The organism is Roseomonas alba (assembly GCF_019430885.1).
GTDB classification, from domain to species: domain Bacteria; phylum Pseudomonadota; class Alphaproteobacteria; order Acetobacterales; family Acetobacteraceae; genus Neoroseomonas; species Neoroseomonas alba.
Genome location: NZ_JAHYBZ010000015.1, coordinates 1 through 54,078 on the forward strand (window position 1 = coordinate 1; position 54,078 = coordinate 54,078).

Here is a 54,078-nt window from a genome sequence, read left to right on the forward strand (position 1 = left end):
AGCCGATCCTGCACATCCCAGAAACCAGGTTGACCTGCCGACATCCGCAGCCTGCTCCATTTCGATCAGCACGAAGCGAATCACGTCAGCCCCAGCGCCGCCAACAGGTTTCCGGAAGCGTCCATGTGGCAGCGGGAGGCTGTTCATCGGCCACCAGAGGAGAGCCAATCCATGTCCGTCCTGCATCGCCGCGACCTGCCGTTCCTGCTCGCCGGAGCGGGCCTGTTCCTCGCCGCACCAATGGCACGTGCCTCCACTGACTGCGGCGGAACGATCTTCACCGCTGACGAGGGCAGCGCCAGCATCAGCGCCGTGGACCTCGCGTCAGGCCGCATCTCCACCGTCGCCGTGCCGATCACGCCGCACAACGTGCAGGCCGTGGGAGACGGCCGGCGCCTGTTCGCGGTCGGGACCGCCGCGGGGGCGCATGGTACCGATCACGCACGCGGCAGTGGGCGCCTGGTCGTGCTCGAAACCGTTCCTGGCGCCGCGCCACGCGTGGTCGCCGACATCGCGGCGGGCCGGCATCCCGGGCACGTCGTCGCCGATGCCGCCGGCGGCCGCGCCTTTATCGCAGATTCCGAGGCGGATGCGCTGCTGGTCGTCGACGTCGCAGCGCGTCGCGTCGCGGCGAGCGTGCCGGTCGGGGACTATCCGCATGGGCTGCGCCTCAGCCCCGACGGCCGCGAGGTCTGGCTGGCCAATGTGAAGGACGGCACGGTTTCGGTGGTGGATGTCGCAGGCGGTCGGGAGGTCGCGCGGATTCAGGCGGGTCCTTCGCCGGTGCAGGTCGGCTTTCTGCCCGATGGTTCGCGCGCCTACGTCTCGCTCCGCGACGCCAACGCGGTCGCCGAGATCGACGCCCGCACCCGGCGCGTCCTGCGGCGCATCCCGGTCGGTCGTGGTCCGGTGCAGGTCTTCGCCACGCCAGACGGGAAGCTGCTCTACGTGGCGAATGAGGGGACGCGCGCCGCACCGGGAACGACTGCCTCGGTCATCGATGTGGCCGCGGGCGCGGTCATCGCCACCATCGAGACCGGCCGCGGCGCCCACGGCGTGGTGGTCTACAAGGCAGAATCCTGCGATTGCTGCGACGCCTGGGTCGGTCATCTGCGAAACTCCGGGCTGCACGTGATCGCGCACCATTCCGATGATCTGCCCGCTATGCGGCGGCGCGCTGGCGTTCCTCGCGAATTGGAGTCCTGCCACACGGCCTTCGTCGACAACTACGTGATCGAAGGCCACGTTCCCCCGGCATCCGTGTGGCGTCTTCTCGGCGAGCGACCGGCCGGTGTCCTGGGCCTCGCGGTACCCGGCATGCCAGTCGGCTCTCCCGGCATGGAGACGCCCCGTGGCGGCGCCAGCCAGCCCTACACCGTCTGGCTTTTCTCAATCGGAAATCCGCCACGCCCCTATGGGACGACCGTCGAGGCGCACCCATCACCACCGCGCATGTGGGTCACGCTCCGAAGCTGACGAGCGCCCGGGGCCAGGCGGTTCCGCCAAGTCCGGGCGCTCGCATTCCATCACGGCTCGGACGCGACCATCATGTCGAAGGGAGAGCGCACGGGGACGTCGCGCCAGGAAGAGCTGGGAATGGCGTGGGGGGCACGGACGGCCGCCTCGTCATCGTACTGGATATCGACGTTCTCGCCGTTGATGAGGACGCGCGCGACGGGGCGGCTGGTGACCATCACGGTCTCCGAGGCATCATAGATCGGCGCGAAGTCTGGGCCCTGTCCGTAGCCCACCACGCGCGCGGTCCTGACCGGCGCGGCAGCGGCCGGAGCGTGGGTGCCGGAAGGGGAGCTGGACAGGGCAGGCGCAAGCGAGTTCACAGGGGTTCCGCTGGCAAAGGCCGAACCGATACCACCGGTGGCAATGGCAGTGAGCGCCAGACCCGAAAGGGCGAGCGAGCGAGTGAAGGATCGAAAAAAGCGCGCCATGATCTCTGTCCTCTGTTGTGCTGGACGCCCCGCAGTATGAGCCGCCGACCAGAGGCTTTTCGCAGTCCCGCGTTGCCGCAGTTTGACGCAATCCAATCAAAAGTTTTCAGCGACGTAGGAATATGACCACGGCTCGGAGCCGCAGTGATATTGTGACGACGCCTTCGGCACCGTGGCGCATTGGCAACTTTCCCAAGCCGTGCGCAGGCCGGGACGCCTGACGTCGCCGCTTACGGTGACGCCAGAGGCGCGGTCGCCGCCAAAGCAGCGGGGCGAGGTAGTGCTGGCCCGTCTTTGCGCGATGGAGAAGCACGCATGTCCCAGAGCGATATGATCGAAGCCTCCGCGATCCGACCAGGAGGCGCGTCGGCCACGGACGAGGCGAGCGCTGACGGAACCCGCCGCGACTTCCTGACGCTGGTGACCGGAGCATTCGTGGCGGTCGGCACCGGCGCCATCACCTGGCCTTTCATCGACTCGGCGAGCCCGGCGCGCGACGTGCTTGCGCGCTCGACCACCGAGGCGGACCTCGCGCCGATCGAAGTCGGCCAAGCGGTAACAGTGGTCTGGCGTGGCAAGCCGGTCTTCATCCGCCACCGCGCGGCGAAGGAGATCGAGGAGGCACGGCAGACGCCGCTCTCGGATCTGAAAGATCCGGAAGCCGACCAGCGCCGGGTGATCAAGGACCCGTGGCTCGTGATGGTCGGCATCTGCACGCATCTCGGTTGCGTGCCGCTCGGGCAGAAGCCGACCGACGCCAAAGGCGAATACGGCGGCTGGTTCTGCCCCTGTCACGGCAGTCACTACGACACCTCCGGCCGCATCCGGAAGGGGCCGGCGCCGAAGAATCTCGTGGTGCCGCCTTACGCCTTCACCTCCAACACCCGGATCCGCATCGGCTAACTGGTGGAACGGTCATGAGGAAGGCAAAGTGGAGCAGCAGCGCGGCCGCCACTCAGTCCACCGGCATGGTCGCAGCGCCGCTTCGCGTCGCGCAGCGCCAAGTCCGGCGCCGGTCATGCCTTGAGCGGATCGAGGAAGCACCCGTACGCGCTCGACCGCTCCTCGGCGTCGCCGGCCGTGTGGTGCGCGAAAGGGCCGCGGTGCGCCACGCCGGGTGGCCGCGCCCGAGGGCGACGTATTCGGCGTCCCCGCTGGTGTCGGTCGCATCACGTCATGCCTTCGTGTTGCGGCAGGTCTCTACGCCGCCTGGGTCATCGGGATGCCCTCTCGCCACGCTCGAAGCGGCTCTGCCGTTCCTGGAATTCGCGCTCGCGGTCGGCCCAGGTGCTCTTGATGAAGGTGAGGACGGCACCAATCTCCGCATCCGAAAGCACGCTCTCGAAGCCCGGCATGTCGCTCGCGTAGCCCTCGCCGACAATGGCCGCTGGTCCGTACTTGGTAATCCGAAACAACACGCTGTCGGCGTGGTGCCAGGTATGTCCTGTGGCGTCGTGTGGCGGTGCCGGGAGGCGCCCGTTGGCCCGACGTGAGCGCCAGTTCGGCTGACCTTCGAGGTTCACGCCGTGGCAGCTTGCGCACTGCGCGGCGTAGATCTGTTGTCCGAGCGCGAGTTGCGTCGGATAGAACTGTGCATCGCGGCGCAGAGCCGATCCCCACCAATCGAACGCGAACGGCACCACGCCCAATCCCACCAGCCCCGCAACAGCGCCGACGATCGCCATGGCACGTCGCCTTGTCACGGCCGCCTCCCCAAGAGGTGCTCCGGGCGCACTACGATACCAAGCAGCCGCAGGATGGCGAGCGGGGCCAACAGCAGCCTGATACCCCCCGCCCTTCTGCGATGCATCACTCCGTCCATCGTCGTCCGTTTCTTGTTTGCCCAGCCCTCCGCGACGCATTCTGCCCCAGAGAATTTCAGTTCCCGGTTCCCACCGCTGCTCCATTCGACTTCCCAAATTCGATTTCTCGTCCCCCCGATACTGCCGTGAACCGCAGGTTCCGTGGGGTTGTGCAGACACGGCTTGAGGGTTGGAGAACGCAACGCCCCCGGGAAATTCTCTCCGGCGGCCGCACAGTCTCCGAAGCTCGGGGGTCGGGCGATTTACCCTACAAGCTTCAAGCGGCTGGCATCATTCATATTTCGCGGCGGCGAGCTCGGGGCTTTTCAGCATCCCTACCGGTCGCCAGCGCGAGTTCGTTCCCAAATTTCTCAGCAAACCGACAAGCTGCCGGGGGGGACGCCGACCTTTCTCTCCCCCGTGCCGGTCAGTGCCGGCCGCCGACCTCGTCGTGATGAGCGCGGACTTCGTCCTCGATTCGGGCCACCAGGGCGTCGACGTCGCCCTCCTCCAGAACCTCAGGGTCAAGCGCCGCCTGCCGGAACAGCGCGACGGCCCTCCGATAGGCAGGCTCCAGCGCCGGGTCCTGCGGGGCGCCCAGGATGAAGTGCAGCTTCAGAGGGTCCTGCGCACCATCCTGCACCGCCGCGAGATGGCCCAGCCACCGGTGCGTCTTCGCCATGATGCCGTCGCGATCGGCCAAGTCGAGCGACACCGGCTCGTAGACGTGCCAGCTGCCATTCTTCCAAGCGTGCTCGAAGGTGATGCTGTCGAGCGAGCCGGCGATCACCTTCGGCTCGAAGGGGACCTGGACATTGCGCTCCGCCAGCTTCTCCCGGACAGGGCGCCAGACCTCTTCATCCACCCGCCGGCGCACCGTCCGATCGTCATTGCGGCGAACCAAGCGCTCGAACAGTCGCTCCAGCGTTGCCTCAGCGTCGTTGGTGAGGCCCGAGCCCACGGACGACCACTGGAGCGCGCTGTCATCCGCCGCCATGGCCTTCCGCGCATAGCTGGCCGCATCCCCCTGGCCGGACAGCAGCGTGGTGGCCGCCACATCCTCGGCCACGGCGCGGATGGCCCGTTCGACCGCGCGCATGGCACCGCGGAACGCCTCCCCATCGAGATCAGGGAACGCATCCTTCAGCCGACCATGCGTGTGGCGGGTCTTGACCAGCAGGCGGTGCTCGGCGGCGACGTGCAGCACGATGCCGACGTTCAGCATCTCGCCCGCACGCGCGTCATGCACGTAGCGGAGGACGGTGTATGTGTATGGTCGCTGCTCGGTCATGCCAGGACCCTTTTTATCTCGTTGAGGCACCCGTCTATATGGTCACGCGCGTCCTTGATGAGGCGGATCGCCGCCGCCGCCTCAGCCGCAACTGAGGCCCATTCCGCCGGAAGGGCTGACGCATACCCTTCGATCCGCCCGTCCGACAAGGCGGCCCAGGCGGCTCGGATGGGGTCGAAGTTAAGCGCCGCCCGCCGCAGCTTGTCACGGAAGATGTGCGCGCCTGGGTTTGCAAGGCCTTGCAGGCCGCCGAGTTGCCAGGGGGGCTTCCAGCCGATGATCAGCCGATGGGCAAAGGCGAGTTCGTGATCGATGATCCGCAGGTGTTCGCCCAGCACCAGGCAGTTGGCGTTGCCCTCCCGCCGGTCGTCGTTTTGGATGATGGCGTCGAACACAAAGATGCCGAGCGCCGCCTCCATCATCTCCGGCCGCAGGGCGATGCCCGGGTTCCATGTCGCGAACTGCGGCCCAGCCAGGCGTGAGCCGAACGCGACGGGCAGGCTGGCGGCCATGGCGGCGCGGATATCGGCGTCCGGCACCGCGGCCACCCAGGCGGGCGGCAAGTCCACCAGGAAAGGCTGCGGCACAGGCAGGCCGAGATCGCCAGCGAGGCAGGCGGCGATGGCCTCTCGGGCAAGATGCACCGCCCCCTGTTCACAGCGGGCGGAGATCTTCGCGAAGAGTTCGACCTAGTCCCCGGTCGGGTCGGCGCAGACGAGCATGACAGGCTTGGTGCGGCCGTTGCTGGCCGCACGGGTGAACTCGGTGGCGGTGACCCGCGTCAACATGCGGCCGGGCTGAAGGTCTGGTGCAGCATGGCGGGCACCAGGGCGGCGGCGTCGTCGGCTGCGGCGGCATGGAGCGCGCGGAGGTTCGATGCCCGGGCGTGCAGCGCCTCGAACCATGCCTGCGCGTCCAGGGACGGGATCGGAACCTCGATCCTGGACAGAGCGTCGAGCCCCAGCGTCCGGTTCCTGCCTGCGCCGCCCGGCGAGGCTTGCCCGAGTGCGGCCAATCCCTCACGGGACAGGAACCAGAAGCGGAGAATCTCGGCGGAAACGCGCGTCTGATCCGCGACGCATGTAAGAAAGCGATGCGAACCGACACGGCCAGCATCCTCGGGGCGGGCGATGGCAACCGCGCCCTCCCAGGCGAAGACGATGTTGAACACCAGATCGCCCGGCTCAATGCGAAACAGGCGCTTGCTGCCGGCATCCAGCCCGCTCAGCGACGGCTTGTGAAAGGGTCCTCGCCCGAAGGAGCGGATACCGAGTTCCGGATATTGCCCGTCAGGCTCGACCTCGATCGGGCGCCGCACCAGCGGAGCGACATCGGCCATGCGGGCGCGCGGGCTGCCTGCGGTGATCCGCGCGAAGGCTTGCTGGAGCATCGCGGCAAGCTCCGCCTCCTGCCGCTCTGTCGTCTCTGCGCACGCCTTCAGCCGGGCCGACACCGCATCCAGCCGCGCGACGATACGTCGCTGATCGTCCAGTGGCGGAAGCGGCACGGGAATTCGACTCAGACCTGCCAGACCAAGAGTCCTGTTCCTTCCGGCGCCTCCGGGCGACGACGCCAGCAGATGCGCGAGCCCTGTCGGCGTGGTGAAGAAGTGGCGCAGAAAACTCGCATCGGCCCTTTCGCGATCCACAACACAGGTGAGGAAGCGATGTGAGCCAATCATGCCCTCTTCACCGACGCCTGCCAGTGCAACAGCGCCTTCCCATGCGAAAACGATGTTGAACAGGAGGTCGCCCGGGCAGATCCGGTAAACCCGCTTGTCGCCCAACTCAAGGCCCGACACTGGCAGCTTATGGAACACCCCTTTGCCGTGCGATCGAATCCCAATCTCGCGGTACTTGCCTTCGGGTTCGACGACCAATGGCCGCCGCACGAGCGGCGCAACCTCTCCGAGCGGAACCAACGGCCAGCGCATCCCCGTCACGCGCGCTCCGCCACCAGCGCCTCAATCTCCCGCAGCAGGTCCAGCACCTGGGCCTCCCGCGCCACCATCCCCGAGACGATCTCGGCCGGCGTGCGATGGTCCTCCGCCTCCACGGCGTTCGGATTCTTGAGGTCGAGGTTCACCGCCAGCACGCGCCCCTCCGCGTCCGTGCGGATCAACCCCTCGGCCGGCACCGTCCAGGCCCGCGGGTCTTCGCCACGTGCACCCCACCAGGCCAGGCAATCGGCCAGATCCTCGAACTGCAAAGGCGCGGTCTTGCTGTATTTCCGCCGCCCCTCCGGCGCAGGCTGCTGCCAGTAGCTGATCGCCTGCGTCGGCCCGCTGGTGTCGAAGAAGATCACATTGGTTGGGATATCGGTGTAGGGCGCGAAGACACCCTCGGGCAGCCGCAGCACAGTGTGCAGGTTGAACTCGCGCAGCAAATCCGCCTTCACCCGCGCGGCCACGCCACCCTCGAACAGCGTGCCATTGGGCACAATCACCGCCGCGCGTCCCTGCCCATGCCGCTTCAGCCGCCGCATGATGAGTTGAAGGAACAGCATCGCCGTCTCATTAGTCCGGCGGTCATCGGGGAAATTGGCTTGGATGCCGACCTCCTCCTCCCCGCCGAAGGGCGGGTTGGTGAGGATGACATTCACCCGGTCCCGCTCACCGATCTGCGTCAGGCGCTGGCGGGAGAGCGTGTTGCCGAGCGCGATGTCCGGCGCCTCCAGCCCATGCAGCAGCAGGTTCATCTGCGCCAACAGGAAGGGCAGCCGCTTCGCCTCGCCACCGACCAGGCTGCGATCCTGCAACACCTCCCGGTCCTCGGTGGTGCGCACCTGGGCGGAGAGATGCTCGAAGGCCTCAGCCAGGAATCCGCCCGTGCCGCAGGCGGGGTCGAGCACCACCTCCCCCAGCCGCGGATTGGTAACCGCCACCATGAAGCGCACCACGGCGCGCGGCGTGTAAAACTCGCCGCTGTCGCCCGCGGCGTCCCGCATTTCCCGCAGCAGCCCCTCATAGAGGCGCGAGAGGGTGTGGATTTCCTCCGACGCGTCGAAGTGGATGGCGTCCACCAGATTGACCACGTCGCGCAGGAGGTATCCGCTCTCCATGCGGTTGGTCATTTCGGCGAACACGGTAGCGATGACGTCGCGCCGATCCCGCACGCCATCCCGGCCGCGCAGCGAGCGTAGATAGGCGAAGAGGCCTGGCCCCTTCGAGCCATCGGGCCGGATCGTCTCCTCGGCCGCGAGGAAGCGGATCAAGTCCGGTCCGGTGATGCCGTCCCGGCGCGCCGCCCAATCCCGCCAGCGATAAGGCGGGTCGATAGCCGCATGGAACGGCTTGCCGGCCAGCACCGCCTCGTCCTCATGGATGCGCTCCATGTCGTCGAGGAACTTCAGGAACAACACCCATGTGAGCAGCGGTAAACGGTCGAGGTCGCCGTTTAGCCCCTTGTCCTTCCGCATGATCTGGCGGGCGGATTTGACGATGCTGTCGAGGCGCTGGGCGGTGGTCTGCGGCGCGGCCGCGGGGCGCTTAGCCATCGGCGCGAAGGTCCTGCGCGGCCTGGGCGGCGATCAGCGCGACACGATGCGCGTCCGGGATGGCACAGACATGCGTCTCGACCCCAAACGCGTCCCAGGCCTGGTTTGCCCACGCCTTCGGGCCGAAGCTTGCCCGCGCAATCGGGTCCAGGAACACCAACAGCTTGCGCACCCGCTTGCCCTGCCAGGCAGCGGCATTGGCCTGTTCGATCAGCAGCATTTTCAACGTGTCCTTCAGGACCTTGTTCTTGGTTGCCGTCTTCATGGCCGAGCTGACGCGCGCGTTCACTTCCAGCAGCACCACCTCGTCCGTCGATTCGGCGAAGGCGTCCACGATGGCCGCTGCCGGGCCGATCGAGAAGCGCTTCTGGGTCTCGACATGCGCTAGGCCGAGTTCTGCCGCGACAATACTGAGGGCGACCTTCTCGGCTTGACGCTGCGCCAGGGAATCGCTGCCGATACGCGGCACGACACTGACGTTACGCGGCATAGAGCTGTTCCTGGAGTTCCGCGACCGCGTCGCGAAGCTGATCGGCGCCGCCGAAGCGGCGGACGATCTCGCTGGGATTGCCCATGGATGCGACGGGCTCGATGCGCAATGCGTCCGGCAGCCGCAGCTCGTCGGCACCATGGGCGGCGTATTTCTCCAGCAACGCCTCCAGCACCGCGCGCGCATCGGGGCCGTGGCGGTCGAACAGGTCCTGCCGCTCGGTGCGGAGGCGCTCGGCTCGCTGCCGCCGAGTGCGCAGCGGCGCGTCCCAGGCCAGGTGGCACAATAGGTCGAATGGGTCGTCATCCGGCCGTGCCATCTCGGTAGCCAGGGTCGCGACGTCGATGCCCCGCTCCACCAGTTCCTCAACAACGGCCGCGCGCTTGTCGGCGATGGTCCAGGCTGCGCGAAAGGCTGATGGGGTGGGATAGAGCGTGCGGACCTTCTCGCCGGTGTAGTCGGTGATGCGGCGGGCGGTCAGGCGCTTGCCGTCGGCGTCGAGCTCGTAGACGTGGTGCTGCACCACTTCGACGGTGCCGCCATCCACGTAGAATTTTCGTGGCTCGCCAGTCTGGCCGCCGCCGGGTGGCAGCGGCGTGACGGGGCCGGCCGACGCGTCGTCACCCGGTTCCTCGCCACCTGGCGGGGCAACAGGGTCGATCACCACGCCCGTCTCAATGCCATTCGGGTCGATGGTGGTGGTAGTCGCGGCGACGGGATCGCCGTCGAAATCCGGATCAGCAAATTTCGCCGTCGCGGTGCCGGTGTAGTCGAGGATGTTGAAGAACAGCTTGCCGTAGTCCTCCCGCAGGCGGGTGCCGCGGCCGATGATCTGCTTGAACTCGCTCATCGAGCCGACCACCCGGGCGAGCACCACGTTGCGGCATGTTGGAGCGTCCACTCCGGTCGTCAGCATCTGGGAGGTGGTGAGGATGACCGGCGTTCGCTTCTCGAGGTCCTGGAAGTGGGACAGGTGGCCTCGACCGATCATGCCTTCGTCGGACGTCACGCGGCAGACATAGTCCGGGTACCGCGCCATGAGATCGGCATTGAGGTTGGAGAGAGCAAGGCGCATTTCGCTCGCGTGCTCCTGGTCCACGCAGAAGACGATCGTCTTCGCGAAGCGGTCGGTGGCCTTCAGGAAACCAGTAAGATGCCGGGCTATCGCTTCGGTACGGGCGCGCAGGGCGACGATCCGCTCGAAATCCTTCGTGTGGTATTCTTCATCCGGGATTTCGCGGCCGAACCGGTCAAGCTCGCCCTTGGTGGGGCGCCAGCCGGCCGCATCAGTATCCGTCACCACGCGGTGAACCCGATACGGTGCGAGGAAGCCGTCCGCGATGCCCTGCGCCAGCGAGTAGGTGTAGAGCGGATCGCCGAAATAGGCGTAGGTGTCGCGGTTGTCCTCACGCAGCGGCGTGGCGGTCATGCCGATCTGGAACGACGGCGCGAAGTAATCGAGGATCTCGCGCCAGCTGCTGTCATCCCGGACGCTGCCGCGGTGGCATTCATCCACGATGATCAGATCGAAGAAGTCGGGCGGGAATTCGCGGTAGAGGCCGGGGCGGCGCTCGTCCTGGGCAATCGCCTGGTAGATCGCGAAGTAGATGTCCCGGCCGAGGCTGACGCGCCCACCCTCGATCTTGAAGCGGCCTTTGCCGAACGGCGCGAAGTCGCGAGCCATTGGGTCGTCCACCAGCACGTTGCGGTCGGCCAGGAAGAGGATCTTGGGCTTCAGGTGGTCGCCGCGCCGGTTCCAGCCGGATGACCAAAGCCGCCAGGCGATCTGGAACGCGATCGGCGTCTTGCCGGCCCCGGTGCAAAGAGTGAGTAGGCTGCGCTGCCGTCCGGTCAGAACAGCCTGTACGGCGCGGTTGACCGCGATCTCCTGGTAGTACCGGAGCGGCTTGGCCGGATCGGGGTAGCCTGGGGTCAGCGCCATCTGCGCCAGCGAATCGTCGGCGAGGCCGAGGCCGGCACGCTGTCGCGCCCAGAGCTCGGCCGGCGTCGGAAAGTCGGCGACGACGCGCTCAATACCGGCAAAGAAGTCGAACTCGATGATCTCGTTGCCATTGGTCGCATAGGCGAATTTGAGACCGAGGATCTCGGCGTAGGCCTTGGCCTGCTGCAGGCCATCGGCGGCGCTCAGATAGGTGGGCTTCGCTTCGACGACGGCGAGCGCCAGGTCGGGCCGGTAGCGCAGCAGGTAGTCGGCACGCTTGCGGCGCCCGCGACGCGGTTGTCCGGCGACGAACACGACGCGCCCATCGGTGAAGGTCCGTTGCTCCTGGATCGCGTGCGGTGCGGCATCCCAGCCGGCAGCCTGAAGCCGAGGTACGACGAAGAGGCGGCAGGTGTCAGCTTCGGTGTTCAACTCGTCTCTCTCGGTCAGAAATCGAAACAGATGACAGCTTCTGACCGCGCGCCCGTTCCAGGGCTAAGGTAAGGGGTACCTGGCGAGTTCGAGATACGCGGCAAGGGCTGTCGACTCCGAGGGCATTACGGCGGCGACCGCAAACGTCCAAGTATTGATCATTGTGCCCAAGGATAAACCCTCTGTCATCTGTCGCCGATGACGACGCGGGATCAGCAGCAGCTATTCGGCCGAATTTATGGCTGCGCGCTGGGCATCCCATGCCGCTGGGAGCGGGTCCAGCAGCACCGGCAGGCCGATTCGTCCGGGGTGCCGGCCATCGAGAACGCTCTCAACGATGTCCGGAGCGAGAAGCGTCAGCTTCAGCAGACTGCCGAGATATCCCCGATCGAGTTTCTCGACTGCCGCCAATTCGGTTATCGAGGCATACCGGCCCTCGTCCAACATGCGCTGGTACCTGAATGCCCGCGCCAGCGCCTTCGCCAGCGCCGGGTCAGCACGCGTGGTGACCGGCGCCGCGCCATCGGTCATCGGCGTCACGACGGTCTTCCGGCCCGGCCGGTGGCGGATGGCTAGCGGCACCCGGACCGTGATGCTCGTTGCCGTCGTCATGCCGCCGCCACCAGGGCGCTGGGGGCGATGGCGGTTAGGTCGCGGACCAGGCCATTGAGCCCCTCCACCCGCAGCCCAATGTCCGCGCCGGCGGGCCCAACCACCACCCGCTCCACCAGCGACCGGACAATCCGCGCCTGCTCCGCCGGAAATAGATGCTCCCACAGCGGGTCAAGCCGATGCAGCGCATCCTGGGTCTCGCCCTCGGTAAGGTCCGGTGCCTCCCTGCGCGCGGCCCGCCAGGTGCCCACCACAATCTCCGGCTGCCGCAGCAGGGCGCGAACCTGATCGACCACCGCCGCTTCGATCTCCGCCGCGGACACCCGACGCACGATGCTGTCATCCCCGGCGGCATCCCCCTTCAACACGCGCTGCGCCACGTAGTATCGGTAGAGGCGGCCGTTCTTCCTGGCGTGGGTCGGCGACAGCGCCCGGCCATCCACTCCGAAGATCAGCCCCTTCAGCAGCGCCGGCGTCTGCGCCCGGTTCTGGTTGGCGCGGACCCGCGGGCTGATCTGCAGCACGGCATGGGCCCGATCCCATAGCTCCCGCGGCACGATGCCCTGGTGCTCGCCGGGATAGACCTGGCCCTTGTGAGCGGCCTCGCCGACATAGGTCCGATTGTTCAGCAGCTTATAGACGTCGCCCTTATCCAGCGGCCGACCAGTCTTGCTCGTGGCGCCCTCGGCTCGGAGGCGCGTCACCGTCTCGATGCCCGACCCGGTCTCGGCGAAGATCTCGAACACGCGGCGGACGCGCGGGGCTTCGCCCTCATTTACCACCAGCTTGCGGGCCACCACATCGTAGCCGAGCGGCACCCTCCCCCCCATCCAAATGCCGCGCGCGCGGGAGGCCGCGAATTTGTCGCGGATTCTCTCGCCAATCAATTCACGCTCATACTGTGCAAAGCTGAGCAGCATGTTGAGCGTCAGCCGGCCCATCGACGTCGTTGTGGAAAAGGACTGAGTTACACTCACAAAGGTGACGCCGTGTTCCTCCATCGTTTCCACGAGCTTCGCGAAGTCCATCAGCGATCGGCTGAGCCTATCGACCTTATAGACAAGGATATTGTCAATCCGCCCCTGCTCGATGTCGGTCAGCAGTCGCTTCAACGCGGGGCGGTCGAGCGTACCGCCACTGAACCCGCCGTCATCGTAGCGATCGCGGACCAGCACCCAGCCCTCAGCGCGCTGGCTATTGATGTACGCCTCACACGCATCGCGCTGCGCGTCGAGCGAGTTGAATTCCTTATCCAGCCCCTCGTCCGTGGATTTGCGGGTGTAGACCGCACAGCGGAGCTTCTTCGTGGTGGCCGGCATGGCCGGCTCCACGCGGGCGCGGCGGCTCATGCATCACCTCGCGCGCGCAGCCCGAAGAACGTCCAACCATTCCACCGCGTCCCTGTGATGTGCCGGGCGATGGCCGACAGCGACCGATATGGCCGCCCCTCATATTCGAAATCGTCGACCCGGACTGTAACGACGTGCTGGACGCCATCATGCTCGCGGATCAACCGCGTGCCTGGCAGCGGCCGGCTGTCGGCGCGGATGCGCCGTAGCACGACATTCCCGCCATCCAGCAGCTCGCCCAGCGCCTCGAGCCGCGCCCGCGTCTCCGGCTTCAAACCGCCATAGGCGAGTTCCTGCACCCTGTATGACAAGCGACTGACCAGATAGGGGCGGTTGAAGGGTGGAGGCTCCTTGCCGAATAACTCGCGCCACTGCTTCTTGAGGTCAGCTATGGGTGCGGTCTGTAACGCGGCCAGGCGCGCCAACACCTGCGTCGGCGGGATTGCCGGGATGGTCGGCGCTGGGGCAGCCGCAGCGGATGATCGTCTGATCATGCGAGTCCCTTTCTGTTGGGGTTCGCATGCAGGCGCTGCCTGGCGGTGAAGTGGAGGCGAATGTCTCCCGGCCCCCGAGCATCTCGACGGGCGCGGCTGCTGAGCCGCAGCTTCAGCCGCGACATTCCCAGCGCTGGGAACATCGCACGGGCGCATCTGACGGGGATGGAGGTTCGCAGGATGGTTCGTCCAGGCATCGAGATCCAGCACACATGGTTGTGCCTCTCATATACGGATCGGCCCGCCTGAATTTCCCACGCCCTGCCGATGGACACGGCGGTTCTCATGTTCGGTGCTGCGCTCATTGGCGCCATCAAGCACATCGAGTTGGGCCTTCGGGAGCGCGTTTTTGTAGCGCGCGTAGCGCTGCGCAGACGGCGTGGCGCGCGGGGACGACAAAACGGCTTGGCTGCGGAAATGTCGGCGACGCGCCTGCCGCGAATCCGCGCTGCGCGCATCGTCGCCGCTGTGCCGGCATTGGTCTCGTGGCGATGGTGGTAAGCGGCATGCGAAGCCCTCCACCCATCCAGTAGACAGCAAGGCGGGAATCCGTATCAGCCGCTTTGTGGCAGGCGCGCTGCTCCACCCGTGGAGTGCTGCCGGCGTCCAGGCTGCACCTGTTTCCCACCCGCGGGAACCAGGCCAGCCTTGAGCCCAGATCCAAGCTTGGGGGTTTCGATGCACGATTTGCAGTATCGATCGCCTACCAAACGCAAATACAACTGCTCTCCGACAGTCATCAGGTCCGCTTGAAGGCGTTGTGATTTACGGCACGCGCTCCAGCTTAGCAGAGCGTGTTCATTCGTAGCCGGTCTATGCTTAGAACGACTGGACCGGAAATCAATCTCGTGGTCCTATGGGCATGGTTAAATCTGCGGACGCCACCCGGCGGCACCTTCCCGCACCACGTCCTGCCGACCCGCTGAGACGTTTTCACGGGTCCCTCGGTAATCAATAAGTACGGGGCCTCGCGCTCCCCACCGATCGCAACACGCCACGCCGGCGCAGCTCGAATTCCCACCGTGGGGAGGTCGATGCGCCGCCCGTGGCCAGCACGAGGAAACCGCATGGGCCGCGACCTCGAGGAACTGCGCCGCGCGCTGATCGCCAGCTGGCCCGCGCTGCTGGAGGAACTGCTCGGCAAGCCATCACGCCGAACGGCGCGGCAGTGGCGTTGGAACCGCCGCGGCAGCCTCTCTGCGGTGATGAGCGGCGCGAAGCTCGGCACCTGGTTCGATCATGCGGCGGGCAGCGGTGGCGGCCCCTTCGAGCTCATCGCGCGCGAGCGCGGCGGCGACTGGCGCGATGCGGCCGATTGGGCGAGGGCCTGGCTCGGCATGCCGGCCTGGGCACCTACCGAACGTGCGCCCACACCTGTCCCGGAGATTGTGCTGGCGGCGCCCGCGAATGATGTGGATCCCATTGAGCAGCACCGCATCGCGCGCCGAGCCGCTCAGGCACAATGGGAGCATGCTGGCCCCGCCGATCCAGACCAGGCCTATCTCCGCCGCAAAGGCGTGCAGCCGTTCGGCATCCGCATGGACATGGGCGCCACGCTGATCATCCCGCTGGTCGATCTGGACGGCACCATCCACAGCATCCAGCGTATCTATGAGGATGGCACCAAGCGCTTTCTGTCCGGCGGTGCCAAGGCGGACCACTTCGCGCTGATCGGCGGGCCGTTGGAGAGTGCGCCCGCCATCCTGCTCTGCGAAGGCTGGGCCACCGGTGCCACGGCCCATGCCGCAACCGACCTGCCGGTGGTCGCCGCGATGGATGCGGGCAACCTGGTGCGCGTCGCGCCGCTGATCCAGGCGCGGTTTCCGGACGCCACCCTGGTGGTTCTGGCCGACAACGACCTCAAGCCGGGGCGTGACACCAATCCGGGCGTGGCAGCCGCCACGACCGCGGCCCGCGCCACCCAGTCCCTGCTTGCCATCCCCCCCATCCCAGGCGACTTCAACGACCTCGCCGCGGCCTGCGGGATTGACGCGGTGCGCGGCGCGATCTGGGCCGCAGCACCGGTTGCCCCGCTCACGCCGACCTATCCGCTGGCCATCCTCGACCTCACCAGCATCCGCGCCATGCTGGATGACCAGGTCGCCGAGTTCATGGCCGATGTCGCGGCGCATTGGATGGCCGACCCGCTCGACGCCGATTGGGAGCCAGCCGGACCGCCCTGGGCGAGCGCACCGCCCGACGGCGGGGCCGCCGAACAACGGGAGGCGGCATGCTCCTAAACTTCAACGCCGAGCCCCGTCCGCCGCGTCTCGCCCTGCCCGTGGGCGTAGGCATCGGCAAGACCAGGGCGATGCAGCGCAGCGTCGCCGGGCTGCTGCGCAGCGAGGCCCTGCGCGGCCGCAAGGTCGTCATTGGGGTGCCGCGCCACGATCTGGCCGAGGAGCAGCGGGACGCGTTCTACGCCCTCGACGTGGACGCGATGGTCTGGAAGGGCAGAACCGCACCCGACCCGACGACGGACAACCCCGAGCGCCTGATGTGCCTCGACCCCTCGGCACCCTTCGACGCGATGGAGGTGGAGCGCATCGTCGAGACCACCAGTTGCAAGGTCACACGGCGTGGCGTCACGCATATCTGCCCGCTCTACAACTCCTGCGGCTACCAGGCGCAAAAGCCCCTGCTGGATGCGGCGCAGATCGTGCTGACGGCACATGACACGCTGTTCCACCAGGCGCCCGATGAACTCGGTGCCGTGGGCCTGCTGGTGCTGGATGAGGGGTTCTGGGGTGCCGGCTTGCGCGGCACGGACGGCAAGGCCCTGCTCACGCTGGATGGGCTGCGGCCGCACCTCGGTACGCTGCAGTGCTACACCTCTCGCAACCAGGAGGATTGGGAGGCGACGGCCGATCTCGCAGCCCAGCGGGAACGGCTGTGGAAGGTCCTGGCCACTGCCACCACTGGCCCGCTCTCCGTCGCCGCACTGCGCGCGGCCGGGCTGACGCCGGAGCGCTGCCGCCAGGCCGCAGGCCTCGAGCATCGGCGCATGAGCAACCCGGGCATCATCCCCGGCATGGATCCGGGCGAACGGCGGCGCCGCATCGCTAGCGTGCTCCCGAAGGAGGGCGAGCCCTGGGCGCCGCCCAACCGCGCTGCGGCCATGTGGCTGCTGATCGCCGAGGCGCTGGAGAATGACCACGATGTGGCGGGCGCGGTTCTGGTCGATACCATGTCGGAAAACGGCACGGTCCGCTGCCTCCGCCTCGCCTGGCGTGCCGATCTGCGCGATGGCTGGGGCGCCCAGGGACCGATCCTGCATCTCGACGCCACGCTGCGGCCCGAACTCGTCATCCCCTTCATTCCGGAAGTCACCATCGCCGAGCCGCTCATGGCCACGGAGCCGCATGTGCGCGTCCGCCAGATCCTCCGCGCGCCGGTCAGCGCCAAGGCCCTGACGCCCGGCGAGGATGCAAAGTCCCGCGATCGCAGTGCCGCCGAGAACCATCGGCGCCAGGTGTCGGCGCTGATTGCCCTGCGCGCGGCCAGCCTGCGCGGTCGCAGCGCGTCCCCACCCGATTTGCTGATCATTGCCCAGAAGGCTGCGGTGGATGCGCTGCGGGCGGCAGGGCTGCCGCGCAACGTCCAGGCGGTGCACTTCAACGCCCTTAGCGGCATCGATCGCTGGCGCAGCGTCGCCGGGCTGATGGTGCTCGGCCGGACCCTGCCGGCGCCGCTGACGGTGGAGGCGTTAGCCGCCGCGGTGACCAACTGCCCCCCGCTCGCCAGCCGAGGCGACGTGACCTGGTGGTATGAGCAAGAGGAGCGCCGCATCGCCCTGGCCGATGGCGGCGCACATGTCCTGCCGGGCGAGGTGCACGCCGACCCGACCGCCGAGGCCATCCGCTGGACGATCTGCGAGGGCGAGGTGATCCAGGCGATTGGGCGCGGCCGTGGCGTGAACCGCACGGCGGCGACGCCGCTGGAGGTCGATCTGCTCACCGACGTCGTGCTGCCGGTCGCGGTGCATGAGGTGCTGGACTGGGACGAGGTTTGCCCCAGCCGCCAGGACATGATGGCGGCCTCCGGCGTGGTGCTGGAGAACGCCGCGGACATGGTGCGGGCGTTTCCCGACCTGTGGCCGAGCCACGACGCCGCCCGCCAGCAGAAGGCGAGGAGTGTGACATCCTGCTATTATAGGGATCTCTCTAATAGCAGAACGTCACACTCCTCCTCGATCGTCGCCTACCGCCCGGCCGGGCCGGGGCAGAAGGATCGGACGGCGCGTTTCGACCTCGTCCTGATCTCCGATCCGCGTGCCTGGCTCGAAGGCAAGCTCGGACCGCTCGCGCATTACGAGATGATCGGCGGCGCGGCCCCGCAGCCCGCAACACACCCCATTGCCGACGCCCGTGCGCGCCTAATCGCGCTCAGCGCCCTGCTCGACGCTGCCCTCGCGCAGCGCATCACACATGACCGCGCCCGCCTCACGGCGCTGTCCCACCGTATGGAAGCCGCGCAGCCCAACCCGGCCGCGGCATGACCGGCACCGCATCCGCGGTGCCGTAACTCAAGCTCGGAGAGCTACATGGATTCCGACAACACCATCATGATGTTTCACGCAGGGAGGTTCTCGACGGAGGCCGCACCGCCCTGGTTGGTCGCCATCCGAGAACGGCGCTGCAAGGGCATGGACTGGAACAAAGCGACCCTGGCGGTCCTTGGCTACACCGCCGCGCACGTCACCATCGGCGACGACATGTTCCCGCTTGGGGAAATGCGCGCCTATCCCACGCCCGGTGGCGGGCGTTACGTCGAGCTCGGTGAGGGCGAGACCAGCTTTGCCGAGATCTGGGTGGCGGAGGCGACGGACTGGCTGCCGTTCAACAGCGCCTACGTCGAGCCGTTTCTGCTCACGCGCGCCACCCTTTATCAGGCCGACCGAACCGAGCGCCTCGGCAATGCCCTCATCGCATTCGGCAGGCATGGCGAGGGGCGGCACATCGACCGCGATACTGGTGATTCGCAAATCGACCATCGGGAGGATTGGGAGAGGGAGAAGCGCCAGCGCGCCCAGCAGCGGGCACTCATCGCCGCGCACACCAGCCAGAACGCCTGAGAGGAGGCAAAGCACCATGGCCAAACGCAGCAAGCGCCACGTCCCGACCCTCGAGGAACTGTCCAAGCCCTCGCGCTGGCGTCTCCAGCATGGTGGGTTCAGCGAGCCCGTTCGCGACGCCGATCCCGACACCGGAACACCCGTGCAGCATCGTCGCGCGGTGGACTCCATCGCCGCCATGCTCGGCAACGGCACCATCACCCCGGAGATGCACGAGGCCGGCGCGATGTTCCGCACGCAGTTTCGTGCGGCAGCGCTGGATGGTATGCGCACTACGCAGTTGCTCCGCATCCCGGCAGCCTCGGGCGACACGATGACCGAGCGCCAGGTCTCCGCACGGCAGCGAGTGCTGTCGGCGCTGGATGCCCTGGGCGGGCTGCACAGCCCGGGCGGCTCCGCCGTCTGGCACGTGCTCGGGCTCGAATGCTCGATCCGCGAATGGGGATCGCAGCAGGGTTGGCAGGGGCGCCCCATCGCGCCAGCCCAGGCGCAGGGCATGTTCACCGCCGCGCTGGCGGTGCTGGCCATGCACTACGGACTGGTGCCGCGACCGCGCATGGCGGCGTGACGAAAGACGGTGCGATGCGCTCATGCGAAAGATCAAGAGGCAGCGCATGAGTGCATTGCGCCGTGGAATCTGCGGCGTGTAGAGTCGCAGCACGTCGAGCAGCCGAGCCTCTCCCGATGTCGAGGCCATGGTTCCTTCCGGGCGATGTCGTATGCGGGGGGCCATCGCGCGCAAGGTCGCTAGTGGTAGGGGATAATCGAGGTTGCCAAGGCGTGAGGATCGTCGCGTAAGCGATTCATGAGACTCAATTTTGATTCGATGCCAGGTGCAAACTGATTGCCAGGCCAAAGCGATGACAGGAGATGCACTTGCCAGAGCGCATCATCTCTGCCCGCGACGTCGCCCGTCGCCTCGGACTGTCGCACACCGCGATCCAGAAGGCTGAGCACGTCGGGCGCATCCGTCGTGAGGCGGATGGGTCCTGGGATGTTGAGCGTGTTCGCCGCGATCTGACCGCATCGGCCGTGCCTGGTCGCTCGCCCCTGGCGACGGCAGGTGATGACACGCCGCTGGGCCGGCTGACGCTGGCGCGGCTCGCCCTCGGCGTCGAGGCGCAGCGCCTGGCCATAGATGAGAAGAAGGGCCGCCTCATGGACGTCACCGCCGCCAACCACCGCGTCGATGAAGTGGCCGCCGGCATGCGCGATGCCGTGCTGAACTGGCCCGCGCGTGTGGCGGGGCAGATCGCCGCCGAGATCGGCCGCGATCCGCATCTCGTGCAGACCATCCTGCAGGAGCAGATGAACGCGTTGCTGCTGGAGGTCGCTGATCGGCTGGATCCGCCGGCGTCATCGGATCTCGACCCGCGCGCGTGATGCGCGGGCCGCATCGACTTCCCAGCGGCGGGAAGTCGATCGGAGCAAAGACGCGCCGGTGAGGCGCGCCACGCGCCAATCATTGATCATGATGTAATCGAACGCCTCCGATCATCGAAATTCGATAAGCGCGAGATGCGCTTGGCTCACGCGCGACACAGCGCGAATGGTCCGTCACACGCAGAGCGGCCCGCCCTGCACCACGGCGGAGACGACCATGGTCGACCGCACCGCCCGCGCCGCCCGCAACCAGGAACGCAGCCTGGCCGCCTTCCTCGTGAAGAAGGCCGAATTCGACGCCCTCCTCGCGGAATTCACCCAGGCCAGCGAGGACCATTTCGGCGCGAATCCCGAGACGGTGCTCTGGGGCGAAGCAGCTTGGCTTTCGGATGCCAGCGCGAAGCTGAAGGACATCGCGGACCAGCATTTCCGCCGCGGCGAATACGCTTGCTGAAGCGGGCCACTCCCGCACCGCCCCGACCGGCAGCGCCGGCGGGGCTCCCGGCAGTAGGGGCCGATGACCGGCACCCGGAACCGGAGGCCACCACGATGACCAAACTTTCCGACAGCCAGCGCGTGATCCTCAGCGCCGCCGCGCAGCACGAGATGGGCCTCGCCCGCGCGCCGAAGAACCTCCCGGCCGCAGCCCGCAACGCGGTGTTCCGCAGCCTGATCAAGAACAACCTGCTCACCGAGATCAACGCCCCGCGCGAGCATGTCGGGCTGGGTTGGCGGCAGGATGACGACGGCACCTGGATCGTGGCGCGCATCACCGACGAGGGGCTGCGCGCCATCGGCATCGATCCGAACGAGGATGACGCGGTGGCTGCCGCGCCGGTTGCCGACACGGCGCCCACGGGCGGGGAGGACGACGCGGAGGGAGACACCCCCGCGGAAGAAGCCGAACCCTCCGACGCCGCGCCCACGACCGCCCCGCGCGCCAGCCTGCGCGACGCCGCCATTGCGGTGCTGGCCGCCTGGGACGACGAGGCCAGCCGCGAGAACGACATCATCGCAGCCCTCGACGGCCCGATGAGCGCCCTGCGCCACGCCCTGGCAGGCAAGCCGCCGCGCGCGCCGCGCGAGCTCGGAGCCCCGCGCAAGCCGCGCGAGGGGACGAAGCAGGAGGCGGTGCTGGCCCTGCTGCGGCGCGACAAGGGTGCGACCATTGCGCAGATCTGCGAGGCGACGGGCTGGCAGCAGCACACCGTCCGCGGGTTCTTCGCGGGCCTGAAGAAGCGCCAGGGGATCGAGGTGAATGCGCTGGAACGCATCCGACAGGTCGGCCCGAATAAGGAAGGCGCGCGCGGGAGCTACACGATCTACAAGGTAGCGGGCTGAGCCGCGCGCGATTGGATCAGGGCTCGCGTCGCGCCTGTAGCGAGCCCTGATGATGCGCGACCGCGGCGATGCCCTCCATAATCATCAGCGCGCAGATCGCGCGCCCTCCGGCTGACGCCAGCAATGGGGAGGGGGGATCGAATCTCTGGCACTTTGGGGGAGCCATCCGCGAGAGGGGACACGCAGGGATTTTTCATTCCCAAAAAGGGGCTTCCGGGATGCAGCGGTTCTGGCCGGCCGATGCGGTCGAGCGTCGTCCGGTGGCGTCGCTGCTGCCCTACGCCCGCAATGCGCGGACCCACAGCGCGGATCAGGTGGCGCAGATCGCTGCCGCCATCCGCGAATGGGGCTGGACCGTGCCGGTGCTGGTGGACGAGGCGGGCCAGTAGATTGCCGGCCATGGCCGCGTGCTCGCCGCCAAGGCCCTGGGCCTGCTGGACGTGTCGGCCATGGTCGCGCGTGGCTGGTCGGAGGCCGACAGGCGCGAGCGCCGTGCCGCGCCGCGCCGCGGTCGGACAACCGCGATACATAGGCGACCATCGGCGCAACTAGGCCCCATTGCCGAACAGCCCGATGTCGAACCCGATCCCCGTCAGCGCGATCGCTTTTCCCGATAGGGCGAGCGTGAGTCCGCTGACGATCGCCGCGCCGCCGAGCATCGCGACGGCGCGCTGCCAGAACCGCACGGCGAGCATGCCGCAGATCACTCCGCCCAGGCCGGAGCCGAGACAGGCCAGCGACGACGCGAGCGAGGGCAGCGGCTTTCCGGAGCCGAGGGTCTCCGTGATCGGCACCAGGCCGATCACCAACGTCAGCGGTGTGCGGGCCGTAAGCGCCAGCATCGTCACAGCGGTGAAGGCAATGGTTCATGATTGTCGGGTTTCAACGCTCTCGCCCATGGCGGAATCCGGCATCACTTTCTTCCTAATTGGGGAAGTCTCGACGCGTGGTGGGCATTCGTCAGTGGCCGGCGGTTGAACGTCACCCTAGCAATGGCTCGGTTTCAGAGTGCCTCGATCAGAAATTCTCGGAGAACAGCGGCTTCGTTGTGCTGTTTGTCGCGCGCTGCAAAGAGTAGCGTCACGTGTCCTTTGCCGAGCAACTTGCGGATCGGGGCGATGGCCTCGTCGTTGCCTCGCAACTCAGCGCGGTATCGCCTGCGGAACGCGTCCCAGCGCACCAGATCATGGTTGAACCACCGGCGCAGCGCCGTACTGGGCGCGACGTCGCGGCACCAGAGGTCGAGCGCCGCGCGTGCCTTGCTGACGCCGCGTGGCCAGAGCCGGTCCACCAGCACACGCGCGCCGTCATCCGGCGCGGCCTCATCGTAGATGCGCTTCAGCCTGACTACCTGGCGCGCCATTCCACCCACGCTGCGCGGCCCCGAAGCCATCGCCGCCTGCCCTGTGGCTGCCGCTGTCACAACCTCACCTGGTCGGACATGAGCATGATCTCCGTGCGATCGCGGATGCCTTTCACGCCGGGAACCTGTTCGGCAAGCACGCGCAGCGCACGCTGCACCGCAGGGCCTGGCGTGAATCCGAAGAATTCGACGATCCCGTCATGGACCTCGACATGGGTGTAGAAGGGATCGGCCCAGTCCTCGCGCCGCATGGCCGCGAGAATGGCGGAACGAATGCGTGTGTCGGGCAGGTCCGCCGGTTCCGTCTCCCGGCTGATCACAGCGGGCAGCAGGTCCGAGCGGGTGACCACGCCCTGCAACCGGTCGCCCACGGTCACCAGGACACGCCGAAGCCCCTTCCGTTCAAGCGTCGCGGCGATCTCGGAGGCCGGCGCATCGGGCGGGACGGTGACGATGTCTGTCGCCATCACCTCCTCGGCAACGAAGCCATGGATACGCGCGTACCGATCGGCCGACCTGACCGGATCGGTGAACAGCCAGCGCAGCCAGGAGCGGTGTTCCGGCGCGGAGGCGGACAGTCTTGCCGTGAGGTCCGCCAAGCTGACCAGGCCGAGCAGCCTGCCATCGGCCCGCGTTACGGGCACGGCCGAGATCCCGCGGTAGGCAAGCAACTGCACGATTCCCATGACGGGCATGTCGGGAGGTATCGTGATCACAGCGCGGGTCATCAGGTCGCGAGCCGTCGGTTCCGTCATGGTCCTTCTCCCTGCCCTGCCCAGAATGCGCGGGCCGCCCCGCAGCGGTGCCTTGACCCACGGCCCGGACCTGGGCGGCTGCGGTGGAGCCTGCTCCCGCGATTTCATCCCGACAATTGAGTTTTAATGACTATTGAATGCGGATAAGTTGCACTGAGAGGCGCCCATGGATACCGAACTGGTCCGCACCTTCCTCGCCATCGTCTCCAGCGGCAGCTTCGTGCGTGCGGCGGACCGCCTGCATGTCAGCCAGACGACGGTGAGCGCACGCATCCGCACGCTGGAGGACCAGCTCCGCCGTCGCCTGTTCATCCGCAACAAGGCTGGCGCCAGCCTGACCCCGGCCGGCGAGCAGTTCCTGCACCATGCGCCGGCGCTGATTCAGCTGTGGGAACGCGCGCGGCACCAGGTCGCGATACCGGAGGGGCGGCGCGCCGTCCTCGGCATTGGCGCCGAACACAGCCTGTGGGACCCGCTGCTGCTGCGCTGGCTGCTGTGGATGCGCCGTGCGCTGCCCGATGTGGCGCTGCGCGCGCATGTCGGCCTGCCCGAAACGGTGGTCGAGCAGGTGGCCGGCGGCATCATCGATATCGGCGTGGTCTATGCGCCGCGCCATCGCCCCGGGCTGCGGATCGAATTGCTGATGGAGGAACGGCTGGTGATGGTCCGTACCCCCGGCGGGACCGGGCAAGGACCGAAGGAATACGTCCAGGTGGAGTGGGGTCCCGACCTCGCCCTGCATTATTCGACGGCCGGGGCAGCCTATGGCGATCCCGGCCTGGTCGTGGATCTCGGGCCGCTGGGGCTCGGCTACATCCTCGAGGCCGGCGGGACCGGGTATTTCCGTCTGGGCGCGGCGCGGCCGCATCTGGAGAGCGGGCGTCTCGAACTGGTGCCCGATACGCCTGAATTCCTCTACCCGGGCTATGCCGTCTTCAGCGAGAACAGCGGCGAGCCGGGATTGATCGAGGCGGCGCTCAATGGCCTGCGCCAATTGGCGCGGAGCCTGCCGGGCACGGCGTCGGCCGACCAGGCCCCCCGCCGCCGCACCCCACAAAGCAGGAAAGCAGCATTGAAAGGTCAATGAATCGCGTTTGTCGTGCCAGCCCTGCGCGACCAGTATCGACGCTGCCGCCAGGCGATCGGCGGCCATGGTCGATCAGGGGCGCGGGCCGGAATGCGTGACGGAACCACATTGATTGAACGCATGGCGGCCCTTGCCGGCCGCGGAGAACCGCACGCCCTCGCCATCGTGGTCGAGGCGGTGGGCTCCACCTCCGCCCATGCTGGCGACAAGGCGCTGATCGACGCGGCGGGCGCCGTCATCGCCGGCTGGGTCGGCGGCGGATGTGCCGAAGGCACCGTTCGACACGCCGCGCTGGACTGCCTGGCCGATGGTAAGCCACGGCTGATCGGACTTGACCTGGATGACGAGGTGCTCGGCGTCGGCATGCCCTGCGGGGGCGCGATGCGGGTCTTCGTCGAGCCCTTCCTGCCGCCACCATGTTTGTGGATCGTCGGGCATGGGCGGGTGGTGGAAAGTCTCAGCCGCCTCGGGGTGGAACTGGGCCTCCATGTCATCGTCAGCGACACGCCGGCGCCCGAAGTGGCGCGCTATCCGGGCACGGTGGAACTGATCGGCGACGACGACGACTTCGCGCGCCTGCGGCCGAACCATGGGGATGCCGTGGTGATCGCGACCCAGCACAAGGGGGACCACCTCTCCGCGGTGCGCGCCCTGCGATCGCCGGCCGGCTATGTCGCCATCATCGCCAGCCGCAAGCGCGCCGGGCTGATGCGCGACTTCCTGCGCGACGAAGGCTTCAGCGCCGACGAACTGGCGCGCCTGCGTGCCCCGGCCGGGCTCGACATCGGGGCTCGCACGCCGGAGGAGATCGCCTTGTCGATCGCCGGCGAGATCGTCATGCGCCGGCGCGGCGGCCACGGCGGACCGCGCCGCGACGCCACCATGGCGCCAGCCATGGCAGAGGCACCTTAAGGGACGGCAGGATGACACAGCGCCCCGGCATCGCTTCACCCGAGGAAGACCCGAATGTGGAGATCCTGTGCGCCTCGCCGCCCTGCTTCATGCATGAGCTGGATCCGGCGTGGCTGGGGCTTCTCTCCTGGGAACAGATTCGGGCCTGGCGCAGGGCCGAGCGCGCTGCACTGATCGCACGCCGGCTCGCGGTGCCCGTGGCGGCGCGGCTGGAACGCGACGATGCGATCACCGTTCATGTGCGCGCGGCGGTGCCGGACCTCGCGCGGCGCCATGTCGGCTTCTACTGGCCGTTCAAGGGCGAGTACGACCCGCGTCCCCTCGCGCGTGCCCTTCACCGGGAAGGGGCCCGGCTGGCGCTGCCGGTGGTCGCCACGAAAGGGCGGCCGCTGATCTTCCGCGCATGGCGGCCCGGCACCCGCATGATGCCGGGGGTGTGGAATATTCCCATCCCCGCCGAGGGCGAGGAGGTCACACCCGACACGTTGCTGGTCCCGCTGGTCGGGTTCGATGCGCGAGGCTACCGGCTCGGCTATGGCGGTGGGTATTACGACCGCACGCTCGCCACCATGGCGCCACGGCCGCTTGCCATCGGCATCGGCTTCGAGATTGGGCGCCTCGCGACCATCCATCCGCAGCCACACGACGTGCGGATGGATCTGACGGTGACCGAGGCAAGGGCGACAGGCATCGGCGCGAGCAGCGGACCGGCGGAGCCGACACCATGACAGTCGCCCCGATGACCGAGGCGCGGCGAGCGGCACTCGCCGACACGATCCTGGCCTCTGCCGGGGATGCCATCCTCTATTGCGACCGCGACGGGCTGATCCGCTTCTGGAATCCGGGCGCCGAGCGGATCTTCGGATTCTCCGCCGAGGAGGCGCTCGGGCGGTCCCTCGACATGATCATCCCGGAAGCGCAGCGCGCGCGGCATTGGCACGGCTTCCAGCGCGTCATGGCCAGCGGGCACACCCATTACGCGGAAGGCGACCTGCTCGCCGTGCCGGCGCTGCGCCAGGACGGCCGACGCATCTCGGTCGAGTTCACCATCATGCCGATGCGGGGACCCGATGGGCGGATGGACGGCATGGCGGCCGTGATGCGCGACGTGACCGAGCGCTTCGAGGCGCTGCGCGACGCCCGCCGGCACCTGAAGGAAGCGCAGAAAGCCGACGAGCAACCCTGACGCGCTCCGGCCATGGCGCCGGAGGGCGGCATTCACGGAGCGCTGCTCTGTCCATCCCGACGTCCGGGATTCACGCCGCGATGTGGTGAGCGGCCTGGCCGGATGCCGTCTCCGGTCGCGGCCCTCACCCTCGCTTGCCGTCCGGTCGGGCGAGCAGCAGCACCGGCGCATAGACCACAAGGTACAGCACGAAGGCGGCAACCCAGAGCGCCCCGGCGACCATCAGCGACGCCAAGGCCCCGCCGGTGAGCGGCGGGCCGAAGCCGCGCATCAAGGCGGCGAGCGCGATCAGCACATAGGCCGCGGCGGTGGCCGGGGCGGCGACCAGGTCGCGTCCCGTGTGGCCCAGCGCCGCCCTGGTCATCACCGCCACGATCATCAGCGCGAGCGCGCCGGCGCCCTGCAGGTGCAGCCAGTTCATCGCCCACTGAGCGCCCGACAGCAGGAACACCGCCTTCGTGGCCAGCGACAGGGGCACGAAGGCATAGGCCAGATGCAGCACCCAGACGATCGGCTGGCGGAGCGTCCGCAATCCGTGCCAGCGCGAGAGCCGTAGCCCGACCAGGACAGCCGCCAGAGCCGCGACGGCGCCGGCCACCAGGCTGTCCGGCAGGACAAGGTCGGTCAGCAGCACGCCCAGCAGCGACAGCACGGCGCCGCGATCCACGCCCGGCAGCGGCTTCGGCTCGGCTGGCCTGCCGGTCTTGCGCAGGGCATTCAGCGTGAAGGATGGGATGATGCGCCCACCGATCAGCCCGACCAGGGCCAGCGCGGCATTGGCCGCCAGGAGTTGCCCCAGCCGCCAGGTATCCGCGGCCCACCAGCCCGCGGCCCCACCCAGCATCAGGAGGTCGCCGCTCCAGAACAGAAGCACGATGAGAGGCGGGCCGAACAATCTCGGCTGGCCGGCCTTCACGAGGGATGGCAGCAGCAGGAGCAGGAGCATCGGCAAGCCCGCCAGCGCGATCGCGGCCGCCACGCTTATCGAAAGCGGCGAGCCCGGCAGCAAGGCGAGACGCCCGGCAAGCACGACCATCAACAGGAGTGCCAACGGAGCGCCGGCATGGCCGCGCCGCCCGGTCCAGTTCGGCACGGCCGTCAGCAGGAAGCCGACCATCGCGGCACCAACGAAGCCGGTCAGCATCTCATGGCCATGCCATCGGACGAGCGGAAGTGGCCCGTCGGGGACCGGCACCCCGGCCAGGGCGCATGCCCAAAGTGCCACGCCCAGCAAGGCCCAGAGCCCCGCCAGCAGGAAGAAGGGACGAAAGCCCTGAGCCAAGGGCGCGAAGCGGGACGCGGGGTGCCGACCGGTGACGGAACCCGCGCCACGGCCGAGCCGGTTCGATGCTGCACTCATGGGCAGGCCTGCCTTCAGGACAACCGGGCGCGGATGGTGTCGCCCGGCGACGATTGATCAGATGAAAGGCAGCACCACCATGACGCCCACGAAGTTCCACACCAGCATGTTCACGAGCGAGCGGAGCATGGTGCGGCTGTCGGGATCGGCGACGTGGAGGGCGTCGCTGACGAGGTCGCCTGGGAGGAGGAACAGACGGAGCGGTGTCATGAGGCCCCTTAAGGTCTATGTGTAATCCATCTTATGGGCGCGCGGATCTTGAAAAGCAATATATAATATGTATCTTTAATCCATGCGTCTGACCGTCCTGACTGACTACTCTCTCCGCATGCTAATCCACCTGGCGGTGAAGCCGGGCGGAAGGGCGACCATCGCCGAGGTGGCGGCCGCCTATGGCATCTCGGAGGCGCATCTGATGAAGGTCGCGCATCTGCTGGGGCAGTCGGGCCATGTGAACACCGTGCGCGGCCGCGGCGGCGGGCTCGCACTGGGGCGGCCCGCAACCGAGATCACGGTCGGCGAGGTGGTGCGGCAGATGGAACCGGATATGGCGCTCGTACCGTGCCTGGCGGGCGGCTCCTGCGCCATCGTGCCGGCCTGTCGCCTGAAGCGGACGATGCATGAAGCGCGCGCAGCCTTCCTTGCGGTGCTGGACGCGACAACGGTCGCTGACCTCGCGCAATCGGAAGGCCATTTGCAAGAACTGCTGGGCATCGCGGCATGAACGGGCGCACACGGTCGACATTGCGCAGGGGGCGTTGCGTGATGCTAAACGCGATCCAGGCATGAGGATGCATCGATGATTGCTTCACTCAGCATTCCTGAGCGTCAGGTCGGGCTGATGCTCACGATCGGCGTGGCGATACTGGGCCTCGTCATGCTGGGAGCCGCCAAGGAAGGGCCCATGGCGGTGCATGGGGCGATGGCGCTGTTGCTCGGTATCGTGCTTGCCTTTGCGCTCATCGGTTCGCTGTTCGAGCCGGATGCGCCAGGCGGGCGAGCGGCGCGCTACTACGACGAACCGACCCGCTTCGGGCTCATGTTGACGCTCATCTGGGGCGTGGTTGCGATGAGCGTCGGCGTGTGGGTCGCGGCCCTGCTCTATTGGCCGGAAGCGACGCCGCTCTGGCCCGCTACCAGCTTCGGCCGATTACGGCCGGTGCACACCACCGGCGTGATATTTGGCTTCGGCGGCAACGCGCTTATCGCCACCTCGCTGCATGTTCTTCAACGCACGTCGCGGGCGCGTCTGGCGGACTCCGTATCGCCGTGGTTCGTGCTGATCGGGTACAATCTATTCTGCGTCTGGGCGGTGACCGGCTATCTGATGGGCAGCACGCAGTCCAAGGAATACGCCGAAGCCGAGTGGTATGCGGACATCTGGCTCGTGGTGGTCTGGGTCACCTATCTGGTGCTCTATCTCCGCACGCTCGCGCGTCGCAACGAACCGCACATCTACGTCGCGAACTGGTACTATTTAGCCTTCATCCTGGTGGTGGCGATGCTGCATGTCGTCAACAACATCGCGCTGCCCGTCAGCTTCGCAGGCGCGCGGAGCTTCCCTGTCTGGTCCGGCGTACAGGACGCCATGGTGCAGTGGTGGTATGGGCACAACGCTGTGGCGTTCTTCCTGACCGCAGGCTTTCTCGGGATGCTCTATTACTTCCTACCGGTGCGCGCCGAGCGGCCGATCTGGTCGTACCGGCTGTCCATCGTCAGCTTCTGGGGCATTGTCTTCTTCTACGTCTGGGTTGGTTCACACCATCTCCATTACACAGCCCTGCCCTATTGGGTGCAGACGCTGGGCATGACGTTTTCCGTCATGCTGCTCGTGCCCTCCTGGGCCTCGGCGGGCAATGCGATCGCGACCTTGAACGGCGCCTGGCACAAGGTGCGCGATGACGCGACGCTGCGCTTCATGTTCGTCGCAGCAGTGTTCTACGGACTCTCGACTTTCGAGGGCTCGTTCCTGGCGATCCGTCCTGTCAATTCTCTTTCCCACTACACGGATTGGACGGTCGGGCATGTGCATTCCGGCACGCTGGGCTGGGTGGCGATGATCATCTTCGGCGCCATCTACACGCTGGTGCCGCAGCTGTCCGGACGGGCGACGATGGCCTGGCCGAAGGCGATCGAATGGCACTTCTGGCTCTCGATCGCAGGCACGCTCATCTATGTCGTCTCGATGTGGAATGCCGGCATTACCCAAGGATTGATGTGGCGGACCTACGACGCCAATGGTGGTCTCGCCTACAGCTTCCTGGAATCGGTGATGGCGATGGCTCCCTATTATCTGCTGCGTACGATCGGCGGGGCGCTGTTTCTCGCCGGCACTGTCCTGTGCGCCCTTAACGTCCGCGCGACGATGATCGCGACCCCCGTGGGAGCCGGCGCAACGGACCGCCCGCTTCTCCCCCAGCCGGCGGAGTGATGCGATGCTGAGGCTGCATTACAATCTCGAACGCGTCTCGATGGGCCTGGTCGCGGCCATCATCGTCGCTGCCTCAATCGGCGGGCTGGTGGAGATCGCGCCACTGTTCACCATCGACGAGACGGTCGAGGTGCCGGCCGACCTGCGCCCGCACACGCCGCTCGAACTTGCCGGGCGCGAGATCTACATCCGCGAGGGCTGCTACGCCTGCCACAGCCAGATGATCCGATCCCTGGCCGATGAAATCGACCGCTACGGCCACTATTCTCTCGCCTCGGAATCGGCCTACGACCATCCGATGCTCTGGGGGTCGAAGCGCACCGGCCCGGATCTGGCGCGGGTGGGCGAGAAGTACTCGGACGTCTGGCATGCCGCGCATCTTGTGAATCCGCGAGCCGTCGTACCGGCCTCCATCATGCCAGCCTATCCGTGGCTGGCGGCCACGCCGCTCAATATCTCGACCCTTTCGGCGCAGTTGGCGACGCTCGCGCGGCTTGGCGTCCCTTATTCGCCGGAGAGGATCGCCAACGCCGCCGCGGACGCGTTGGCGCAGGCGCGCCCCGACAGCGCGGACGGAGCGGGCTTCGTGGCGCGCTATGGCGATCGCGTGGCCGTCCGCCCATTCGGCGGCGACCTGGCGCGACTGACGGAAATGGATGCTGTCATCGCCTACCTGCAATCTCTCGGCCGGCTCACCACGGCGCCCTACGTTCCACAGTAGCCAGGGGAGACCGCAATGGCGCACGACACGTTGGTGTTCATCGCCAAGACCTTTGGCCTGATCTGGATGATGGGGTTCTTCGCCGTCGTCGTGGTGCTGGCCTATCGGCCAAGCCGCAAGGCGGCGCATGAGCGGATCGGGCGTTCGATCCTCATCGACAGCGGCAGACCGGAACACGTCCCGTGACCGCCGACCAGCATCACGGCGCCGAGGTCGATCCCGCCACAGGCTACGAGACGACCGGCCATGACTGGAATGGCATCCGGGAACTCAACACGCCCTTTCCGCGGATCGTCATCTGGGCGCTGGCGCTGACCTTCCTGTATTCGGTGATCGCCTGGATCCTTCTGCCGGCCTGGCCGATCGGGCGCGATTTCACGCGCGGTGTCCTCGGTCTCGACCAGCGACAGGTCGCAATGCAGGGCTATGTGGCGTTGGAGCGGGGCCGCGATGATTGGATGGCGCCGTTTGCGGCAGGCAATCTCGATGCGCTCGCTGCCGACCCGGCATTGATGGCGCGCGCGATGCCCGCGGCGCAGCGGCTCTTTGCCGACAATTGCGCCGCCTGCCACGGAACCCACGGCACGGGAGGCCCCGGCTTTCCTGACCTGACCGATGTCAACTGGCTGTGGGGTGGCTCGCCGGACACGATCGCCGAGACGCTGCGCGTCGGCATCAACAGCTCGCATCCCGACACCCGTGTCTCCCAGATGCCTGCCTTTGGCCGCGACGGCATCCTGTCACGCGAGGCGGTGCAGGCCGTTGCCGACTACGTGCTCGCGCTGCCGGGCAGCGCGGCCGACCCACAAAGCGCCGGCGCGCAGGTATTCGCGGAGAACTGCGTCGCCTGCCATGGGGAGAACGGAAGCGGCGGCCTCGGGACCGGTGCGCCATCGCTCGTCGGCGCCCGCTGGATCTACGGTGGCGACAGGGCTAAAATCCTCGCCACGATCCATGGCGGCCGGCAGGGGGTGATGCCGTCCTGGGCAGGCCGGCTGAGCGCGGCCGAGATCAACCTCCTCGCGGTCTACGTCGCCCGTCTCGGTGCAAACAACCAGCACGCGGAGGCACCATGATCCGTCCGCGTGCGCAGAAGCATCTCGCCATCCTGACCGCCGCGATCGTCATAGGCCTGATCCTGGCGGCAAATGCCCATCTCGTCACGGTGGCCGTCACGTCAATGCCCGACTGCGTGCAGCCGTCGCCCGGCAAGGCGCCGGCGCGCTCCGTCTGCTGAAAGGAGGCCCGATGCTGCGGCCGTTGCCGACCCTCAATCCGCCCCGGCGCCCGCCCTTGGCATTCGCGCGGCACCTTCCGGCAAGCGCGGCGTTCGGCTGGCTGGCGGCAGGCTGGGCGGACTACCGAGCGGCGCCAGGACCGAGCCTAGCCTACGGGCTGTTCCTGCTGACGCTGTCGCTGGCCCTGCTCGCGGTGCTCCATGCGGTCGGGCTGCTCTATCTCGCGCTTCCGGCGATTGCCGGCTTCCTGATCGTGGGGCCGTTTCTGGCGCTCGGGCTCTATGCAAAGAGCAGCGCCCGCATGAAAGGTGACGCACTCAGCCTGCGCGGGATGGTCTTGGTACGTCCGGCATCCGGCGCGCAGATCGCCTATGCGGGGCTGATGCTCGGCCTGCTGGTGCTGTTCTGGCTTCGCGCGGCCGACCTACTTTACGCGTTGTTCTTTGGGCTCGCGCCGTTTCCAGGGGCGGTGGAGGCATTTGGAAACGTCCTGGCTACACCACAGGGCTGGGCCTTGATCGGCGTCGGAAGCGCGGTTGGCGGGCTTTTCGCCGCCTTCGCTTTCGCCATTAGCCTGTTCTCGATTCCGATGATGTTGGCCGAGCGCCGGGATGCGCTGACCGCCATGGGCATGAGCTTCGCGATGACGGTCCAGAACCTGAGGCCGGCCCTCGCATGGGGTGCGATCGTCGCCGCTGGCTTGGCGTTGTCGGCTGCGACGGGACTGCTCGCGCTCATCATCGTGTTTCCGGTGCTTGGGTACGGCACGTGGCACGCCTGGTGTGCGATTGGCGCCGGGAATGCCCGGTCGTGACCTCGTTCGGCCTGATGCCGATGTCGATCGGCTTCGGTCTTGTGGGCCATGGCGCTTCTTTTGAGCGCTGGAGCACGGCCCGGTCGACGATGCGGAAATCACCGCATCGCGGATCCTGTTCACCGAGACGCATTCAGACCGCCCGCCTCACCCCAAAGGACACCACCATGGATAATTGGCTGCCAACGCTCATGACGGCGACACCGACGGAGGGCTTTGAACTTGCGATCAAGCTCTCCCGCATGACCATCAAATCCACGCAACCCGACGCAGCTGTGCGCGACCGGCTGCGTCCAGACTATGCCGAGGACGCGGGCTCGTTGATTGCTGTCTCGCAGGTCGTGGCGACGAACTTCGCGACCATTGCGGCCGCCAATGGCCACTGGCGTGGGTCATGACGCGCGCCGTTCGCATTGATGGTGAGGACTTCGTCGTTGATGCAAACGATCTCGCCACCGCATTTGGCATGGGCGCGGCCGAAGTTTTCGGCAAATTGCAGGCGGGCCTCCTGACGAGCCGATGCGAGAAGGGCATCGGCGAACATGCCGGGCGCCATCGCCTGATTTTTTCGCACGAGGGGCGCGTCCTGCGGCTAACGGTGGACGCTGACGGCGCTATCCTTTCCCGCGTGACGCATGCACCCCCGCCGCCCGACCGCCGATGCGAGAAGGCCGGGTCCTAGGCCAGAGGCGGCCGATGTGACGAGTGGTACCGGAGCACTGCCATCACGCCCCTTTGGGGCGGAACGCCGCGCAGATCGCGGGGTTGGTCTCCAGCCGCGGCCCCCCGATCAGGTCGATGCAGTAAGGTATGGCGGGGAAGACCGCATCAAGGCATTCGGCAATGGCAGAAGGTTTGCCTGGCAGGTTGACGATCAGGCTGCGCCCGCGCGTGCCGGCAGTCTGACGGGACAAGATCGCGGTCGGCACGGCACGGAGCGAAACGGCGCGCATCCGTTCGCCGAAGCCTGGCAGCATCCGGTCGCAGACGGCCTCCGTCGCGTCCGGCGTCACGTCACGCGGGGCAGGCCCGGTGCCGCCGGTGGTGACGATCAGTGCACAGGATTCGACGTCGACCAGCGTGACCAGCGCCGCCTCGATCAGCGGCTGCTCATCCGGCACCATGCGGCGAACCGCAATCCAGGGCGTGGCAAGGATGCGCGCCAGCGCGGCTTCGATGCCTGGGCCGCCCTCATCCCGATAGATACCGCGGAAGGCGCGGTCGCTCACGGTGACCACGCCGACCGGCACCATCGCGTTCATGCGCCGAAGCGCGGGAACAGCACGTTGTTCTCGAGGTGGATGTGCTGCGTCAGGTCCTCGGCGAAATGCGCGGTGCCGGCATAGAGGGCGCGCCAGGAATTGCAGGCGTCCTCGGGCGGCTCGTGGGCGTGCGTGATCGCCGCGAGCTGGCGCAGGCGGGCGCCGTGGTCGTCGTGCTCGTCGCGCATCAACGCCATCGCGATCGTCGGCCCGTGGCCGACGCGCAGCATGGGGAACAGACCCTGCTCCTCCTTCTGCATGTGCTCCCCCATCTCCCATTCGATCCGCGTGAGCAGGTCGGCCAGGCCGCGCGGCACGTCGGGGTGGTCGCGGTGCACGGCCTCGACCCGGCGCGCGAGGCGGACCAGCTCAGGAACCTGTGCGCGGTGCACCAAGTGGTAGCGGGCGATGATGTGGTCGATCAGCGCGCCGGTCTCCTCTGGCGCCTCGGGCGCGCCTGGGGCGAGCGCGGCGAGCTCGGCCTCGATGGCGGTCAATGCCTCGGGCGCGACAGCATCAACTAATCGTACCGCGCCGCCGCAGCAGAAATCCAGGCTGCGGCGTCGGAAGACAGCGGTGGCGCCGGGCAGGGCAGCGGCAATCTCGCCGATCTGGCGGGTGGCGAAGCCGGGGGCGGTGGCGGCACTCATGCGGGGGACTCCTGTCTGGTCCGTTGTGGCAGGGGAAGCGGGATCAGCCCCACTTCGAGACTGGCGGCGATGCGGCGCGCGCGTTCCATCAGGGGTGCGGCGCCGGCCGGCGGCAGGCACGCCGCGGAGGCTTCCTCGAACAGCGCCAGCCAGCGGGCGAATTGCGCGGTGCCGAGGCCGAGATGCGCATGCACCTGCATCGGCTGGCCATGATGGGTGCCGGTCATCAGCGCGACCGAGGACCAGAACCGCGTGAGGCGGGCGATATGCGCGCCCAATCTGCCACGCCGGCGAAGGCTGCACCGAGCAGAGGGTCCAGTCTCGCCGCGCCATAGAACATCCGCTGGAAGACTGCGAGGGTCGCCGTGTCGAGGCCGGTCGCGGCGCGCAGACATTGGCTGAGGGCGGCGCGGCGTGAGGGGGTCTCGGGGTGCGCGGTCAATGTGGTGTCTCCGATACCAATTAAGATCGGGCGGAATTGTGGTATCGTCAATGCCAATATTCGCAGACCCTGCCGACGACGCAGAGCCCTGAGGGACGGAGCCTACGTCCATGATCTGGTCGAAGAGGCTGTTGCTCCTGCCGCTCCTGCTGTTCGAGCCGGAATGGCGCGCGCTGACCGGGCGGGCAGCGCTCGGGCGCGTGTTCTGGGTTTATGGCGTATTGGTCAGCGCTGGCTTGGCGCTGCTGTTCCTGCTGGCGCGGGAGGCCGGGCGCGCCGATCTGCAGCAGATCCTGCTCATCCTCTTTCTCGCCTACACCACCGCGATCCTGGTCGCGGTGTGGCGGTGCGCCGAGTATGCGGCCGCACCATGGGGCATCATCGCGCGCGCGCTCACCGTGGCCTGGGCGCTCAACACGCTGCTGCTGCTGCTGTTTCTCCAGATTGAGCTGATCGAGCTATGGGCGGGAGGCAGCGCATCATGACCACACTCACGCATGCGACGCCGACGAGCTCAGCCTTCGGCACCCTGGTCGCGGAGACGGCGCGCGATCTGTTCCCCGGGTATTTCGCGCTGGTCATGGCAACAGGCGTCGTCTCGATCGCCTGCCACCTGCTCGGCCTGCGGCTGATCGCCTTGCCGCTCGTGGGCATCGCCTGGGCGGCTTATCTGGTGCTCTGGGGACTGACGCTCGCGCGGCTCGTGTTGTTCCCGCGCCGCATCGTCGAAGACCTGTCGAACCACCAGCGCGCGCCCGGCTTCTTCACCGTGGTCGCGGGCACCTGCGTGCTCGGCACGCAGACAGCGGTCGTCGCCGGTGCGGAGGGTGTCGCTGCTTGGCTCTGGTATCTCGGCGTCGGGTTGTGGTTCGTGGTGATGTACGCCTTCTTGACCGCGGTCACGATCCGCGCACGCAAGCCCACGCTGTCGGTCGGCATCAACGGCGCCTGGCTGATCGCGGCGGTCGCGACGCAATCCGTCGTGGTGCTGAAGGGCACGCTGGGTGCCGCCGCGCCACCACCGCCCGAGGTGCAATTCCTCTGCCTCGCCTTCTTCATGATCGGCTGCATGCTCTACCTCGCGATCATCCCGCTGATCTTCTATCGCCTCACCTTCATACGGCTCAGCGCGGTGGATTTCGGCCCGCCCTACTGGATCAACATGGGCGCGGTGGCGATCACCACGCTGGCAGGCTCGATTCTGCTGCTGCGCAGCGCCAGTTGGCCGCTGTTGGCGGATTTCGTACCCTTCCTACGCGGCTTCACGCTGTTCTTCTGGGCGGCGGCGACCTGGTGGATACCCTTCCTCATCGCGCTCACGCTCTGGCGTTACCTGGTGCGGCGGGAACCGCTGCGCTACGAGCCGACCCTGTGGGGAATGGTCTTCCCGCTCGGCATGTACACGACCGGCACGCTGCAATTGTCGCGCGCGCTGGACCTGCCCTTCCTGGCGGCGGTGCCGGCCGTTTTCATCTACCTCGCGCTCCTCGCCTGGGGGCTGACCTTTCTGGGCCTGCTGGGGCGGATCGGCGGCACGCTGCTGCGGGCGAACCGGCGGGCGTGACATGGTGCGCGGAAAGAGGTTTTTTACCTCCAATTCAAGGATCTGGAATGCGCCTGCTCGCCTCCACCGACTTCGCGCTACGCGTCCTGCTGACCCTGGGGGAGGCCCCGGCGCGCCGGCGCTCGACCGAGGAACTGGCAGTCGGCATCGGCGTGCCGCGCAACCACGTGCAGAAGATCGTGCAGGACCTGGCCGCGGCAGGGCTGGTGCGGACCCAGCGCGGCGCGGGCGGCGGCGTGGTGTTGGCCCGCCCACCGGAGGCGATTCGCATTGGCGAGGTGGTGCGTCGGCTCGAGGCGGACCAGGCGCTGGTGGAATGCTTCCGCGCCGATGGCGGGGCCTGTTGTTTCTCGCCGAGTTGCCGGCTGGCGGGCGTGCTGGGGCGAGCGCAGGACCGTTTCATGGCTTTCCTGGATGCGACGACGCTGGAAGACTGTTTGGGCGTCTCACCACATATAGTGGCTGAATAGGTGTGATTAATACCATATAATGGACCATACCGAGTCGCGCTCCTCGCGGCCGGAGTGGAAGGTTGCCCATGGACGGCTTGCTCGCTGGCGCGCATTGGCGTCGCAAAGGCTTCCCTTTGGCCGGTGCCGGCTTCGGCGAGGCACCTCTACCTGCCCGTACCGTCGACCCTGGCATGGGGCTGGCCGTGGCGCGTCGTACCGTCTTCCGCCCGGAAGATGCGGAGGATTTCGGCCGCGTCGCTGACCGCGTCGCCGCCGGCAACATGGCGTTGCTTGGCGCGCGCGCGGATGCCGCAGAACAGGCGCGGCTGCGCAACGCCATCGCCACCGGCGCGCTGATCACGTCCGGGCGCCACCTCCAGCATGGCGATGCGGCGCAGCCGGGCCGCAACATGGAGGTGTTCACCAACTGCGCGACGGCCATCACCTCCTTCGCGCTGTTCTACTTGCTGCTGAATGGCAGCGGCGTCGGCCGCGCCTATGACGACGAGTTGGTCGCGATTGACTGGGGCCAGGCACCGCGCCTCCTGCTGCACCTCTCCCCGGACCATCCGAACTTTCCCGATTCGCGCGCTGAGATTCATCACTTCGGTGCGGAGTTCGGCCTGCTGCCTTGGGGCACCACGCTCGCCGCGATGGGCGAGGCGCAGGAAGCCGACATCCGCGGCTATGTCACCCGAGAGATCCTGCGCGACGCAACCGCGGCGCCGGCCGGCGCCATGCGCCACAACATCGCCGACAGCCGCGAAGGCTGGGGAAAGGCGGTGGAGCTGCTCGAGAGCCTGGCCTTCGCCGGTGCGGCCGGCCGCACATTGCTACTGGATTTCTCGGCCATCCGCCCCTGCGGCGCGCCGATCGCCGGCATGCAGGGACGCCCGGCCTCCGGCCCGCTTTCCCTGCTGCGTGCCTTCCTCAACCTGCGCCAGCGTGTGATCGAGCCGGCACGTCACCGCAGCCCTGCCGACGAGGCGCCGGCGCCCTGGGAGCAGGCGCTGCTGGTGGACCACCACCTCTCGGTCGAGGTGCAGGTGGGCGGCGCGCGCCGCGCCGCGCGCATGGCGACCAAGTCCTGGCGCGATCCGGGCATCTTCCGCTTCATCCGCCTGAAGGCCGAAGGTGGGCTCTGGACGGCCAACAACTCAGTCATGGTGGATGCGACGTTCTGGGAAGGTGTAAGCGCCGCGCGCGCCGGCAGCGACGCACCGCTCGACCGCCATGCGCTGGCGGTCTTCGAGGAAGCCACCGCCTGTGGCTACATCAATGGCGAACCCGGTTTCATCAACGGTGATCGTCTGGAAGACCTCCGCACGGGCACCGCCTGGGCCAAGCCGGTGCATGAGGACGGGCGCGACGTGCGCTCCGCCCGCTACGCTGCCGACCATGCAGTGCCCCTGCTGGCCGAACTCGCGCGCCGCGCGGCGCAGGCGCGCTTCCCGGCCACCACCAATCCGTGCGGGGAGATCACGCTGCATGTAACCGGCGGCTATTGCGTGATCGCGGATTTCGCGCCGCTGCTCGCCTGCCCGAACGATCTCACGGCGATGGTGCCGGGCGAGGTGCCGGAAGATATCGCGGCTGACTGGGATGCCCGGGCCGAGGACAGCGTGCGTCTGGGCGTGCGCTTCCTGATGCGCGCGAATCTGATGGATGCCCTCTACGCCGATGAGGTTAGACGCACGAACCGCATGGGCATCGGGCCCACGGGCCTGCACGAATGGGCCTGGATGCGCTGGGGCTTTGGCTTCGAGGACCTGCTGGACAAGGAGCGGAGCGCCCCTTTCTGGGAGACACTCGCGCACCTGTCCGAGGCGGCGAAACAGGAAGGCATTGCCTACGCCGCGGAACTCGGCCTGCCGGCGCCCTTCACCATCACCACGGTCAAACCGGCCGGCACCACCAGCAAGCTGTTCGGCCTGACCGAGGGCGCGCATCTGCCGGCGCGCCGCCAGTATCTGCGCTGGGTGCAGTTCAAGGGCGTGAAGAGCGAGGCCGGCTGGGCGCGCGACGCCGACCCGCTGTTGGGCGATTACGAGGCGCGCGGCTATCCGGTGCGCAGCCTGCAGAGCTTCCCGGGCATGTCGATCGTCGGCTTCCCGACCCTGCCGCTGATCCAGCGCCTCGGCATCGGCGACCGCCTCGTCACCGCGCCGCAGGCAAGCCCGACGCAGCAATACCGCTGGCTCGGCCTGCTTGAACGCCACTGGATCGGCGCCGAGCGCGGCAACCAGGTGAGCTACACGCTGAAGATCTTCACAGACCGGTACGACCTCGATGCGTTCCGCGACCTGGTGCTGCGCCACCAGCCGGAGATCCGCTGCTGTGCCATCCTGCCTAGCCGCCCTGATAGCGAGCTTGGCTACGAATATCTGCCGGAAGAGGAGGTGCCCGCCGCTCGCTTCGCGGCGATCGTGGACGGCATCGAGGATTCTGCGCTGCACGAGGCGGTGGACATGGCGCACCTCGCCTGCGCATCGGGGGTGTGTCCGCTTTGATTGCCCCCGGTGGGTGCCGCTCGGGTTCGGCCGAGCGACGCGCACCGGTTCAGCCGCGCCGCGGTCGGCACGACGGGCACGCGACCCTCAACGGCCGAATCATCGTCACCGAGGTGCCTGACGAGCCCATGTCTGCCGGGCCGTCGCTGGAGAGCCTGGCCGGTGCGGTGCAGGTCATCGCCGAGCGAGTCGACATTGACAAGGTTGAGGCCAAAACACTGATCCGGCAGCCGCGCTCGCCCGCCCCGCCAGGCATACTAACCGGCCGAAAGCCTGACTCTGGGGCTTGAGCCGAGGCGGGCCGGCGTGATTCATCGGCAGGCATGGCATCGAGAGGTCGCCATGCCCGCCCTGCTGATCCGCGATGATGTCGAGCCTGTTGAGCTGCTTCGGCTGGCCAAGGTCGAACGTGACACGCGGGTTGCCCGGCGGCTGCTGGCCATCCCTGGTGCTGGCGACCAAAGAGGTCTCGCTGCTCGCTGGGCCGGCATGGGCGATGCACTGGCCGCATCTGCAGGGCGCCGGCGCATTGGCGTTGATGATCCTGGCGGTGATGACGCGGGCCGCGCTCGGCTATACCGGGCGGGATATGGTGGCCGCACCGGCGATCGCGACGGCCTATGTGCTGCTGCCACTCGCCGCATTGGCGCGCCTTCGGGCACTCCCTGACCGAGGACGCGCTGCTGCCGCTGGCGGCGGCAGTGACGCTGTGGCTTGCGACCTTCATCCTGTTCCTCGCCGTCTATGCGCCGATGCTGATGCGCTCACGACCTGACGGCAAACCCGGATGATGGCTGGGACGGCATGGCCGATGCGGGGCGAGGCCCACCAGGCAGGAAACCTGCACTCAATCGGCAATGAATCTCGCTTGATCGCGATTGGCCTGCGGATCAGCCTGCGCATGCCGACGCCGCAGTGGAGCGCCGCGACGATCGGCTAGAGAAACCGGCCAGGCCGGGGTGCCGCATCCGGCCTGATGACAAGCCTTGAAGGAGGCGACCAATATCCCGAAGGCTTTCGCTCCATCCGCTGTATTTTCACCGAAGGCGCGGAGCGCCGGCCACGCGGCCGTCACGCTTCGGCGCACCACAACCCGATGAGGTCCTTCCATGTCACGCCCGATCCAAGCACTGGCCGCCATGCTGCTTCTCTCCGTCGCGCCCGCCATGGCGCAGGAAGCCGCCGGCAACGCTGAGGCGGGCCAGAGGGTCTTCAACCAATGCCGGGCCTGCCACACGATCAATAGTGGCGGGCGGGCCATGGTCGGACCCAACCTGTTCGGGATCGTCGGCCGCAGGGCGGGTTCCTTCGAAGGTTTCCGGTATTCCCGGCCGATGCACGAGAAGCACGAGCAGAATTTCGTCTGGAGCGAAGACAACCTGCGCGCCTACATCCGGGATCCTAAAGCTGTCGTGCCGGGTGGCTCCATGTCCTTCCCGGGCCTGCGCAACGACCAACAGATGAACGACTTGATCGCCTATCTGCAGGCACAGCGCTGATTTCCCGCCGTCGGCAGCCACCTCGCGCAGGGTTGCCTGTGCGGGATGGCACTGCAGGCGCCCTCAGTCGCTTGCCTCCATCGCGCCGAGCCGAGCAATGCGGGCGATGGCGCGGTCCGCGTGGGATTGCAGCCGCAGCAGCACGTCTTCCGCCCCTGCCGCGTCGGCGGCCGCGAGGTAGAGTTCGGCAGCCCGTTCGGCGAGTTGCCGCGCTGCCTTGAGGCTCGGTTCATCCGGCATGGCCGCCGCGAGCGGGCCGGGCGATGCTATTTGAGTCCCGACTTCCGCAGCCATGGTCGTGGCCTCGGCCGCGAGGCGCCGCAGCTCCGCCGCCCATCGTGCGAGGGATGGAATTTCGACCAGCGCGGCGAGGCGTGCGGCCAGTTCCTGTTCGATCTCCGCCGCACTGACGGCTTCCGGCTGCGGCGATTGGGCGTGCCCGGCCCGGGCCGCATGAAAGGCGCGCCGACGCTCGCGTCGAAAGATCGCGGCGTGCCGCAGTTCCTCCTTCGCGATCGCCTCCGCGGCCTGGCGGACGGACCGATCCTCGGCCTGTGCCGCAATGTAGGTCCACAGGAGGAACGCGCGTTCCTCATTGCGGACTGCCAAGGACAGCGCCCGGTAGGCGGAGGCGAGCTGCGAGGAGGCAATGCTGCGTGCCTCTTCCTCGTCCACGGATTCTGACGGCCGCCAGCGAAGCCACTTCGCGTCGGGCGCCGTTCCCGTCGCTTCCCGGGACCAGCGCTCGATCGCGTCGGCGTGATGAGCTTCCTCGGCCATCAGGTGCTCGAAGACCGCTGCGACGTCGGGCAGGCCGAGGGCGCGCATTTTCTGAGCGAGCTCGGCGTATTGGGTGGCGGCTTCCGTCTCGAGCGTCATCGCGACTGCGAAGAGCTCAGCGAGTGAGCGTACCGGTCCGGGTGGTTCGACCTTCAACAACGACATCGCGGGCTTCCTTCCTCCGGTCATTCCGAGCATGCTTGATGCAGGTTCTCGGAAAATTCGCATTCCCCATACCAATTTCCCCTGGACGGCTCGGTAGCAAGGTGTATGAGGGGGCTGGTCGTGCATACTGCGGTCAGAAGAAGATCTCTTCATCCTTATCATGCCAGTCATGGCGCTGGGGATAAAAGATGTCGATAGTGTCTCGAATAGATCTTTTCCGTTCCGGCGGCCGTCTTCTATTATGCATTGGCGCTCTATTGGCGCTACTTGTCGCCCCAGCTTCCGCGGCACGTCTCGCCGAATTCCTTTCGGGCGTAGCGCCTTCCGAGATCTTTCCTGGTGCTGACCGCATTGGTTCGCCCGAAGGTGAGCCGCCACTGGCGCCCGCTTATGCCGGCAGCAGGTTGCTCGGCCATGTCTATCTCAATACCGATGTCACCGACGCCACCGGCTATTCCGGCAAGCCGATCCAGTTGCTGGTGGCGATTGATACCGAAGGTGTGATCCGCGGCATCCGGCTGCGGGAGCACAAGGAGCCGATCGTGCTGATCGGCATTCCCGAACAGCGCATCGTGGCGGCGATGAACCGCCTGGTCGGCGCCGCCATGGCGCCGGTCGCGCGCGGGGAGGCGCGTGCGCCCGAGACCGATATCGTCAGCGGCGCGACGGTCACCGTGTTGGTGATGGCCGACAGCGTCGTCCGCTCCGCCGTCCGCCTGATCCGTGCTGGGCGCATCGGTGACGTCGCGCCGCAGGCGGCGACAACCGCCGCGCCCGCAACCCTCGCCCCCGGCCCGGGGGAGGTACGGGACTGGGAGAGCCTGCTCGGCGACGGATCCGTGCGGCGCCTGCATCTCTCGATCGGCGAGGTAAATGAGGCCTATGAGCGCAGCGGCAATGCTCGCGCCGCCGCCAATCCTGAACCCGGCGATCCCGACGACACCTTCATCGAGCTCTTCACCGCGCTGGTGAGCGCGCCGACCATTGGCCGCAGCCTGCTGGGCGACGAGGGCTATGAGCGCCTGGCGCACCACCTCGCGCCCGGGCAGCCGGCCATCCTGGTGGCCGGGCATGGTGTCTATTCGTTCAAGGGCTCCGGCTACGTGCGCGGCGGCATCTTCGACCGGATCGAAGTGGTCCAGGACGGCCGTCCGCTGCGCTTTCGCGATCGCGACCACCGGCGCCTGGGTGACATAGCCGCCGAAGGCGCGCCCCGCCTGCCCGAGATCGCGCTGTTCACCGTGCCGACCGATGCCGGGCTCAATCCCACGGAGCCGTGGAGCCTGCAGTTGCTCGTGCAGCGCGCCATCGGTGCGCGGGAGAAGGCATTCCTCAGCTTCGAACTCGGCTACGCCTTGCCCGAGTCCTACATGCTCCGGCCCGCCGTCGTTGCCGCGCCGGCGCCGGCCGCGGCGCCCGTGGTCGCGGCGCCCGCCGTCGAGCGCGATCTCACCGAGGTGCCCCTGTGGGAGCGCATCTGGCAAGCCAAGACCTGGGACATCGCCATCACCGCGATCGCGTTGATGATCCTGACCGGCATCTTCTTCTTCCAGGACCAGCTTGTGCGCCGGCCTGTCCTGTATCGCTGGGTGCGCTACGCCTTTCTCACCTGGACGCTGGTCTGGCTCGGCTGGTACGCGAACGCGCAGCTCTCGGTGGTGAACGTGCTGACCTTCGTCAACGCGCTCGTCACCGGGTTTCGCTGGGAATACTTCCTGGCCGCGCCGCTGATCTTCATCCTCTGGTGCGGCGTGGCGGCGGCGCTGATCTTCTGGGGCCGGGGCGTCTTCTGCGGCTGGCTGTGCCCCTTCGGAGCGTTGCAGGAACTGCTCGCCGCCGTCGCGCAGAAGCTTCGCGTGCCGCAGCTCAGGCTGCCATGGGGCCTGCATGAGCGGCTGTGGCCGATCAAGTACGTCATCTTCCTGGCGCTGCTCGGCATCTCGCTGCATTCGGTCGCCATCGCCGAGCAGATCGCGGAGGTCGAGCCGTTCAAGACCACCATCATCCTGAAGTTCATGCGGGAATGGCCTTTCGTGCTCTATGCCGGAGGGCTGCTCGCCGCAGGGCTCTTCGTCGAGCGCTTCTTCTGCCGCTACCTCTGCCCGCTGGGCGCGGCGCTCGCGATCCCGGGGCGGATGCGCACCTTCGAATGGCTGAAGCGCTGGCGCGAATGCGGCAATCCCTGCCATCGCTGCGCCCATGAATGTCCGGTGCAGAGCATCCATCCCGAGGGCAACATCAATCCCAACGAGTGCATCTACTGCATGCACTGCCAGGAACTTTACCGGGCCGAGGACCGCTGCCCGCATAACATTCAGATCCGCCTCAAGCGCGAGAAGCAAGTCGCGATGAGCGCGGTGCCGCTGCCGGGAGCTAAGGCTCCGAAGACTGTCATTACTCGGAACGGGAAGCCCCAGGACGGCGCACAGGGCGCTTCGTCCACGGCGCCCGCGCCGTGATCAGGAGGAGAATCACATGACCGGCGACGTTGAGGACAAGGGCATGAACCGCCGCAGGCTGCTCGGCACCACCGCCGCGGCCGGTGTGGCGGGCGCCGCGGTCGGCGGTGGCGCGGTTTCGCGCCTCGGCGGGCTGGTCGCGCCGGCGGAGGCGCAGACGCGCCCGCCGCAGCAGGCGCGCCCCGCCGCCCGCCCCACGGCGCAGCGCGCGGAGGTCGGGCCGGGCGAACTCGATGAGTATTACGTATTCTTCTCCTCCGGCCAGAGCGGGGAGGTGCGCATCGTGGGCCTGCCCTCGATGCGCGAGCTGATGCGCGTTCCGGTGTTCAACCGCGACAGCGCCACCGGCTGGGGGCAGACCAACGAGAGCCTCCGTGTGCTCAACGAGGGCCTGACGCCGACGACGCGGGACTACCTGAGCAAGATCGGCAAGACGTCCTACGACGCGGGGGACCTGCACCACCCGCACCTGTCGTTCACCGACGGCACCTATGACGGGCGCTACCTCTACGCCAACGACAAGCTCTCCACGCGCGTCTGCCGCATCCGGCTCGACGTGATGAAGTGCGACAAGATCATCCAGCTGCCGAACCAGCACACGGTCCACGGGCTGCGCGTGCAGAAGTATCCGCGCACCGGCTACGTCTTCTGCAATGGCGAGGACGGGGTGCCGATCCCCAATGACGGCCGCGACCTCGACAAGCCCGCGGAATACCGCTCGGTCTTCAGCGCCGTGAACGGCGACACGATGCAGGTCGCCTGGCAGGTGATCGTCGATGGCAACCTCGACAACGTGGATTGTGACTACCAGGGCAAGTACGCCTTCTCCACCTGCTACAATTCCGAGAACGGCGTGAACCTCGCCGAGATGATGGCGGCGGAGCAGGACTGGGTCGTCATCTTCAACATTCACCGGATCGAGGAAGCGGTGCGGACCGGCCAGGCGCAGATGATCGGCGGCGTACCGGTGGTCGATGGCCGCCACGGTTCGCCCTTCACGCGATATGTGCCGGTCGCCAACAGCCCGCATGGCATCAACACCGCACCGGACGGCATCCATGTCGTGGCGAACGGCAAGCTCTCGCCCACCGTCACGGTGTTCGACGTGCGCAAGTTCGACGACCTGTTCGACGACAAGATCGAGCCGCGCGCCACGGTTGTGGCGGAGCCGGAGCTTGGCCTCGGGCCGCTGCACACCGCCTTCGACGGCAAGGGCAACGCCTATACCACGCTGTTCATCGACAGCCAGATCTGCAAGTGGAACATTGATGCGGCGAAGCGCGCCTTCGCCGGCCAGCAGGCCAACCCGATCATCCAGAAGCTGGATGTCCATTACCAGCCCGGCCACAATCACACCTCCATGGGCCAGACGAAGGAGGCCGATGGGAAGTGGCTGATCAGCCTGAACAAGTTCTCCAAGGACCGCTTCCTGAATGTTGGGCCGCTGAAGCCGGAGAACGACCAGCTGATCGATATCTCGGGCGACCGGATGGTGCTGGTGCATGACGGCCCCAGCTTCGCCGAGCCGCATGACGCGACGATCGTCCACCGCTCCAAGATCAACCCGGTCCACAGCTGGAAGCGCGACGATCCGTTCTTCGCCGAGGCAGTGCGCCAGGCACGCGCCGATGGCGTGGACCTGATGGCCGACAGCAAGGTGGTGCGGGACGGCGACAAGGTGCGCGTCTACATGACATCCCAGGCGCCGCAGTTCGGCCTGGAGCAGTTCCAGGTGCGCCAGGGCGACGAGGTCACCGTCTTCGTCACCAACATCGACGATGTGGAGGACCTGACGCACGGCTTCGCCATCGTGAACTACGGCATCAACATGGAGGTGGCGCCGCAGGCGACCGCGTCCGTCACCTTCAAGGCGGAACAGGCGGGCGTGTACTGGTACTATTGCTCCTGGTTCTGCCACGCCATGCACATGGAGATGAAGGGCCGCATGCTGGTGGAGGCACGCAGCGCGTGATGCCTTGGCACATCATCCCCGGGCTGTTGGTGGCGATCGCGGCTATGGCGGCGCCTGCCGCCCTCGCCGCGCCGCCCGTCGCGCCCGGGGAGGATGTACAGGCGGCGGTGGATGCGACTGAGCCGGGCGGCACGGTGGAACTGCTGCCCGGGCTCCATCGCGGCCCGGTTCGCCTGGAGCGGGCCGTCGCGCTGGCCGGGCGCGACGGCGCGGTGCTGGACGCCGGCGGGCGCGGCAGCGTGGTCTTCGTCACCGGGGAGGGCGCGGCGGTGCGGAACCTGGTGCTGCGGGGCTCGGGTTCCGATCACGTCGCCATGGACAGCGGCGTGTACCTGGAACGCACCGCGCGAGGCGCCCTCGTGGAGGGCAACCAGATCGAGGGCAACCTGTTCGGCGTCTATGTCCATGGCGCGCCGAACGCCGCGGTGCGCACCAACAGGATCACCGGGCGCCGAGACGCGCGCACATCCGAACGTGGCAACGGCGTGACCGTGTGGAACGCGCCGGGCGCAAGGGTGGAAGGCAACGACGTCCGCTATGGGCGCGACGGCATCTTCGTCACCGCGAGCCGGCAGAACGTGTTCGCCGGCAACCGCTTCCGGGACCTGCGCTTCGCGGTGCACTACATGTACACGAACGACAGCGAAGTGCACGGCAATGCCTCGATCGGCAATCATGTCGGCTACGCCATCATGTATTCGCAGCGGCTGCGCGTAACGGGCAATCTCTCGGATGGCGACCGCGACAACGGCATGCTGTTCAACTACGCCAACCAGTCGGAGATCTCCGGCAATCACGTACGCGGCCGCAGCGCATTCCGGGACGAGACCCGCACACCGGAAGCCGCGGAGGACCGGGAGCACGCGGCCCTCGCCACGCCCGAGGTCGACGGCGCACACCCCGGCAAGTGCGTCTTCATCTACAATTCCAACCGCAACCGCTTTGTCGGCAATCGCTTCGAGGCCTGCGGCATCGGAGTGCATTTCACCGCCGGGTCGGAGGGCAACACCATCACCGGCAACGCCTTCATCGCCAATCGCACGCAGGTGAAATACGTCGGCACGCGCCACCTCGACTGGTCGCGCGACGGCCGCGGCAATTACTGGTCCGACAATCCGGCCTTCGACCTCGACCGCGACGGCATCGCCGATGCCGCCTACCGGCCAAACAACCTCGTGGACCGCGTGCTCTGGACCGCGCCGCGCGCGAAGATCCTGTTGAACAGCCCCGCGGTGCAGGTGCTGCGCTGGGCGCAGTCGCAGTTCCCCGCGATCCTGCCGGGCGGCGTGGTGGACAGCCATCCGCTCGCGGTCGCACCGCCCGCGCCCGATGCCGCGCCCGGGTGGCGGCCATGAGCGCGGACGCGCCGGCCATTGCGCTGGACCAGGTGGCGAAGCGCTACAGCAAGGTGGAAGCAGTGCGCGACGTTTCCTTCATCCTGCCGCAGGGCGTGCTGGCTGCGTTGGTGGGCCACAACGGCGCCGGCAAGACTACGCTGATGAAGATGATGCTGGGTCTCGCGCGCCCGACTGCGGGGCGGATGCTGGTGCTTGGCCTCGACCCCTCCGCGGGGGGGATCGAGGCGCGCCGGCAGCTCGGCTGCCTGCCGGAGAACGTCACCTTCAACGCGGCCCTGACGGGGCGCGAGATGATCCGCTTTTTCGCCCGTCTGAAGGGCGAATCCACCAAGGCCGCGGACGGGCTGCTGGAGCGCGTCGGCCTCGGCGCGGCGGCGGGGCGCAGGATCGGCACCTATTCGAAGGGCATGCGCCAGCGCCTTGGCCTAGCGCAGGCTTTGCTCGGTTCGCCACGACTGCTGCTGCTGGACGAGCCGACGACGGGGCTCGACCCCGAGGTGCGCCAGGGCTTCTGGAGCATCCTGGCCGAGTTCGTCGCGCGCGGGACGACCGTGCTGCTGTCCTCCCACGCCCTCGAGGAACTCGAGGGGAAGGCCGAGCGGGTGATCATCCTGGACCGGGGCCGCGTCGTCGCGGACGGCGCCATGGATGAACTGCGCCGTCTCGCGCGGCTGCCGGTGCGCATACGCGTCCGGCTGGCAGCGGGTGCGTCGCGCGATTGGCTTCCGCCCGATGCCGTGGTGCTGCAGAACGGCGACGCCTGCGAGGTCGAGATGGCCTGCGCGCCGGAGGAGAAGATGGAGCTGCTGCGCCGCGTGACAATCCAAGGCCGCGCGACCGACCTCAACCTGCTACCGCCGACGCTCGACGAGCTCTACGCTCATTTCCTCCAGGGGCGTTCTGATCAGAAGGCGCGGCCATGAAGGGCCTGCTGCTGGTCACCGGCAAGGAGATCCGCGAGGGCATGCGCAACCGCTGGGTAGTGGCGGCGACGCTGCTGCTGGCGACGCTCGCGCTGACCCTGGCCTTCCTCGGCGCGGCGCCGGCCGGGCGTGTCGGCGCCGGCGCGCTGGAGGTCGTGGTGGTGAGCCTCTCCAGCCTCTCGATATTCCTGCTGCCGCTGATCGCGCTGCTGATCTCCCACGACGCCATCGTGGGCGAGATGGAACGGGGCACCATGCTGCTGCTGCTGAGCTATCCGCTGACGCGCTGGCAGGTGGTGGTCGGCAAGTTCCTCGGTCATGTCGTCATCCTCGGCGTGGCCACGCTGGTCGGCTACGGCGCGGCGGCGGTTGCGCTCGCGGTGGCGGGGGAGGCGATCGCCGCGGACAGCTGGCGTGCCTTCGCGCTGATGATCGGCTCCACCGTGCTGCTCGGCGCGGCCTTCGTGGCGCTCGGCACCTTCGTCAGCGCGATGGTGGAAGCGCGCGGCACGGCGGCCGGGATCGCGGTCGGCCTGTGGCTGCTTTCGGTGCTGATCTGGGACATGGCGTTGCTTGGGATGCTGGTGGCGGACCAGGGGCAGACCATCGGTGCCGCGATGCTCGATGCGTTGCTGCTGCTCAATCCGGCCGACGCCTATAGACTGTTCAACCTGGCGGGGCTGCCGAATGTCGGCCAGCTCTCGGGCATGGGGGGGATCGTCGAGGGAAGCGGTCTCTCGGCGCCTGTGCTGCTGGGCGCCCTCAGCGCCTGGGTGCTGGTCCCGTTGGCCGGTGCCGTCGCCGTCTTTGCTCGGAGGGAATTATGAAACCTCTGCTTCCCGTTCTCGGCCTGTTCGCCGCACTGCTCGTTGGCGGCTGCGACAACAAGGAAAGCGCCGCCAACGCGCCGCCGCCCGTCGCGTTGACCGCCGAGGCGATCGGCCATTACTGCGGCATGGCGCTGGTGGAACATCCGGGGCCGAAGGGACAGATTCTGCTGCGCGGCAGCGACCGTCCCGTCTGGTTCTCCTCGGCGCGGGACGCGATCGCCTTCACCATGCTGGCCGAGGAGGCGAAGACGCTGCGCGCAATCTACGTCTCCGACATGGGCCGGGCCGAGACCTGGGACCAGCCCGGCGCGACCAACTGGGTGGAGGCGCGGCGCGCCCATTTCGTGGTCGGTAGCGACCGCCGCGGCGGCATGGGCGCGGAGGAGGCGGTGCCCTTCGGCGACCGTCAGGTCGCGGAGCGCTTCGCCACCGAGCATGGCGGCCGGGTGCTGGCCTTCACGCAGATCCCCCGCGACTGGGTGCTCGGCGGAGAGGACGCCCCGACCCCCGCACTGAGTAGTCCGGCAGCGTCACGTCACACCCATTGAGGCAGTGAGGCCATGCAGCGTCGCCTGTCCCGTCGTCGCGTCCTCGCCATCGCCGCCGTCGCGGCCGGGCTGCCGCTGCCGGGAGCGGTGGAGGAGGCCCCGGATGCGCCACTGATCACCTGGACGGGGCAGGTTCTCGGTGCTGTCGGCAGCATCTCCCTGCGCCACCCGGACCCCGCGACGGCCGAGCGCATCGTCGCCCGTTCCGTGGCGGAGCTTCACCGGCTAGAGGCCATGTTCAGCCTCTACCGCCCCGACAGCCTGCTGGTCGAGTTGAACCGGCGGGGCGTGCTGGCCGCGCCCCCGCCGGAGATGCGGCAGATTCTCGATGCCGCGCTTCATGTCGCGTCGCTGACGGGGGGGGTCTTCGATCCAACGGTGCAGCCAGTTTGGCACCTCTACTGCGCGCATTTCACGCGGCGCGAGGCCGATCCGGCGGGGCCGCCGCCGGCAGCCGTCGCCGAGGCGCTGGACCGTGTCGGCCATCGGTACCTGCGCGTCGGGCCGGATTCGATCCTTTTCGCGCGGCGCGGCATGGCGGTCACGTTGAACGGCATCGCGCAGGGGTACATCACGGACCGCGTTGTGGATCTCCTTCGCGAGGAAGGTATTGGCCACACCCTGGTCGACATGGGCGAGGCGCGCGCCCTCGGCACCCAATCGGCGGTGCGACCCTGGCGGGCCGCGCTGGCGGATCCCGTTGGGCCGGAGCGCCCCTGGAAGACGCTGGACCTGGTGGATCGTGCATTGGCGTCTTCGGGCGATGACGGATTCGTCTTCGATGTGACCGGCCGTTTCACACACCTGCTTGACCCACGCACGGGGCTCAGCCCCAGGCGATACAGGGCCGTGTCCGTCCTGGCACCCGAGGCGACGACAGCGGACGCGCTCTCCACCGCCTTTGCGCTGCTGCCGGAGGACATGATCGCCTCGACGCTGGTCGGCCTGCCGACGGTCGAGGCTCATCTTCTGCGCCACGACGGAAGCGAGGTGGCGTTGCGGGGCGGGTGATTGTCGCGTCCCGGCTGGCAGCAGTGTGTCAGACGCCGAACGCCGAGTTGGGATCGTGGAGCGTGAGCCGAGACGGACGCATCGAGTTCACTGACAGCAGCGGCAGTCGGTGGCTTCTCCCGGATGACGGTGTCACGCACCTGGTTTGAATGCGACGCAGTGCAGGGGTTACAGCGCCCGCCTGGATGTCCGGTTGTAGCGAAAGGCGCGCTTGAGTGGATGGCGGCCTTCCTTCATTGTCTCGACGCTGTGATGCGCCAGCCGCGCCGGTCCTCCCCAAACCACAACGTGGCCGTGGAACAGTTCCACGCGCCGAGCGAGCTACGTGCATTTCAGGCCACCCCAGAGAAAGACGGCGGGAAGCCCCAGCGAGACGGACACGATGGGGGCATCGAACCCGCGTTCGTTCTTGTCTTGATGCAAGGTCATCCACGAGGGCACCCCCACCCCCGGCATTCAGGCAGCTCCCGTCGGCCATTTCGATGTCTGGGAGTTGGTCCCGATCCCGGGTGGCGACTTCAGCCTGCTCGCGGGGGCGGCGAACCAGGGCAGCTATGGGCTGATCTGCAGCGACTTCACCTTCGCGGCGGACATCACCGCGATCGACCTGACCTCGGCGACATTCGCACGTTCGAGCGGGAATGCTGCCATCCATCCGCACGTGATGATCGGGTTCTGAACCATGCGCATTGAGCACGCCACCCTCGACGGCACGATCGTTGTCACCGAGGTACCCGACGAGCCCGGTTCGGCCGAGCCGAGCGGGTCCACTGCACCGTCGATCGAGAGTCTCGCCGCCGCGCTGCAGGTGATCGCCGAGCGCGTCGGCATGTCCAAGGCGGAGGTCGAGACGCTCGTCGGGTCGCCGCGCGCCATCGCTTCCGCCGACGAGCTCGGCTGACCACAGCACCGCGGCGGGCGGCCCACTGGCCAACATCGCCGCGACGTTGAACCAAGGTGATTATGCGGCGCGATCCGCCGCATGGGGCTTTACGTGAAGCAGCGGCGGAACGGGCGGCTCGTTACCGTGCCGGGGCTGGTAAACCGGCGTGCGGCGGAGGCCGGGCTGTGGGCGCGCGGAGAGTTCGTCGCCAGCCAGCATATCGCGCCCGCCGCACCGCGCACGGAGGGCGCCGAGGCGCCAAAGCTGGGCGGCTATGCTGCGGCAGCGGCGACCGCAGCACCGGCGCTGCAGCCGCTGGCAGGCGTGCCGGTCTGGATCGGCGTTGCGCTGCTGGTCGCTGTCGCCGGGGTGGCCGTTGCCGTCCTGCTGCGCCGGGAACAGGCTTCGTGATTGCAGCGCTGTGGGCGCGCGTGCGGCGCTGGCCGCGCTCGGTGCCGCGTATCTGGCGGGGCGCCGCCACGGCCGCGATGCCAGTCACGCGGAGGCAGCGCGCGCGGAACAGCGGACGAGGAGGGCAGGGGATGCGGCGGCTCGTGATGCTGAACGCACTGGTGCTGCTGAGCGGCTGCGGCGTGGCAATTTCTGAGCGGCCCTGTCCACGCGTAACGGAATCCCAGTCGAAATCCAGCGCCAGGCTGTGGCGGAACTCGCCACCGCGCCGGCCCGCGCGCGCATGATGGACGCCATGGCGGCGGATCGCGAGTTCAAGCGAGCCACCGATGCGCCCGCGCCGCCCGCACGAAGGCCGCCACGGCCGGCGCCTGCACGCGGCCGGGCACATGGTCGCCAGCGCCACGGTGCGCTCGACATGCGGGTCCGACAGCGCACGCTGGATCGTGCCGGGGTGGGTGATGGAATGCTCGGGCATGAACGCGAAGCCGAGATTGGCCGCGACCATCGCCTGTACCCAGTCCTCGCGCTCGGAGCGGTAGCGCGCATAGAGCTCCACGCCCTGCGCGCCGCAGGCCGCCATCACCCGTTCGCGCATCTCGCAGGCGAGGCGGTCGACATAGGCCTGCCGCGTGAGGTCGGCCAGCGACAGCGCATCGCGGTCGCGCAGCGGGTGTTCGGGCGGGAGCAGCACGACGTAGCGCTCGGTGTAGAGCGGCTCGATCCGGCAGGATTCGGCGGCGAGGTCGAGCGGGTTGAGGATGGCCGCATCAAGCGAGTCGGCATCGAGCCAGGCCCCGAGCTCCGCCGGACGGCCTTCGCGGATCGCCACCTCGATGCC

At 67.8% G+C, this 54,078-nt stretch carries 60 protein-coding genes and 1 pseudogene (1 of these 61 only partly in view); 39 read left to right on the forward strand and 22 right to left on the reverse strand.

Going from position 1 to position 54,078, the window contains the following annotated elements:
- Nucleotides 1-171 precede the first annotated feature (171 nt).
- A complete protein-coding gene (locus KPL78_RS28380; RefSeq protein ID WP_219766667.1) occupies nt 172-1,476 on the forward strand; it encodes a DUF411 domain-containing protein in 1,305 nt (434 codons plus the stop codon).
- A 50-nt stretch (nt 1,477-1,526) separates the two neighbouring features.
- Here the strand turns inward: KPL78_RS28380 and KPL78_RS28385 are convergent, their stop codons facing one another.
- Entirely contained in the window at nt 1,527-1,946 is a 420-nt protein-coding gene (locus tag KPL78_RS28385; RefSeq protein ID WP_219766668.1) for a hypothetical protein, read from the reverse strand.
- Nucleotides 1,947-2,261: 315 nt separating this feature from the next.
- Between KPL78_RS28385 and petA the strand changes: the two genes are divergently transcribed.
- On the forward strand, nt 2,262-2,849 hold the full coding sequence (petA, locus tag KPL78_RS28390) for a ubiquinol-cytochrome c reductase iron-sulfur subunit (protein ID WP_408904500.1): 588 nt from the start codon (nt 2,262-2,264) through the stop codon (nt 2,847-2,849).
- A 311-nt stretch (nt 2,850-3,160) separates the two neighbouring features.
- Here the strand turns inward: petA and KPL78_RS28395 are convergent, their stop codons facing one another.
- The 10 genes from KPL78_RS28395 to KPL78_RS28440 form a co-directional block, all read right to left on the reverse strand.
- Nucleotides 3,161-3,631 carry a c-type cytochrome gene (locus KPL78_RS28395; protein WP_219766669.1) on the reverse strand — a complete coding sequence of 157 codons (471 nt, stop codon included), beginning with the start codon at nt 3,629-3,631 and terminating at the stop codon, nt 3,161-3,163.
- A gap of 544 nt (nt 3,632-4,175) precedes the next feature.
- Nucleotides 4,176-5,039 carry a DUF3037 domain-containing protein gene (locus KPL78_RS28400; protein WP_219766670.1) on the reverse strand — a complete coding sequence of 288 codons (864 nt, stop codon included), beginning with the start codon at nt 5,037-5,039 and terminating at the stop codon, nt 4,176-4,178.
- Nucleotides 5,036-5,683 (reverse strand): HipA family kinase, encoded by a 648-nt coding sequence (locus KPL78_RS28405; RefSeq protein WP_219766671.1) that lies wholly within the window; start codon nt 5,681-5,683, stop codon nt 5,036-5,038. Before KPL78_RS28405 ends, KPL78_RS28400 begins: the two co-directional genes overlap by 4 nt.
- A 137-nt stretch (nt 5,684-5,820) precedes the next feature.
- Nucleotides 5,821-6,981: a restriction endonuclease subunit S domain-containing protein gene (locus KPL78_RS28410; RefSeq protein WP_219766672.1), complete on the reverse strand. Its 1,161-nt coding sequence runs from the start codon at nt 6,979-6,981 to the stop codon at nt 5,821-5,823.
- Nucleotides 6,978-8,534, reverse strand: a complete 1,557-nt coding sequence (locus tag KPL78_RS28415) for a class I SAM-dependent DNA methyltransferase (protein ID WP_219766673.1) — start codon at nt 8,532-8,534, stop codon at nt 6,978-6,980. The genes KPL78_RS28410 and KPL78_RS28415 overlap by 4 nt, the downstream gene beginning before the upstream one ends.
- Nucleotides 8,527-9,024: a hypothetical protein gene (locus KPL78_RS28420; protein WP_219766674.1), complete on the reverse strand. Its 498-nt coding sequence runs from the start codon at nt 9,022-9,024 to the stop codon at nt 8,527-8,529. Before KPL78_RS28420 ends, KPL78_RS28415 begins: the two co-directional genes overlap by 8 nt.
- The gene (hsdR, locus tag KPL78_RS28425; protein WP_219766675.1) at nt 9,014-11,398 is read right to left on the reverse strand and encodes an EcoAI/FtnUII family type I restriction enzme subunit R; all 2,385 of its coding nucleotides are present in this window, start codon (nt 11,396-11,398) and stop codon (nt 9,014-9,016) included. The genes KPL78_RS28420 and hsdR overlap by 11 nt, the downstream gene beginning before the upstream one ends.
- A gap of 222 nt (nt 11,399-11,620) precedes the next feature.
- Nucleotides 11,621-12,010 (reverse strand): hypothetical protein, encoded by a 390-nt coding sequence (locus tag KPL78_RS28430; RefSeq protein ID WP_219766676.1) that lies wholly within the window; start codon nt 12,008-12,010, stop codon nt 11,621-11,623.
- The gene (locus KPL78_RS28435; RefSeq protein WP_219766677.1) at nt 12,007-13,359 is read right to left on the reverse strand and encodes a recombinase family protein; all 1,353 of its coding nucleotides are present in this window, start codon (nt 13,357-13,359) and stop codon (nt 12,007-12,009) included. Before KPL78_RS28435 ends, KPL78_RS28430 begins: the two co-directional genes overlap by 4 nt.
- The gene (locus KPL78_RS28440) at nt 13,356-13,853 is read right to left on the reverse strand and encodes a DUF2924 domain-containing protein (protein WP_219766678.1); all 498 of its coding nucleotides are present in this window, start codon (nt 13,851-13,853) and stop codon (nt 13,356-13,358) included. Before KPL78_RS28440 ends, KPL78_RS28435 begins: the two co-directional genes overlap by 4 nt.
- 1,067 nt (nt 13,854-14,920) lie before the next feature.
- Between KPL78_RS28440 and KPL78_RS28445 the strand changes: the two genes are divergently transcribed.
- The 8 genes from KPL78_RS28445 (at nt 14,921) to KPL78_RS28480 (ending at nt 22,040) form a co-directional block, all read left to right on the forward strand.
- Entirely contained in the window at nt 14,921-16,093 is a 1,173-nt protein-coding gene (locus KPL78_RS28445) for a toprim domain-containing protein (protein WP_219766679.1), read from the forward strand.
- Nucleotides 16,084-18,351, forward strand: a complete 2,268-nt coding sequence (locus KPL78_RS28450; RefSeq protein WP_219766680.1) for a hypothetical protein — start codon at nt 16,084-16,086, stop codon at nt 18,349-18,351. Before KPL78_RS28445 ends, KPL78_RS28450 begins: the two co-directional genes overlap by 10 nt.
- Nucleotides 18,352-18,396: 45 nt before the next feature.
- On the forward strand, nt 18,397-18,927 hold the full coding sequence (locus KPL78_RS28455; protein ID WP_219766681.1) for a hypothetical protein: 531 nt from the start codon (nt 18,397-18,399) through the stop codon (nt 18,925-18,927).
- Nucleotides 18,928-18,943: 16 nt separating this feature from the next.
- The gene (locus KPL78_RS28460) at nt 18,944-19,495 is read left to right on the forward strand and encodes a DUF6456 domain-containing protein (protein WP_219766682.1); all 552 of its coding nucleotides are present in this window, start codon (nt 18,944-18,946) and stop codon (nt 19,493-19,495) included.
- A 308-nt stretch (nt 19,496-19,803) separates the two neighbouring features.
- Nucleotides 19,804-20,310 (forward strand): hypothetical protein, encoded by a 507-nt coding sequence (locus KPL78_RS28465; RefSeq protein ID WP_219766683.1) that lies wholly within the window; start codon nt 19,804-19,806, stop codon nt 20,308-20,310.
- A 217-nt stretch (nt 20,311-20,527) separates the two neighbouring features.
- Complete coding sequence (locus KPL78_RS28470; RefSeq protein ID WP_255569547.1) at nt 20,528-20,764, forward strand: hypothetical protein; 237 nt, start codon at nt 20,528-20,530, stop codon at nt 20,762-20,764.
- A 95-nt stretch (nt 20,765-20,859) separates the two neighbouring features.
- Entirely contained in the window at nt 20,860-21,651 is a 792-nt protein-coding gene (locus tag KPL78_RS28475) for a DUF3489 domain-containing protein (RefSeq protein WP_219766685.1), read from the forward strand.
- Between the two features lie 218 nt (nt 21,652-21,869).
- Nucleotides 21,870-22,040, forward strand: coding sequence for a ParB N-terminal domain-containing protein (locus KPL78_RS28480; protein ID WP_219766686.1), 171 nt, complete (start codon nt 21,870-21,872; stop codon nt 22,038-22,040).
- Nucleotides 22,041-22,199: 159 nt separating this feature from the next.
- Here KPL78_RS28480 and KPL78_RS28485 read toward each other — a convergent pair whose 3' ends face one another.
- The 3 genes from KPL78_RS28485 to KPL78_RS28495 form a co-directional block, all read right to left on the reverse strand.
- Nucleotides 22,200-22,493 (reverse strand): hypothetical protein, encoded by a 294-nt coding sequence (locus KPL78_RS28485; protein WP_219766687.1) that lies wholly within the window; start codon nt 22,491-22,493, stop codon nt 22,200-22,202.
- Between the two features lie 161 nt (nt 22,494-22,654).
- Nucleotides 22,655-23,014 carry a DUF488 domain-containing protein gene (locus KPL78_RS28490; protein WP_219766688.1) on the reverse strand — a complete coding sequence of 120 codons (360 nt, stop codon included), beginning with the start codon at nt 23,012-23,014 and terminating at the stop codon, nt 22,655-22,657.
- 56 nt (nt 23,015-23,070) lie between these two features.
- Nucleotides 23,071-23,769: a CBS domain-containing protein gene (locus KPL78_RS28495; protein ID WP_255569548.1), complete on the reverse strand. Its 699-nt coding sequence runs from the start codon at nt 23,767-23,769 to the stop codon at nt 23,071-23,073.
- 166 nt (nt 23,770-23,935) lie between these two features.
- Between KPL78_RS28495 and KPL78_RS28500 the strand changes: the two genes are divergently transcribed.
- From KPL78_RS28500 to KPL78_RS28515, 4 genes are all read left to right on the forward strand, one after another.
- A complete protein-coding gene (locus tag KPL78_RS28500) occupies nt 23,936-24,856 on the forward strand; it encodes a LysR family transcriptional regulator (protein ID WP_219766690.1) in 921 nt (306 codons plus the stop codon).
- A gap of 120 nt (nt 24,857-24,976) precedes the next feature.
- Nucleotides 24,977-25,768, forward strand: coding sequence for an XdhC family protein (locus tag KPL78_RS28505; protein WP_219766691.1), 792 nt, complete (start codon nt 24,977-24,979; stop codon nt 25,766-25,768).
- An 11-nt stretch (nt 25,769-25,779) separates the two neighbouring features.
- Nucleotides 25,780-26,496: a 5-formyltetrahydrofolate cyclo-ligase gene (locus KPL78_RS28510; RefSeq protein WP_219766692.1), complete on the forward strand. Its 717-nt coding sequence runs from the start codon at nt 25,780-25,782 to the stop codon at nt 26,494-26,496.
- A complete protein-coding gene (locus KPL78_RS28515; protein WP_255569549.1) occupies nt 26,493-26,954 on the forward strand; it encodes a PAS domain S-box protein in 462 nt (153 codons plus the stop codon). Before KPL78_RS28510 ends, KPL78_RS28515 begins: the two co-directional genes overlap by 4 nt.
- Nucleotides 26,955-27,078: 124 nt before the next feature.
- On the opposite strand, the gene KPL78_RS28520 is transcribed toward KPL78_RS28515, so the two are convergent.
- Together KPL78_RS28520 and KPL78_RS28525 are read right to left on the reverse strand one after the other, a co-directional pair.
- Nucleotides 27,079-28,314, reverse strand: a complete 1,236-nt coding sequence (locus KPL78_RS28520; protein ID WP_219766693.1) for an NnrS family protein — start codon at nt 28,312-28,314, stop codon at nt 27,079-27,081.
- Nucleotides 28,315-28,371: 57 nt separating this feature from the next.
- A complete protein-coding gene (locus KPL78_RS28525) occupies nt 28,372-28,524 on the reverse strand; it encodes a hypothetical protein (RefSeq protein WP_188972908.1) in 153 nt (50 codons plus the stop codon).
- Between the two features lie 82 nt (nt 28,525-28,606).
- Between KPL78_RS28525 and KPL78_RS28530 the strand changes: the two genes are divergently transcribed.
- The 9 genes from KPL78_RS28530 to KPL78_RS28570 all read left to right on the forward strand — a co-directional run bounded on the left by KPL78_RS28530 (nt 28,607) and on the right by KPL78_RS28570 (nt 34,200).
- Nucleotides 28,607-29,038 carry an Rrf2 family transcriptional regulator gene (locus KPL78_RS28530; protein ID WP_219766694.1) on the forward strand — a complete coding sequence of 144 codons (432 nt, stop codon included), beginning with the start codon at nt 28,607-28,609 and terminating at the stop codon, nt 29,036-29,038.
- 75 nt (nt 29,039-29,113) lie between these two features.
- Entirely contained in the window at nt 29,114-30,745 is a 1,632-nt protein-coding gene (gene ccoN / locus KPL78_RS28535; RefSeq protein ID WP_255569550.1) for a cytochrome-c oxidase, cbb3-type subunit I, read from the forward strand.
- 4 nt (nt 30,746-30,749) lie between these two features.
- The gene (gene ccoO, locus KPL78_RS28540; RefSeq protein WP_219766695.1) at nt 30,750-31,466 is read left to right on the forward strand and encodes a cytochrome-c oxidase, cbb3-type subunit II; all 717 of its coding nucleotides are present in this window, start codon (nt 30,750-30,752) and stop codon (nt 31,464-31,466) included.
- A 15-nt stretch (nt 31,467-31,481) separates the two neighbouring features.
- Nucleotides 31,482-31,652, forward strand: a complete 171-nt coding sequence (locus tag KPL78_RS28545) for a cbb3-type cytochrome oxidase subunit 3 (protein WP_219766696.1) — start codon at nt 31,482-31,484, stop codon at nt 31,650-31,652.
- The gene (gene ccoP, locus KPL78_RS28550) at nt 31,649-32,542 is read left to right on the forward strand and encodes a cytochrome-c oxidase, cbb3-type subunit III (RefSeq protein WP_219766697.1); all 894 of its coding nucleotides are present in this window, start codon (nt 31,649-31,651) and stop codon (nt 32,540-32,542) included. The genes KPL78_RS28545 and ccoP overlap by 4 nt, the downstream gene beginning before the upstream one ends.
- Nucleotides 32,539-32,703, forward strand: a complete 165-nt coding sequence (locus KPL78_RS28555) for a hypothetical protein (protein WP_219766698.1) — start codon at nt 32,539-32,541, stop codon at nt 32,701-32,703. The genes ccoP and KPL78_RS28555 overlap by 4 nt, the downstream gene beginning before the upstream one ends.
- Nucleotides 32,704-32,714: 11 nt before the next feature.
- On the forward strand, nt 32,715-33,518 hold the full coding sequence (locus KPL78_RS28560; RefSeq protein WP_219766699.1) for a DUF2189 domain-containing protein: 804 nt from the start codon (nt 32,715-32,717) through the stop codon (nt 33,516-33,518).
- Nucleotides 33,515-33,916 (forward strand): hexameric tyrosine-coordinated heme protein, encoded by a 402-nt coding sequence (locus KPL78_RS28565; protein WP_369412892.1) that lies wholly within the window; start codon nt 33,515-33,517, stop codon nt 33,914-33,916. The genes KPL78_RS28560 and KPL78_RS28565 overlap by 4 nt, the downstream gene beginning before the upstream one ends.
- Nucleotides 33,913-34,200 carry a DUF6522 family protein gene (locus KPL78_RS28570; RefSeq protein WP_219766700.1) on the forward strand — a complete coding sequence of 96 codons (288 nt, stop codon included), beginning with the start codon at nt 33,913-33,915 and terminating at the stop codon, nt 34,198-34,200. Before KPL78_RS28565 ends, KPL78_RS28570 begins: the two co-directional genes overlap by 4 nt.
- 43 nt (nt 34,201-34,243) lie before the next feature.
- Here the strand turns inward: KPL78_RS28570 and mog are convergent, their stop codons facing one another.
- From mog to KPL78_RS28585, 3 genes are read right to left on the reverse strand one after another with little or no spacing between them, the layout of a single operon-like run.
- Nucleotides 34,244-34,780, reverse strand: a complete 537-nt coding sequence (gene mog, locus KPL78_RS28575; RefSeq protein ID WP_219766701.1) for a molybdopterin adenylyltransferase — start codon at nt 34,778-34,780, stop codon at nt 34,244-34,246.
- The gene (locus KPL78_RS28580) at nt 34,777-35,430 is read right to left on the reverse strand and encodes a DUF542 domain-containing protein (protein ID WP_219766702.1); all 654 of its coding nucleotides are present in this window, start codon (nt 35,428-35,430) and stop codon (nt 34,777-34,779) included. Before KPL78_RS28580 ends, mog begins: the two co-directional genes overlap by 4 nt.
- Nucleotides 35,427-35,708: a group III truncated hemoglobin gene (locus tag KPL78_RS28585; protein WP_219766703.1), complete on the reverse strand. Its 282-nt coding sequence runs from the start codon at nt 35,706-35,708 to the stop codon at nt 35,427-35,429. Before KPL78_RS28585 ends, KPL78_RS28580 begins: the two co-directional genes overlap by 4 nt.
- A gap of 274 nt (nt 35,709-35,982) precedes the next feature.
- Between KPL78_RS28585 and KPL78_RS28590 the strand changes: the two genes are divergently transcribed.
- The 7 genes and pseudogenes from KPL78_RS28590 to KPL78_RS28615 all read left to right on the forward strand — a co-directional run bounded on the left by KPL78_RS28590 (nt 35,983) and on the right by KPL78_RS28615 (nt 41,897).
- Nucleotides 35,983-36,357, forward strand: a complete 375-nt coding sequence (locus tag KPL78_RS28590) for a hypothetical protein (RefSeq protein ID WP_219766704.1) — start codon at nt 35,983-35,985, stop codon at nt 36,355-36,357.
- Nucleotides 36,354-37,436 carry a tellurite resistance/C4-dicarboxylate transporter family protein gene (locus KPL78_RS28595; RefSeq protein ID WP_219766705.1) on the forward strand — a complete coding sequence of 361 codons (1,083 nt, stop codon included), beginning with the start codon at nt 36,354-36,356 and terminating at the stop codon, nt 37,434-37,436. Before KPL78_RS28590 ends, KPL78_RS28595 begins: the two co-directional genes overlap by 4 nt.
- Nucleotides 37,437-37,483: 47 nt before the next feature.
- Nucleotides 37,484-37,906, forward strand: a complete 423-nt coding sequence (locus tag KPL78_RS28600; RefSeq protein ID WP_219766706.1) for an RrF2 family transcriptional regulator — start codon at nt 37,484-37,486, stop codon at nt 37,904-37,906.
- Nucleotides 37,907-37,974: 68 nt separating this feature from the next.
- Nucleotides 37,975-40,398 carry a recombinase gene (locus tag KPL78_RS28605; RefSeq protein ID WP_219766707.1) on the forward strand — a complete coding sequence of 808 codons (2,424 nt, stop codon included), beginning with the start codon at nt 37,975-37,977 and terminating at the stop codon, nt 40,396-40,398.
- A gap of 496 nt (nt 40,399-40,894) precedes the next feature.
- Nucleotides 40,895-41,005: pseudogene (locus tag KPL78_RS30955) on the forward strand (NnrS family protein); the annotation flags it as partial.
- 13 nt (nt 41,006-41,018) lie between these two features.
- Complete coding sequence (locus KPL78_RS30590) at nt 41,019-41,189, forward strand: NnrS family protein (RefSeq protein WP_255569551.1); 171 nt, start codon at nt 41,019-41,021, stop codon at nt 41,187-41,189.
- Between the two features lie 318 nt (nt 41,190-41,507).
- The gene (locus KPL78_RS28615; RefSeq protein ID WP_211863713.1) at nt 41,508-41,897 is read left to right on the forward strand and encodes a c-type cytochrome; all 390 of its coding nucleotides are present in this window, start codon (nt 41,508-41,510) and stop codon (nt 41,895-41,897) included.
- Nucleotides 41,898-41,960: 63 nt separating this feature from the next.
- Here KPL78_RS28615 and KPL78_RS28620 read toward each other — a convergent pair whose 3' ends face one another.
- On the reverse strand, nt 41,961-42,842 hold the full coding sequence (locus tag KPL78_RS28620) for a ferritin-like domain-containing protein (protein ID WP_219766709.1): 882 nt from the start codon (nt 42,840-42,842) through the stop codon (nt 41,961-41,963).
- A gap of 404 nt (nt 42,843-43,246) precedes the next feature.
- Between KPL78_RS28620 and KPL78_RS28625 the strand changes: the two genes are divergently transcribed.
- From KPL78_RS28625 to KPL78_RS28655, 7 genes are read left to right on the forward strand one after another with little or no spacing between them, the layout of a single operon-like run.
- Complete coding sequence (locus KPL78_RS28625) at nt 43,247-45,301, forward strand: NosR/NirI family protein (RefSeq protein WP_219766710.1); 2,055 nt, start codon at nt 43,247-43,249, stop codon at nt 45,299-45,301.
- Nucleotides 45,302-45,317: 16 nt separating this feature from the next.
- Nucleotides 45,318-47,273 (forward strand): TAT-dependent nitrous-oxide reductase, encoded by a 1,956-nt coding sequence (nosZ, locus tag KPL78_RS28630; RefSeq protein ID WP_219766711.1) that lies wholly within the window; start codon nt 45,318-45,320, stop codon nt 47,271-47,273.
- On the forward strand, nt 47,273-48,628 hold the full coding sequence (locus KPL78_RS28635) for a nitrous oxide reductase family maturation protein NosD (protein ID WP_219766712.1): 1,356 nt from the start codon (nt 47,273-47,275) through the stop codon (nt 48,626-48,628). Before nosZ ends, KPL78_RS28635 begins: the two co-directional genes overlap by 1 nt.
- On the forward strand, nt 48,625-49,554 hold the full coding sequence (locus KPL78_RS28640) for an ABC transporter ATP-binding protein (RefSeq protein WP_219766713.1): 930 nt from the start codon (nt 48,625-48,627) through the stop codon (nt 49,552-49,554). The genes KPL78_RS28635 and KPL78_RS28640 overlap by 4 nt, the downstream gene beginning before the upstream one ends.
- Entirely contained in the window at nt 49,551-50,381 is an 831-nt protein-coding gene (locus KPL78_RS28645; RefSeq protein WP_219766714.1) for a DUF2705 family protein, read from the forward strand. The genes KPL78_RS28640 and KPL78_RS28645 overlap by 4 nt, the downstream gene beginning before the upstream one ends.
- Nucleotides 50,378-50,932: a nitrous oxide reductase accessory protein NosL gene (locus tag KPL78_RS28650; RefSeq protein ID WP_219766715.1), complete on the forward strand. Its 555-nt coding sequence runs from the start codon at nt 50,378-50,380 to the stop codon at nt 50,930-50,932. Before KPL78_RS28645 ends, KPL78_RS28650 begins: the two co-directional genes overlap by 4 nt.
- 12 nt (nt 50,933-50,944) lie before the next feature.
- Complete coding sequence (locus KPL78_RS28655) at nt 50,945-51,943, forward strand: FAD:protein FMN transferase (RefSeq protein ID WP_219766716.1); 999 nt, start codon at nt 50,945-50,947, stop codon at nt 51,941-51,943.
- Between the two features lie 321 nt (nt 51,944-52,264).
- Here KPL78_RS28655 and KPL78_RS30595 read toward each other — a convergent pair whose 3' ends face one another.
- The gene (locus KPL78_RS30595; RefSeq protein WP_369412893.1) at nt 52,265-52,399 is read right to left on the reverse strand and encodes an alpha-ketoglutarate-dependent dioxygenase AlkB; all 135 of its coding nucleotides are present in this window, start codon (nt 52,397-52,399) and stop codon (nt 52,265-52,267) included.
- 37 nt (nt 52,400-52,436) lie between these two features.
- On the opposite strand from KPL78_RS30595, the gene KPL78_RS28665 reads away from it, so the two are divergent.
- Together KPL78_RS28665 and KPL78_RS28670 are read left to right on the forward strand one after the other, a co-directional pair.
- On the forward strand, nt 52,437-52,622 hold the full coding sequence (locus KPL78_RS28665) for a hypothetical protein (RefSeq protein WP_219766717.1): 186 nt from the start codon (nt 52,437-52,439) through the stop codon (nt 52,620-52,622).
- A gap of 3 nt (nt 52,623-52,625) precedes the next feature.
- Entirely contained in the window at nt 52,626-52,844 is a 219-nt protein-coding gene (locus tag KPL78_RS28670; RefSeq protein WP_219766718.1) for a hypothetical protein, read from the forward strand.
- A gap of 121 nt (nt 52,845-52,965) precedes the next feature.
- On the opposite strand, the gene KPL78_RS28675 is transcribed toward KPL78_RS28670, so the two are convergent.
- Nucleotides 52,966-54,078, reverse strand: partial view of a LysR family transcriptional regulator gene (locus tag KPL78_RS28675; protein ID WP_219766719.1) — the 3' portion only. It continues 354 nt past the right edge of the window; only the last 1,113 of its 1,467 coding nucleotides appear in the window; its start codon lies beyond the right edge, outside the window; its stop codon occupies nt 52,966-52,968.

Excerpts from the sequence above, each read along its gene's own strand:
- KPL78_RS28555 (WP_219766698.1), top strand. The coding sequence starts at position 32,539 with ATGATCCGTCCGCGTGCGCAGAAGCATCTCGCCATCCTGACCGCCGCG.
- KPL78_RS30595 (WP_369412893.1), bottom strand. The coding sequence starts at position 52,399 with ATGCCGGGGGTGGGGGTGCCCTCGTGGATGACCTTGCATCAAGACAAG.
- KPL78_RS28450 (WP_219766680.1), top strand. The coding sequence starts at position 16,084 with ATGCTCCTAAACTTCAACGCCGAGCCCCGTCCGCCGCGTCTCGCCCTG.
- KPL78_RS28640 (WP_219766713.1), top strand. The coding sequence starts at position 48,625 with ATGAGCGCGGACGCGCCGGCCATTGCGCTGGACCAGGTGGCGAAGCGC.
- KPL78_RS28475 (WP_219766685.1), top strand. The coding sequence starts at position 20,860 with ATGACCAAACTTTCCGACAGCCAGCGCGTGATCCTCAGCGCCGCCGCG.
- KPL78_RS28500 (WP_219766690.1), top strand. The coding sequence starts at position 23,936 with ATGGATACCGAACTGGTCCGCACCTTCCTCGCCATCGTCTCCAGCGGC.
- nosZ (WP_219766711.1), top strand. The coding sequence starts at position 45,318 with ATGACCGGCGACGTTGAGGACAAGGGCATGAACCGCCGCAGGCTGCTC.
- KPL78_RS28460 (WP_219766682.1), top strand. The coding sequence starts at position 18,944 with ATGGCCAAACGCAGCAAGCGCCACGTCCCGACCCTCGAGGAACTGTCC.
- KPL78_RS28520 (WP_219766693.1), bottom strand. The coding sequence starts at position 28,314 with ATGAGTGCAGCATCGAACCGGCTCGGCCGTGGCGCGGGTTCCGTCACC.
- KPL78_RS28525 (WP_188972908.1), bottom strand. The coding sequence starts at position 28,524 with ATGACACCGCTCCGTCTGTTCCTCCTCCCAGGCGACCTCGTCAGCGAC.
- petA (WP_408904500.1), top strand. The coding sequence starts at position 2,262 with ATGTCCCAGAGCGATATGATCGAAGCCTCCGCGATCCGACCAGGAGGC.
- KPL78_RS28620 (WP_219766709.1), bottom strand. The coding sequence starts at position 42,842 with ATGTCGTTGTTGAAGGTCGAACCACCCGGACCGGTACGCTCACTCGCT.
- KPL78_RS30590 (WP_255569551.1), top strand. The coding sequence starts at position 41,019 with ATGTGCTGCTGCCACTCGCCGCATTGGCGCGCCTTCGGGCACTCCCTG.
- KPL78_RS28430 (WP_219766676.1), bottom strand. The coding sequence starts at position 12,010 with ATGACGACGGCAACGAGCATCACGGTCCGGGTGCCGCTAGCCATCCGC.
- KPL78_RS28445 (WP_219766679.1), top strand. The coding sequence starts at position 14,921 with ATGGGCCGCGACCTCGAGGAACTGCGCCGCGCGCTGATCGCCAGCTGG.
- KPL78_RS28590 (WP_219766704.1), top strand. The coding sequence starts at position 35,983 with ATGATCTGGTCGAAGAGGCTGTTGCTCCTGCCGCTCCTGCTGTTCGAG.
- KPL78_RS28635 (WP_219766712.1), top strand. The coding sequence starts at position 47,273 with ATGCCTTGGCACATCATCCCCGGGCTGTTGGTGGCGATCGCGGCTATG.
- KPL78_RS28545 (WP_219766696.1), top strand. The coding sequence starts at position 31,482 with ATGGCGCACGACACGTTGGTGTTCATCGCCAAGACCTTTGGCCTGATC.
- KPL78_RS28530 (WP_219766694.1), top strand. The coding sequence starts at position 28,607 with ATGCGTCTGACCGTCCTGACTGACTACTCTCTCCGCATGCTAATCCAC.
- KPL78_RS28515 (WP_255569549.1), top strand. The coding sequence starts at position 26,493 with ATGACAGTCGCCCCGATGACCGAGGCGCGGCGAGCGGCACTCGCCGAC.
- KPL78_RS28600 (WP_219766706.1), top strand. The coding sequence starts at position 37,484 with ATGCGCCTGCTCGCCTCCACCGACTTCGCGCTACGCGTCCTGCTGACC.
- ccoN (WP_255569550.1), top strand. The coding sequence starts at position 29,114 with ATGATTGCTTCACTCAGCATTCCTGAGCGTCAGGTCGGGCTGATGCTC.
- KPL78_RS28570 (WP_219766700.1), top strand. The coding sequence starts at position 33,913 with ATGACGCGCGCCGTTCGCATTGATGGTGAGGACTTCGTCGTTGATGCA.
- KPL78_RS28395 (WP_219766669.1), bottom strand. The coding sequence starts at position 3,631 with ATGGCGATCGTCGGCGCTGTTGCGGGGCTGGTGGGATTGGGCGTGGTG.
- KPL78_RS28415 (WP_219766673.1), bottom strand. The coding sequence starts at position 8,534 with ATGGCTAAGCGCCCCGCGGCCGCGCCGCAGACCACCGCCCAGCGCCTC.
- KPL78_RS28490 (WP_219766688.1), bottom strand. The coding sequence starts at position 23,014 with ATGGCGCGCCAGGTAGTCAGGCTGAAGCGCATCTACGATGAGGCCGCG.
- KPL78_RS28650 (WP_219766715.1), top strand. The coding sequence starts at position 50,378 with ATGAAACCTCTGCTTCCCGTTCTCGGCCTGTTCGCCGCACTGCTCGTT.
- KPL78_RS28595 (WP_219766705.1), top strand. The coding sequence starts at position 36,354 with ATGACCACACTCACGCATGCGACGCCGACGAGCTCAGCCTTCGGCACC.
- KPL78_RS28480 (WP_219766686.1), top strand. The coding sequence starts at position 21,870 with ATGCAGCGGTTCTGGCCGGCCGATGCGGTCGAGCGTCGTCCGGTGGCG.
- KPL78_RS28470 (WP_255569547.1), top strand. The coding sequence starts at position 20,528 with ATGGTCGACCGCACCGCCCGCGCCGCCCGCAACCAGGAACGCAGCCTG.
- KPL78_RS28385 (WP_219766668.1), bottom strand. The coding sequence starts at position 1,946 with ATGGCGCGCTTTTTTCGATCCTTCACTCGCTCGCTCGCCCTTTCGGGT.
- KPL78_RS28655 (WP_219766716.1), top strand. The coding sequence starts at position 50,945 with ATGCAGCGTCGCCTGTCCCGTCGTCGCGTCCTCGCCATCGCCGCCGTC.
- KPL78_RS28605 (WP_219766707.1), top strand. The coding sequence starts at position 37,975 with ATGGACGGCTTGCTCGCTGGCGCGCATTGGCGTCGCAAAGGCTTCCCT.
- KPL78_RS28380 (WP_219766667.1), top strand. The coding sequence starts at position 172 with ATGTCCGTCCTGCATCGCCGCGACCTGCCGTTCCTGCTCGCCGGAGCG.
- KPL78_RS28615 (WP_211863713.1), top strand. The coding sequence starts at position 41,508 with ATGTCACGCCCGATCCAAGCACTGGCCGCCATGCTGCTTCTCTCCGTC.
- KPL78_RS28485 (WP_219766687.1), bottom strand. The coding sequence starts at position 22,493 with ATGCTGGCGCTTACGGCCCGCACACCGCTGACGTTGGTGATCGGCCTG.
- KPL78_RS28560 (WP_219766699.1), top strand. The coding sequence starts at position 32,715 with ATGCTGCGGCCGTTGCCGACCCTCAATCCGCCCCGGCGCCCGCCCTTG.
- KPL78_RS28440 (WP_219766678.1), bottom strand. The coding sequence starts at position 13,853 with ATGATCAGACGATCATCCGCTGCGGCTGCCCCAGCGCCGACCATCCCG.
- mog (WP_219766701.1), bottom strand. The coding sequence starts at position 34,780 with ATGAACGCGATGGTGCCGGTCGGCGTGGTCACCGTGAGCGACCGCGCC.
- KPL78_RS28670 (WP_219766718.1), top strand. The coding sequence starts at position 52,626 with ATGCGCATTGAGCACGCCACCCTCGACGGCACGATCGTTGTCACCGAG.
- KPL78_RS28495 (WP_255569548.1), bottom strand. The coding sequence starts at position 23,769 with ATGACGGAACCGACGGCTCGCGACCTGATGACCCGCGCTGTGATCACG.
- KPL78_RS28435 (WP_219766677.1), bottom strand. The coding sequence starts at position 13,359 with ATGAGCCGCCGCGCCCGCGTGGAGCCGGCCATGCCGGCCACCACGAAG.
- KPL78_RS28645 (WP_219766714.1), top strand. The coding sequence starts at position 49,551 with ATGAAGGGCCTGCTGCTGGTCACCGGCAAGGAGATCCGCGAGGGCATG.
- KPL78_RS28420 (WP_219766674.1), bottom strand. The coding sequence starts at position 9,024 with ATGCCGCGTAACGTCAGTGTCGTGCCGCGTATCGGCAGCGATTCCCTG.
- KPL78_RS28580 (WP_219766702.1), bottom strand. The coding sequence starts at position 35,430 with ATGAGTGCCGCCACCGCCCCCGGCTTCGCCACCCGCCAGATCGGCGAG.
- KPL78_RS28510 (WP_219766692.1), top strand. The coding sequence starts at position 25,780 with ATGACACAGCGCCCCGGCATCGCTTCACCCGAGGAAGACCCGAATGTG.
- KPL78_RS28505 (WP_219766691.1), top strand. The coding sequence starts at position 24,977 with ATGGCGGCCCTTGCCGGCCGCGGAGAACCGCACGCCCTCGCCATCGTG.
- KPL78_RS28400 (WP_219766670.1), bottom strand. The coding sequence starts at position 5,039 with ATGACCGAGCAGCGACCATACACATACACCGTCCTCCGCTACGTGCAT.
- KPL78_RS28455 (WP_219766681.1), top strand. The coding sequence starts at position 18,397 with ATGGATTCCGACAACACCATCATGATGTTTCACGCAGGGAGGTTCTCG.
- ccoO (WP_219766695.1), top strand. The coding sequence starts at position 30,750 with ATGCTGAGGCTGCATTACAATCTCGAACGCGTCTCGATGGGCCTGGTC.